This is a genomic window from Hymenobacter cavernae (assembly GCF_014641455.1).
Lineage (GTDB): Bacteria > Bacteroidota > Bacteroidia > Cytophagales > Hymenobacteraceae > Hymenobacter > Hymenobacter cavernae.
In genome coordinates, this window is the sequence record NZ_BMHT01000005.1 from 1 (window position 1) to 57,671 (window position 57,671).

Here is a 57,671-nt window from a genome sequence, read left to right on the forward strand (position 1 = left end):
CTGCTGCCATTTTTGCGCAAAGCAGTACTGCCGCATTTGGCACACGGTAAGATCGTCTGAAGCATGCCCCTAACCTACTAAAAACCACCTTCTAGACCACCGCCGCTGAGTTAACTACATACTCAAAAGAATTATCAGGTTTAAAAATATAGCAGTCCAGAATACCTTCGCCTGTTTGTTTTATTCCAATTTGCCAGGTACCTATAAGAGACTGGCTGTAGCTAGGTGGGATTATATAGAGCAAAAGTGATAGTACAACTATAAATTTAATAACTCGCGGAATCAACGTTGGTATCCAGCGCCAGGTCCAACGGTGATAGTACAACTATAAATTTAATAACTCTCATAAGAATTGCTTTGTGGGTTAGAGAAGCTACCCTTTGAAATAGCTCCTGTTTCAGGAAGAATCTTAAGCACAAGTATACTACTATAACATAGCAAATTGGCGTTTTCTCTATACCTTCCTGAGCCCATTTGCTCATCCCTTTCCTATGCTTTCCCGCTCCTTATTTCGCGTGCCGCTGCTGGTGCTGCTGGCTTTGCTATGTGCCTGCTCCAAACCTAGCTCCGACGAAGAAAAAGCCGCGGCAAGCACCGAAGGCGAGGAAATTGACCCGTACCAGAACGTGGTATTCACCTTCGATGAGGAAGTGGTGGGCGACGCGCAGCAGAACCGCTGGGACACAGTGCAGTACGTGAAGTTTGAGCCGGCGGTGCGCGGCAAGTTCAAGTGGACCAGCAACCGCGAGCTGACGTTTTCGCCCGCCGAGCCGTTTCGGCCGAGCACGGCGTTTCAGGCGGCGTTGCGCAAGGAAGCCATGCCGAGCGGCAAGCAAAAGCTAGCCCTCAGTCGCACCAAATTTCACACGCCGTACCTGGAGATGAGCGCGCCGCAGGTGTTCTGGGGCCGGTCGCGGCGGGTGGCGGGCTCGGCGGAGATGCGCGCTAACCTTGTGTTCAACTACTCGGTGCGGCCAAGTGACGTGCGCGGCAAGTTGCGCGTCACGCAGGATGGGCAGCCGGTGGCCTTTGAGGTGGTATCGGCGGAGCCGGACAAGCTGGTGGGCATCAGCTTCACCCAGCAAGTGCGCCCCTACTCGCCGCTGACGCTGACCGTGGAGCCTGGCCTGCGCGCCGTGGGCAGCGACCGAGCCACCACCAAGCCCCTCACCGCCGACGGCGACGTGCCCGACCAGCAAACCCTGCAAGTGCGCGAGCTAACCGGCTCCCTGCAAGATGGCGAACCCGTCGTGACGGTGCTCACGAACCAGCCGGTGACGGTGGATGATATTCGGGAGCAGCTGAAGGTGTCGCCGGAGGTGCCATTTGCGGTGGAGGCTTTGGAAAGCGGCTTTGCGCTGAAAGGCGGTTTTGAGGTGGGCCGCAGCTACCAGGTGAGTCTGAACGGCGGCACGCGCGGGGCCTTGGGCGGACAGCTCGCTGAACCTTTCAGCCAAACCGTGAGCTTCGGCGACGAGCAACCTAGCCTCTCCTTTGCCAACGGCGACAAAGCCATGTACCTCGACGCGCTGGGTGCCCGCAACCTAGGTATCCGCATCAACGAGGTGGAGAAGGTGAAGGTGACTATTGCCAAGGTGTACGCCAACAACATCCAGCAGCTGATGCGCGGCGGCAGTCAGTACGGCTACCCCGAATACAATGAAGATGAGCCCAGTACTGACGACGAAGGCGGCTACATCGACCGTTCATTTAAGTACTACGACGTCGAAAACCTAGGTAATGTGCTTACTGAGCGCACCTACACCGTGTCGGGTTTGCCGAAGCAACAGGGTTTGCGCCTGCTCAACCTGAGCATGAAAGACCTGGAGTTTACGGGGCCGCTGAAGGGGCTGTACATCGTAAAAATTGAAGACACCGAGCACCAATGGCTACAAGTCTCGAAGCTGGTGGCGGTGTCGGATATCGGGCTGATTGTGAAGCAAGGCAAGGCCGGCAGCACGCTGGTATTTGCCAACTCCATCCGCAATGCCAAGCCGCTGTCGGGGGTGTCTGTGCAGTTTGTGAGTTCTAATAACCAAGTCATTGCGTCGAGCACAACCAACGGCGACGGCCTAGCGAAGTTCGACAGCACGGCCGCCACGAGCCGCTTCCGCCTGAGCATGGTGACGGCCCAGCGCGAGTCCGATTTCACGTTCCTGGATTTGCCGCGCAGCCGCGTCGAGACGTCGCGGTTTGAGGTTGGCGGTTTGCAGAGCAACGCGGCCCGCTACCAAGCCTTCCTCTACGGCGACCGGGACCTGTATCGCCCCGGCGACACGATTCGCACCAACACCGTTATCCGCACAGAGAACTGGAAAACGCCGCCCGCCAACCTGCCCATCAAGATTCGGCTGCTGCTGCCCACGGGCAAGGAGTACGCGAGCTTGCGCAAGAAGCTGTCGGCGGCGGGCTCCTTTGAGTCGAGCTTCATTCTGCCGCCCAGTATCATGACCGGCCTCTACACGCTGGAAATCCTCACCGGCAACGATGTGCTGCTCACCTCGCGCCAGCTCAGCGTGGAAGAATTTATTCCCGACCGCCTAAAGGTGACGGTGAAAGCTAGCCCCGCCGTCGTGCGGCCGGGGCAAACGGTGACGGCCAACATCACGGCCACGAACCTGTTCGGCCCGCCCGCTTCCGACCGCAAGTTTGAGGTGGAATTTTCGCTGAAAGAGAAGTTCTTCAACCCTAAGAAATACCCCGATTATGACTTCCAAATCAGCACCGGGGAAGAGCGCCGCACGAGCTACGACGAGGAGTCGGAAAGCACGTCGGCCATTTCGAGCCGCTTTGAGAAAACCATGCGCGAGGGCAACACCGACGCGGCGGGTCGAGGCGCGGCCACGTACGAGGTGCCGGGCTACTCCGACCTAGGTATTCTGGAAGGTGCGGCGTTCACGACGGTATTCGACGAAACGGGCCGGCCGGTGAATCGCCTTACTACTTTTGAAGTGCAAACACAGCCCGTGTTGTACGGGATCCAGCGTATCAGCGACTTAATCAGCACGCGCCAGCAATTGCCGGTGCGCATTGTGGCCCTCACGCCGGCCGGGCAGCCCACCAATGCCAGCGCCCAAGTGACCATTGTGCGGCTCTTGTGGGAAACGGTGATTGAGCGCCGCGGCGGCCGCTACCTCTACAATTCGCAGAAGCGCGAGCAGGTGGTGATGAACCGCACCATTCCGCTGTACGCGGGCGGCAACCCCGACGCGAACCTAGGTTTTGCGCCCACTTATTCCGGCGAATACGAAGTGCGGGTGAGCCGGCCCGGCGCCCGCACCTACGTGGCGCAGCGCGTGTACGCCTACGGCTACGGCGATACGCAGAGCAATTCTTTCGAGGTAAACAACGAGGGCGAGGTGAGCATTGAGGCCGACAAAGCCAAGTACCAACCCGGCGAAACTGCCAATCTGCTGCTGAAAACGCCCTTCCCCGGCCGCGTGCTCGTGACGGTGGAGCGCGACCGGGTGCTCGACCATTTCTACGTGACCACCGACGAGAAATCGGCCCGCGTGCGCATCCCGATTCGCGGCAACCACGTGCCCAACATCTACGTGACGGCCACCGCCATCCGCGAAATCACCGACAACCGCCTGCCGCTCACGGTGGCCCGCGGCTTCGTGCCGCTCACGGTGGAGAAGCCCGACGCCCAGCTGCAAGTCGCCCTGAACGTGCCCCAGAAAAGCCGCTCCCAAACCTGGCAAACCATTGAGGCCACGACCGCGCCCGGCGCCAACGTGACCCTAGCCGTGGTGGACGAAGGCATTTTGCAGCTCAAGGATTACCGCACGCCCGACCCCTACGGCTACTTCTACCAGAAGCGCGCCCTCGAAGTGCAGGCCTACGACGTGTACCCCTTCTTGCTGCCCGAGCTAGGTACCAGCAGCTCCGGGGGCGACGCCGCCGACCTCTCGCGTCGCACCACGCCTGTGCCCTCGCGCCGCGTGAAGCTGCTCGCCAAATGGAGCGGCGTGCTGAAGGCCGATGCCAGCGGCAAAGTGCGCTACAAAGTGCGCATCCCACAGTTTTCGGGTGCCGTGCGGGTCATGGCCCTCGCCTACAAAGACGACGCGTTTGGCTCCGCCGAAAAAACCATGAAAGTGGCTGACCCGGTGGTGATCAGCACCGCGCTACCTAGGTTCCTCAGCCCCGGCGACACGATTGATGTGCCGGTAACGCTGACGAATACGACGGGGAAGGAAATGAATGCTGGTGTCGTAACGATTTCACCATCTAGTTTATTAACTAAGGTGACAAGTGCAGACGAATTGAATTCGGGAATGCTGGTAAGAGGAGTGCGAATAGGGAAAGAACTTATACCTTCTGGATTGTTATTTAAGTTAAAACCGAATCAAGAAATCAGGCATACTTTCCGCTTGACAGCAAATGGGGTAGGCAATGGTTTAGTAAAAGTTAATGTAAAAATTATCGAAAGGATAACAGTTCCAGATGGCCCAGATGTAAATAACCCGATCTTCACTGAAATCATCGAGCTTCCCATTCGTCCCGCTTCATCTTTAGAAAAGCGCACCGGCTCTGGCGTAGTAGCAGGCGGCAGCGGCGCGACGTTGAACCTGAAAACTAACTTCCTGCCGTCGTCGCTACGGAGCCAGCTGGTGGTGAGCCGCTCGCCAATGACGGAGTTTGCCAAAGACCTGCGCTACCTGCTGCAATACCCCTACGGCTGCCTGGAGCAAACTGTGTCGGCCGCTTTCCCGCAGCTCTACTACGGCGACCTAGCTGCCACGCTTCAGCAGAAAACCGGGCAGGCCGCCAAGGCCCAGCGCTACAACCCGAACTACAACGTGCAGGAAGCCATCCGCAAAATCGAGTCGATGCAGCTCTACAACGGCTCGCTCAGCTACTGGCCCGGCGGCGACTACGACAACTGGTGGGCCACCGCCTACGCCGCGCACTTCCTGCTGGAAGCCCAGCGGGCAGGATTCGACGTGAATAAAACCGTGCTCGACAAAGTGCTGCGCTACCTGCAATTCCGCAACCGTAAGCGCGAAACCGAAGAGTACCGCTACTTCGACGCCAACAACATTGCCCGCCAGAAGCTAATTGCCAAAAAGGAAATCACCTACAGCCTCTACGTGCTAGCCCTGGCCGGTCGGCAAGACCCGGTGGCGATGAACTACTACAAAGCCAACCGGCCGCTGCTCGCCCAGGATGCTAGGTTCCTGCTGGCCTGCACCTTCGCCCTCAACGGCAACGAGCGCAGCTTCCGCGACGTGCTACCCACCAAGTTCGGCGGCGAAACTGCGGCGGCCCGCGCCCTCGATGGCTCGTTCTACTCGCCCATCCGCGACGAAGCCTTGGTGCTCAACGCGCTACTCGCAGCCGACCCCGGCAATGCGCAAGTCGTGAGCCTCACGCGCCAGCTCAGCCGCCAGGTGAAGCAAGCCGGCTGGCTCAGCACCCAGGAGCGGGCGTTTGCGCTGCTAGCCCTCGGCAAAGTAGCGCGCCAAAACGCCGGCAGCACTGTCACGGCCTCCCTCCTCACCGACAGCAAGAAGATTGGCGAGTTTTCGGGCAAAGACCTCACGGTGAACAACGTAGCGAATCGGCAGCTAGCCTTGCGCACGGCGGGCAGCGGCAGCCTCTACTACTTCTGGGAAACCGAAGGCATTTCGCCCACCAACACCATCCGCGAGGAAGACGCCTACCTGAAAGTGCGTCGCCAGTTCCTCGACCGCAACGGACAACCCCTCGGCTCGCCCACCTTCCGCCAGAATGATTTGGTAGTCGTAAAAATCACCCTGCAAGCCGCCGACGCGGCCGGCACGGTAGAAAACGTCGCCATCACCGACCTGCTGCCTGCTGGCCTCGAAATCGAAAACCCACGCATCGGCGCCGTCCGCGACCTCGCCTGGGCCACCGACGCCGCCCAACCCGACTACCTGGATGTGCGCGACGACCGGATTAACCTGTTCACCACCGCCACAGGCCAGCCGAAGTCGTTCTACTACCTGGCGCGGGCAGTGAGCAAAGGCACCTTCCGCCTGGGCCCGGTAAGCGCCGATGCTATGTATAATGCGGATTATCACTCGTACAGCGGCGCGGGTGTGGTGCGGGTGCGGTAGAATCAATAACAATAGTCGCATATGCAAGAGGCTTCTTTGCAGACGTACATATTGTTTGTTCTACTGCTAATAGCAGAAGTATCTATTTTGTTTTTATCGGTGATTTACTCGATAAGGTACCTTCAACGTAATTCATTCGGATGGTATCTATTGATAATTCCACTTATGAATTTGATACCTCTTGCAATGTTAGGCTTAACTATATCGACTGTTTTCTGGCTTGACTATCCGAAGCAGAAGTTCAATCAGCAGTATTGGGCTTCTCGCCCAGAGGAACGCTACACAATGGAAGAAGATCTAATTGAAACAAAACCTCTAATTGGTCTAACCAACGAACAGGTTCTTCAAATGCTAGGAGAGCCTTCCTATGTTGATTCAGAAGCAACAGATGAGCTAGTATATACCTATACAATAGGGTATCCTCCATCATTGAAAACTATGGATAGGCCACAAATACTGTCTGTCAAGATCAAGGCAGGACTAGTAATTGAGGTCCACTGATTTTAGGCTTCTACACCCCCTCAAACACCTCGTTCCACTCCAACGCAAGCCCTGGCAAAGTATGCACCGCGATAGGTCCTGGCTCGAAGAACTCGCCGTGAATCCGGTACTTTTCTCCTTCCAACACGCACACGACGACGTTCTTCAGACCGGGGTCTACCATCCAGTATTCGCGCACGCCGTTTTCCTCGTAGAGGTCGAACTTGGTCTTACTGTCGTGGGCCGTGTTGCCGGGCGAGAGAATTTCAATAATCCAGTCGGGCGCACCTAGGCACCCGAACTCATCGAGCTTGGCCGGGTCGCAAATAACGCAGAGGTCGGGCTGCACAACGGTAATAATCTGCGCATCGCCGTTGGGTGTGGCGCGCGTTAGGCGAACGTCGAAGGGTGCTGCAAACCCCTGGCAACTACCACCCCGAATCGCCATTCCGATTAGTGTGTTGAGACGAAATGAAATCTTCTGATGCCGCACGCGCGGCGCGGGGCTCATACGGCGCACTTTGCCTTTTATCAACTCCACAAACTCATCCATGCGCCACGTCAGATAATCGGCGTAGGTGTAGGTTTTGGTGAGGTCGAGTTGCGAAATATCGGTGATGGGCGCCATGGCAAATACTATTAAGTTCGTTGACGAATATACACCTTAAATCCAGCGCCAGAAGGCGGACAGCGGCTATCTTGCACCTATGAAGCGGAGCGTCAGCATACGGGTTTTTGCGGGGCTAGGGCTGTTGCTGCCCCTGCTGCTCGGCCTCAACCTAGCTTTCCCGCTGCCGCGCACGCCGCTCTACTCTCCCATCGTCACGGCGGCTGATGGCTCGGTACTGCACGCCTTTCTGAACCCCACGCAGAAGTGGCGCATGAAAACGGAGCTGCGCGAAATCACACCGGCGCTGCGCAAGGCCATTGTTGCCAAGGAAGACCGTTGGTTTTACTATCACTTCGGCGTGAATCCGCTGGCGATTGTGAAAGCAGCTGGGCGCAACGTGTTTGGCCAAGGTCGCACGACGGGTGCCAGCACCATTACGATGCAGGTGGCGCGTTTGCTGGAGCCGAAGGAGCGCACCCTAGGAAACAAGCTGCTGGAAATGCTGCGTGCCGTGCAACTCGAAGCGCACTACAGCAAAGACGATATCCTACAGCTTTACCTCAACCTTGTACCCTACGGCGGCAACGTAGAAGGCGTGAAATCGGCCGCGCTGCTCTACTTTCAGCAACCACCCGATTACTTGTCGCTCGCGCAAACCGTGACGCTGGCCATCATCCCAAACCGACCTAGGGGGCTAGTGCTAGGCAAAAACAACGCGGCCGTGTTGCAAGAGCGCAACCGCTGGCTGCGGCGCTTTGGCGAGCAAGGCCTTTTTGCAAAACAGGACATTGAAGACGCGCTGCTGGAGCCGCTCGACGTGCAGCGCCACGCCGCCCCTACCCTAGCGCCGCACCTTGCTCGACGCCTGGTCCGGCAGCTTCCGCACGAGGCGATTGTCGCTTCTACCCTCAACCGCAGCAAGCAAGCCAAGGCCGAAGACCTCACGCGCAATTACGTGCGCCGTCTGCACGAGCTAGGTATTTCCAACGCGGCGGTGCTGGTCATCAACAACCGCACGCGGGCGGTGGAAGCGTACGTCGGCTCGGCTGATTTTCAGGATGCTTTCAATCAAGGGCAGGTCGATGGTATTCAGGCGGTTCGCTCGCCGGGCAGCACGCTCAAGCCGTTTCTTTACGCCCTAGCCATGGACCGTGGCCTGCTCACGCCCAAGCTCGTACTACCCGACGTGCCCATCAACTTCGGCGGTTACCAGCCCGAAAACTTCGACAAGCATTGCAACGGCGAGGTGACGTTGGAGCGCGCCCTAGCGCATTCCCTCAACATTCCGGCCGTGCGGGTGCTCTCCGAAATGGGCGTGCCCACGTTCACCGATAAGCTACGCGAGGCAGGTTTCCAAAGCGTCACGCAGAACCGGACACAGCTCGGCCTGTCGAGCATCCTGGGTGGTTGCGGGGCTAGCTTAGAAGAGTTGACAAACCTGTACGTGACCTTAGCCAATAGCGGCAAGTACGCCCCGCTGCGGTGGACTCGATCCTCGCCCAGCATTCGTCCATCTACGAAGAACCTAGCTCCCAAAGGCACTGCGCTGGTTTCCGATGCCTCGGCCTTCTTGGTCACCGATATTCTCAGCCAGCTTACGCGCCCTGACCTGCCCATCAACTACCAGAGCAGCATGCGCCTGCCAAAAGTGGCCTGGAAAACCGGCACCAGCTACGGCCGCCGCGACGCCTGGAGCATCGGCTACAACCGCGAATACACGATTGGCGTGTGGGTGGGCAACTTCAGTGGGCAGGGCGCCCCGGCCCTCACGGGTGCCGACGTAGCCACGCCGTTGCTATTCGACTTGTTCAACACCATCGCCTACAACTCGCCCAACGACTGGTTCCAGCCACCGGCCTCCCTCGACTTTCGGCTGGTGTGCGCCGAAACGGGTCTGCTGCCCGGCGAGCATTGCCCCAACCAAATCATCGACTATTTCCTGCCCGGCACTTCCTCCACCCAGCGCTGCCAGCACCAGAAGGAAGTGCTCGTGTCGGCCGATGGAGCGTATGCGTATTGCCGAGCCTGTGCGCCGGCGGCGGGTTTTCGGCGCGAGTTGTACCCTAATATGCTGCCGGAGGTGTTAGCCTACAAGGAAACGCAGGGCATTCCGTACCATCGCTTGCCGCCCCACAATCCCGGCTGTCAGCTAGTGCGTGGCGGCACGGAGCGGGCACCTAGCATCACATCGCCCTTGGCGAATACCGAATACGTGCTCAATCGCCACGAGAAGCAACAGTTGCTGCTTAGCTGCGCCGCCGACAATGAGGTGCGCCAAGTGTATTGGTACGTCAACGACAGGTTTCTGCGGGCCGCTTCGGCCTCAGAACGCGTGTTTTTTCAACCGCCACCCGGCCCGCTAAAAATCTCCTGCGCCGACGACCACGGCCGAAACACCGATATTCAGGTGACGGTTACGGAGATGTAGAGACGCAATATTTTGCGTCTCCACGTTGAACTATGGGCCTAGAACGACGGAACACAAACAACGTCAGCAACGATAAGACGCAAAATGTTGCGTCTCTACACCGTTCGGGATAAACTTCCTCCCCCACAAAGCTGAGCTTGCCTGAATTACGTACAGCTCACCCTATGAAGCAGCTTAAAGAAAAGCACCCCCTAGCTATCCGCTGGTTTCACTGGATCAACTTTCCGGTGCTGACGCTCATGATTTGGAGCGGCCTGCTTATTTACTGGGCCAACGACATTTACCGCATCCGGTTCGCCGGTAAGACCCTTTATCACTTTTTCCCCGATTCTTTCTACAAAGCACTGCACGTACCATTTCGGTTGGCGGAGGGCATGTCGCTGCACTTTGTGTTTATGTGGCTGTTCGTTATTAATGGCGTGTTGTACGTGGCGTACACATTTGTTTCCGGCGAGTGGCGCTACTTGTTGCCCAATCGCCATTCCTTCCGTGAGGCGTGGCAGGTGACGCTATACGACCTAGGTTTGCGCAAAACCGAGCCGCCCGTGCGCAAATACAATGGGGCACAGCGTATTGCCTACACGGCTGTTCTGCTCATGGGTATCGGCTCCTTGCTCACGGGCCTAGCTATTTACAAGCCGACGCAACTTGCCTGGCTTACGCAACCGTTAGGTGGTTATGAATCGGCGCGCTTGCAGCATTTTATCCTGACTATCGGCTACGTGCTGTTCTTCGTAATACACATAGCACAGGTGATTCGGGCGGGCTGGAACAACTTCCGCTCAATGATTGCGGGCTTTGAGGCGGTAGAATCGCCCGCACCTACTGCTTCCGTGGCGCCGGCCGCCGACCGCCCTGCTCCTACTTCGATCTAGCTTTTTATGGCCGATACTTCCCAAAACTCTACGCCGTCGTCTGACGAGCAAGTGCAACGCGAGGCTACGCGCCGGTCGCGCCGGGCCTTTTTGGTGTCGGGGGTAGCAGCGCTAGCAAGCCTAGGTGGTTGGCGCTGGCTTGTGTCGCAGCCGAAAGAGGCTGGTATTCCGTGGCCCCTGCGTCGGGTACTCGATGCGAATGGGAAGCTGGCCGGCGAATATTTCAGCGACGCGCACCTGGCTCCCGTGTTCCCCAAGCACTTAGTTCGGGAGCCGCGCACCAACGGCAACGTGGGCCTAGGTAGCAATTTTGACCCTGCTACCTGGCGCTTGCAAGTCAGCTCCTTGGCGGAACCAAAGCGCATTCAGGCTTTCACGCTCGACGACATCAAAGCCTTGCCGCGTGTGGAAATCACGACCGAGCTGAAGTGCATCGAAGGTTGGAGCGTGGTGGTGAACTGGGCCGGTGCACGCTTCGCCGACTTTGCCACGAAGTACGGCCTAGCTACCCCCGACGGCGGCACCACGGCCGCCAGCGCCGATGCCCTAGCTCCTTACGTCCGCGTCGCAACTCCCGACAACGCCTACTACGTCGGTCTCGACATTGCCAGCGCCCTGCACCCCCAAACGCTGCTTTGCTACGAAATGAACGGCCAACCGCTCACGCCCGAGCACGGCGCGCCTTTGCGCCTGGCTATGCCGGTCAAGTATGGTATCAAGTACCTGAAACGTATTGGCAACATTCAGTTTATGAGCCAGCGCCCCGCCGATTACTGGGCCGACCGCGGCTACGACTGGAACGCCGGACATTGAGCAGGAATGACGTTCTGCCAATGACGTGCTTGTGTTTCAGACCTCAGCAAACAAAAACAGCCCCGAATACCTAGGTAATCGGGGCTGTTTTTAAAAGCTAGATTCGCAGGCTACACAGCGTCGCTGTTGTGGCTGCCGCTGCCGCTCAGCGTACCTTTTACTTTATCGCTGATGGTGCCTAGCATAGCGTCAGGCGTGGTCATCTGTTCTTTCTGTGCGTGGCCGCGTGGATCTGGGGGAGCTAGCACGGGCACACCACCTAGGGGCGCAGCTTTTTCCAAGTGGAATTCGCCTTTGCCATCCAACGATGGGCCAGATACCCAACGACCAGCCGGCGTTGGTTGGTTGCCAATGTACGTGCTTACGAAGGCGTAGTTAAAGCCTTGTACTTCTTCGCTTTGTGGGAAGCTGTTCGGGATAGGCATAGCGTTCAAGCCGCCGAGTTCCTCAATTACAGCCATCCACTGGTTTTGGTGCATGGTGTCGCGGGCGATGAGGAAAGCCAGGAAGTCCTTCATGCCCGGGTCATCGGTCATTTCCCACAGGCGAGTAGCCAGGACACGGCCGGTGCTTTCGGCAGCTACGTTGGTGTACATATCGGCCACAATGTTGCCGCTGCCTACCACCCAGGAGCCGTTGAAGGGCACCCCATTTGCATCGTGCGCCAGCGCCGACATACCGGCCGAAAGAATTTGCCGTGGGTCCATGCCGCCCATAATGGCACCTACCATTTTGTCTTTCGCAAACTCATCCTGCATGCTCATCGGAGCACCTTCCAGGTTGAGGGCCACGGCCGTAGCCAGCATCTCGATGTGAGCCATTTCCTCGGTGCCAGTCTCCAGCAGCATGTCGCGGTACTTCACCGGACCGCGTGAGCCCCAAGCCTGAAACAGGTACTGCAAACAAACGCGAATTTCGCCTTCGATGCCGCCAATGGCTTGCTGCAACATGCGTGCGAATACGGGGTTGGGCTTCTCTACCCGCACTTTGTACTGGAGTTCTCGATCGTGATAAAACATGGTGAGAGTTTTTTAGGTGTGAAAACAGTTGCCGTTAGTATGCATGCCAACGACTTTGGCTGTTTATACGCCCACTCACCTAGGTTCACTTGCGGTATAAATACGGGTTTTGGTTACACTTTTTTGGCAATAGCTTCCGTAAAAACCCCGCCACTTACGGGGTTACACGGAATTAGCTTACAGAATTTGGGTATTCCTCTCCATCGAACACCGGTTCCAAGTTCGCTTCTTCCTCCTGCGTGAACATGCGGGAGCGAATCAGAAAGCGTACGCCGTGTGGAATTTCCAGCGAAAAGCTAGCTCCCCGACCTTTGGTCACATCAACGGTGAGCTGCGTGTGCTTCCAATACTCAAATTGGCTGGCGCTCATGAAAAAGTCGCAGCCGTGGATGCAACCGAGCCACACGTCGTTGCTGCCGACCTTGAACTCGCCGGCCGCAAAGCACATCGGAGACGAACCATCGCAACAGCCGCCGCTCTGGTGAAACATCAGCGGGCCGTGTTCGTCGCGGAGCAGATCAATGAGGGCTTCGGCGGCGGGCGTGACGAGGACGCGGGGCGTGAGGGAGGTTGTGGACATAGTAGAAGAAATGGTGAAATCAATGAAATCAGAACGTCATGCTGAGCCTGTCGAAGCATCTCTCCCGCAGTAGTAATGTCATTTACTTTGGCGGTAAAGATGCTTCGACAGGCTCAACATGACGTGCTTACTTATTCAAGAACCTAGCTCACGACTAAAAGAAACCTAGCTTTTGCTGGCTGTAAGAAATCAGCATGTTCTTGTTTTGGCGATAATGCTCCAGCATCATCTTGTGGTTTTCGCGGCCAAAACCCGATTTCTTGTAGCCACCGAACGGCGCGCCGGCTGGGTAATCGTGGTAGCAGTTCACCCACACGCGGCCGGCCTGAATGGCGCGCGGCACCTGGTACAGCTCGTGCGCATCACGCGTCCAGACGCCGGCACCTAGGCCGTAGAGCGTATCATTAGCAATTTCGATGGCTTCGTCCACCGTTTTGAAGGTCGTGACGGACACCACCGGGCCGAAAATTTCTTCCTGGAAGATGCGCATCTTATTATGGCCGCGGAACACGGTGGGCTGGATGTAGTAGCCTTCGGCCAGCGCCCCGTCTTCCTGGTGGTAGGCGTCGCCACCAACTAGCACTTCCGCGCCTTCGTCCTTGCCGATTTCCAGGTAGCTCAGGATTTTCTCGAACTGATCGTTGCTGGCCTGGGCGCCCATCATAGTTTCCTTGTCGAGCGGGTTACCTAGCTTGATGGCCTTCACCCGCTCAATCACGCGGGCAATAAACTCGTCGTAAATGTCTTCCTGAATCAGCATGCGCGAAGGGCAGGTACAGATTTCGCCTTGGTTCAGGGCAAACATCACGGCGCCTTCAATGGCCTTGTCGAGGAAGTCGTCGTCGGCATCCATCACGCTTTTAAAGAAGATGTTGGGCGACTTGCCACCTAGCTCCATCGTCACGGGAATGATGTTTTCGGAGGCGTACTGCATAATGAGGCGGCCCGTGGTGGTTTCACCCGTAAACGACACTTTCTGCACGCGCGGCGACGAAGCCAGCGGCTTGCCGGCTTCCAGCCCAAAGCCGTTCACTACGTTCACCACGCCGGCTGGAATCAGGTCGCCGATCAACTCCATCAGCACCATGATGCTGGCGGGCGTTTGTTCGGCGGGCTTCATGACTACGCAACAGCCGGCAGCCAGCGCGGGAGCTAGCTTCCAGGTGGCCATCAGCAGCGGGAAGTTCCAGGGAATAATCTGCCCCACCACGCCCAGTGGCTCATTGATATTCATCGACAACGTCGTCTCATTTAACTCCGTAGCGTTGCCTTCCTCAGCCCGAATGACGGCGCCAAAGTAGCGGAAGTGGTCGACGACCAGCGGCAGGTCGGCGTTGAGGGTTTCGCGGATGGCTTTGCCGTTTTCCACGCACTCCACGGCGGCCAGGTGCTCGAGGTTCTGCTCGATGCGGTCGGCAATTTTCATCAGCATGTTGCTGCGCGTAGTAGCCGACGTATTTTTCCAGGTCTTGAACGCTTCGTGTGCCGCGTCGAGGGCTAGCTCAATGTCTTCTTTGGTGGAGCGGGCGACTTTGGTAAAGGCCTTGCCATCAATCGGAGAAGGGTTATCGAAGTATTGGCCCTTCACCGGCGCGACCCACTTGCCACCAATAAAGTTATCGTAATGCTCTTTGAACTGCGGACGGGCAACCAGGGTGGTGCTTTCTACTAAGGTTTCCATGAGATAGAAGTTAGGACGTGAAGACTAGGTCCAAGGTAGCTCACGTTATTGCTACACTAGGTCTAGTATCCTCTCAACATCATCTCGAATAGTCGCAAACGTTTTAATTGCCTTCTGGCTAGGTTTTCAGCCCTTTATCCCTGCTTGTAACCTAGGTCCAAGACAGCTAATGCAAACGTTTGTTGTTGAGCCTGATTATATTGCATAGTCAGTCGTCGTGCTGTTGCGTTTTCTCAAAGCCACCTGTTCATGCCGCGTACTTCGTTATCCAATGCCGTTGCGCTCCACCGTCCCGACCAGCTCCAAACGTTGGTTGAAAACCGCACCATCTACTCGCTTGATGCCTTTGAGCTGAACATCTTCGAGACGCACCAACCCGCCAGCCGCGTACCGCTGAGCATGGGCAGCCTGGTGCTCACCACCATGCTGCGGGGCAAGAAAGTGATGCACCTGGCCGGCCGTGCCGCTTTCGACTACCTGCCGGGCGAATCGGTAGTAGTAGGCGAGCAGCAGACGATGGAAATTGACTTTCCCGAAGCCAACGAGGAAAACCCGACCCAGTGCCTGGCCGTGGCCATTCCCGCCGACACCATCCGCCACACGGTGGACCTGCTGAACGAGCGTTTTCCGCTGGCCGAAGACCACAAGCCCTGGCACCTCAACGATTCCGAAACCGCCCACCTCACCAACACGCCCGAGCTGACAGGAACCCTCGAACGCCTCGTGCATCTCTCCCAGGAAACGCACGCCGCCAAAGATGTGCTGGCTAGCTTCACGCTTCAGGAGCTACTCGTGCGCCTGATGCAAACTCAAGCGCGCCAGCTCATCTTCCGCAACTACGCCCAACACCTTACCTCCCACCGCTTTGCGGCCGTGGTGCAATACATCAAGCAGCACCTCACCGACCAGATTACGGTGGAGAAGCTGAGCGAGCTAGCCTGCATGAGCAAGGCTACGTTTTTCCGCGTGTTCAAGCGCGAATTTGGCCTCACACCCGTCGAATATATTATTCAGGAGCGCCTCAGCGAAGCCAAACGCCTGCTACGCAACCCTTTGACAACGGTAGCAGATGTATGCTTTCGGGTGGGTTTTAACAACACGAACTACTTCCAGGTGCTTTTCAAGAAGTACGAAGGCATGACGCCGGGCTTGTATAAAAAGCAGTGTGCGCTGTAGGAACGCGCCGTGGCGCGTTCCTACAGCGCACACCGCGTCGTGCAACGACAAGCAACCCTCCGACCTAGGTCTTGTCTTCTGCTAACTTAGCCGGAACTCAAAACATCTTTCTATGAAAAAACTCTCCGTACTCACAGGAGCGTTGTGGTTGGCGACCTTGGCTGCCCAAGCCCAGGATGCCACCTATCAAACGCCTCCCAAACTCATTGCCGACCTCGTCGATGCGCCTGCTACGCCCCGCATGAGCCTTTCATCGGACGGCAAATGGATGGTGCTCATGCCGGTGCAGGATTTGCCGTCCATCGCCGAGCTGTCGCAGCCGGAACTGCGCATTGCGGGCTTGCGCCTGAACCCGCGCACGAATGGGCAAAGCCGCGTCAGCTATTCCACCGCCCTAACGCTGAAGCACCTAGGTGATAACAAGGAAACCCCGGTGCAAGGCTTGCCAACGCCCGCCAAGATCAGCGAAGTAAGCTGGTCGCCGGATAACACCAAGCTAGCTTTTGCCCTTACCACCGACGCTTCGCCCACCGACAGCCGCATGGAGCTGTGGCTGGTGGATGTGGCGACGGCCAGGGCGCACAAGCTGATGAATCTGCCGCTGAACGGGGTGTTCGGCAACTCCTTCGACTGGGTAGCCGATAGCCGCACCCTCATTGCGCACACGGTGCTGCCCAACCGCGGCGAAGTGCCCGCCAGCAATGCTACTCCGACTGGCCCTATCATTCAGGAAAACGTAGGCAAGAAAGCCGCCGCCCGCACCTATCAGGACTTGCTGAAAAACCCGAGCGACGAGAAGATTTTCGACTACTACGCCACGACCCAGCTCGTGAAGGTAGATCTGGAAGGCAAGACGACGCCCCTAGGTCAGCCCGGCGTGATTCAGGTGGCCACGCCCTCGCCCGATGGCAAGTACGTGTTGGTGAAAACCCGCCATCGGCCCTACTCCTATCAGCTCACCGTGGGCAGCTTCCCGGTGAAGGTTGATGTGCTCGACATGAGTGGGCAGCCGGTGAAAACCGTCGCGGACCTTCCGCTCGCCGACAACGTGCCCACGAACTTCGACGCCGTGCCCACCGGCCAGCGCCGCCACGACTGGCGGGAAGATGCGCCCGCTACCCTTTATTGGGTAGAAGCCCAGGACGGAGGCGACCCCAAAGTGCAGGCGCCCGTCCGCGACAAAGTGTTTACGCTGGATGCGCCCTTCACCGGCTCGGCGCAGGAGCTAGCTGCCCTGCCGCTGCGCTACAACGACATCCTGTGGGGCACGTCGTCGCTGGCTTTGGTGCAAGGCTACCGCTGGGCCGACCGCAAGGAGATGACCTGGACGATAAACCCCGCTGCTAAAGGTGCGCCGACGGTGCTTTTTGACCGCTCCTCCCAGGACACCTACAACGACCCCGGCACGCCCTATCAGCACCGCAACGCTGCTGGCCGCTACGTGCTAGCTACTGACGCCAAGGGCGAAACGATTTACATGGTCGGCAATGGCGCCTCGCCCGAAGGCGACCGGCCGTTCGTCGATCAACTGGATCTGAAGACCAAGAAAGCCAGCCGCTGGTGGCGCTCGGAATCGCCGTACTACGAGGTGCCCGTGGCCATTATCGACGCGGAGAAACGCCTGCTCGTGACCCGCCGCGAATCGCAGAAGGAAAACCCTAACTACTTCCTGCGCGACCTGAAGAAGAAAAAGCTCACGGCGCTTACCAAATTCGCGAATCCATATGCAGCGGTGGGCAGCCTGCAAAAGCAGGTGCTCAAGTACAAGCGCGCCGATGGCGTCGACCTAACGGCCAACCTCTACCTGCCCCCGAACTACAAAAAATCGGATGGTCCGCTGCCCACGCTGATGGAAGCGTACCCGGTAGAGTTCAAGGATAAAAGTGACGCTGGCCAGGTGAAAGGCTCGCCCTACACGTTTACGCGCCTGAGCTGGGCCACTCCCATTTTCTGGGTGACGCAAGGCTACGCGGTGCTGCAAGGCGCGTCTATCCCGATTGTGGGCGAGGGCAACAAGGAACCCAACGACACCTACACTGAGCAGCTGGTAGCCAGCGCCAAAGCCGCCATCGATGAAGGTGTAAGGCTAGGTGTTGTCGACCGCAACCGCGTGGGCGTGATGGGCCACTCCTACGGCGCCTTCATGACGGCCAACTTACTTGCCCATAGCAATTTATTCAAGGCCGGCATTGCGCGCAGCGGCGCCTACAACCGCACGCTTACGCCTTTCGGCTTCCAGGCCGAGGAGCGCACGTATTGGCAGGCGCCGGAGGTGTACAACGCCATGTCGCCCTTCAACTACGCCGACAAAATCAAGACGCCGATCCTGCTCATCCACGGCGAGGCGGATAACAACTCCGGCACGTTTCCGCTGCAAAGCGAGCGTTTCTACAACGCCCTGAAAGGCCACGGCGCCACTGTGCGCTACGTGGTGCTGCCCTTCGAAGCCCACAGCTACGCCTCTCGTGAAAACATCATGCACATGCTCTGGGAGATGAATACGTGGCTGGATAAGTACGTAAAAAATGCGTCCGCTCCTTCCGCGCAACCAGCGCAGTAACCTAACTTAGCTTATTCAGCAAAAAGGCCGCTGCTCATACGAGTAGCGGCCTTTTTGCTTTACCTGCACAAGATTTACAAACGGCTCAGGCAGACCTTCAAACTCTCGCGCCAGTGCGGAATAGCGACACCTAGGTTGGTTTTGGCTTTGGTTTTATCCATCACCGAAAACGCCGGGCGTGTGGCTTTCGTGGGGTACTCGGCGGTGCGAATGGGCACGGTGCGCACCGTTGTGCTGCTCAGCTCAAAAATCGCCGTGGCGAAGTCGTACCACGACGCCACGCCTTCGTTGCTGTAGTGGTAAATACCGTATTGTTCGTTCTGGCTTTCGATGATGGTGAGGATGCAGCCGGCCAGATCGATGGCGTACGTCGGCGTGCCAATCTGGTCCCAGATAATGCGCAGCTCGTCCCGCTCTCGACCTAGCTTCAGCATGGTCTTCACGAAGTTGTTGGCGTATTCGGAGTACAGCCAGCTGGTGCGCAAAATAAAATAACACTCTGTCTGCTTGGCAATTACCTGCTCACCTTCCAGCTTTGTGAGGCCATAAACGCTGATGGGCGCAGCTTCGTCCGTCTCCGAGAGCGGCTCGTTGCCGGTGCCCGCAAACACGAAATCGGTGGAAATATGGATGAGCGTGGTGCCGAACTGCGCGCACAGTTTGGCCAGGTTCTCCGCGCCGTCTCTGTTGATTTTGCGGGCTAGGTCTACATCGTCTTCGGCCTTATCGACGGCCGTGTAGGCGGCACAGTTGATGCAATACGCGGGCTGGTGCTGCTCGAATACGGCTTGTAGCTTTTCGGTATCCAGAATGTTGGCCTGGTCTTCCGCCGGGAAAATGATATCGTTGTTATTTCCCTCGTTAGCAACAAATTGCAGGCACTGACCTAGCTGGCCCGATGCGCCGAAAACAATTATTTTACCCATAAAACGTGCTGACTGATAAAAACAGGTTGATCTGACCCCAAAAGTAGTTCATTCGTAGGAACGCGCCACGGCGCGTTCTGTCGTTGGACGAAGCGGCACTGATCAACCTAGGTATTGGGCAAAATCATTCGCCCAAGTGGCACGGACGAGAACGCGCCGTGGCGCGTTCCTACGAAGCAGATCACAAGGCTGAGCGCTTGTTTTTGATCGGCTCGAAGCGCTGCTCCCGTGGCTGCTTTTCGCTCAGGTACTTCCAGTAGCGCAGCGGAATGTGCCGCCGGTGCAGCTTCAGGTTTTTGCGCTCCGGGATGTTGGCGTGGTCGAAATACGTCTGCCAGAGGGCTTTAAACAGCGGTTCTCGCTCATCCAGCACCGTGGCCGACACATCGGAGCGGTGCTGGGGCGCTTCGGTTTCAAACTCTACAATGTCGGTGCGCACCAGGTCGTAGTAGAGTCCATAGCGGCGGCGTTGGTCAAAAATAAGCCAGCGCTGATCGGCGTAGCGCTTGGTGAAGTGCGGCGCGATGAGCGGCAACACGTCAAAATCCGGGTCGATAGTGGCGTGAAACAACCCTTCGGACGTTTTCTCAAACCGCACAAACGCTTCCATGCGGTGCTTCTCCCGACCTAGCTGTTGACTGATGTGGTGCACCAGCCGCACCGTATCATCGGCGTAGTTTTCGGAAACATCAACTCGCCCGCGCGCGGCCACAGCCTGCTGCACAAAGCGACAAATCAGTATTTCACGGTCGGGGCGCTCGGAGAGAAAAACATGGTAGAGCTTCGTGCGCGTGCCCTCGTCCATGTACTTCAACATGCCCTTCCACACGCGTGCGGCCTTTTCCTCGTTGGTCTGAATGGGCACGGTAGCCGTGAACAAGCCGCCTTGCACCGCCTCAGCAGGCTGAATGCTGTTGGGCTGCACCTTCCGCTCGTACATCTCCAATAGTACCGTCAGCAAACCGTCGAAGGAGCCGTCGTAGGTGTAGTCGTGCATAGTGTAGGAACGCGCCACGGCGCGTTCGTCGTTGAACGATGCCGTTGAGGGTGGAAATTGGTTGGGTTACTGTTGGATATACGAAGCCGTGTCGTTCAACGCCGAACGCGCCGTGGCGCGTTCCTACAGCGTTAAAAAGCTGGTTAACAGCTCATTCACTTCCGTGGGCTTTTCCAGTTGCACCCAGTGCGTAGCATCCGGGAAGTAGTGCAGCTTGCCATTTTCGCAGAACCGGATGCTCAGCTCAGCCAGCTTTGCATTGAGCGTTACATCCTGCTTGCCCCAGATAATCTGGACGGGCACCGTAATGCGCGGCTCTTTCTCCTGATTACCAAGCGTGTAGCGAAAGGCGCGGTACCAGTCGATCATGCCGGTCAGGGCCCTGGGTCGCATCCAGGCGGCGCGGTAGCGTTGCAGGTCAGCCTGGCGGAAAGCGCCGCGGTGACTCATGCCCAGCAGCAGCTCCGGACCTTTTCGCTGGATAAACTGCTCAGGCAGCCACGGCAGCTGAAAAAAGTAGATGTACCAGCTGCGCAGCAGCTGGTCGGGGATGCGCAGGAAAGCGCCCGGCAGCACGGCCGGATGCGGCACATTCAGAATAGAAGTGTTGCGAATACGCGTATCGTGGTACGTCGCCAGGTACCAGGCCACAATGCCGCCCCAGTCGTGCCCGATGAGGCTGGCTTGCTCGCGACCTGCCGCGTCAATCAGGCCCACAATATCATTAGCCAACGTAGGCAGCGTGTATTCACGGATGCGCAACGGCTTATCACTCAAGTTGTAACCGCGCTGATCGGGCACCCACACGCGGTAGCCCGCCGCAGCCAGCGGCTCGATCTGGTGCCGCCAGCCGTACCAAAAATCCGGAAAGCCATGCAGCAGAATAACCAGCGGACCATCCGAGGGGCCGCATTGCACGACGTGCAGCGTGACGCCGTTGGTCCAGACGTAGTGGTGTTCAAGTTCGTAGCGCATTCCTGCCTATACCTAGGTCTGCACCAGCGGGTTGCGGCTAAATGGCCGTGTTATGCCGCGTTTTTGGCTGAATTATCGGGCGGCGTGGGCGCCGGCTGGGTGAGCTGCTTGACGTGCGGAATCAAATCATCGAGCTTGCAATAGCACGACAGCGGCACGAGTTTCACGGCCTTGGGGGCAACCGACGATTCAACGGAGGCACTGTGTGAGATGTTCATTTTATTAATATGCTAATTAGTTGATGTGCTGATTTGGTAATGTGCTACTATGTTGATTGGTAATGCGCTAATCGTGAATGATTTAGTACTATATTCTCGCAACTGAATATCAATAAGCTAGCCAGAACATTTATTGGCCAAAAACTTATTCATCAGTCTATCATCGCGTTAGCACATCAACTAATCAGCTAGCTTGCGCAAACAAGTCGAGTTGTTGAGTCACCAGGGCGGAGCGGACGGAGCCGGCACCAAACAGAATCTGGCGGCGGATGCTTTGCTCGTCGTATTCGCGGGTGTCGAGGGCTTGGCCGCGGCAGGTGAGGAAGAACTTAGCGCGCTTCATGACGACTCCGAACTTCTGCAAGTGGTCGAGTGAGAGGCTGGTGAAGCGCCGCGCCGCCACAATGCGCTTTGCCGACCTAGCCCCGATGCCTGGCACGCGCAGAATCATCTCGTAGTCAGCGGTATTCACGTCCACGGGGAATACGTGCCGATTGCGGAGCGCCCAAGCCAGCTTCGGGTCAATTTCGAGGTCGAGGTGCGGGTGCTGCGGGTCCAGGATTTCGTCGGCCTGGAAGCCGTAGAAGCGCATGAGCCAGTCGGACTGGTAGAGGCGGTGCTCCCGGATAACGGGCGGCTGCGTGAGCTGCGGCAGGCGCGCATCGTCAGTGATGGGCACGTAGCCGGAGTAGTACACGCGCTTGAGGCCGTAGCCTTTGTATAGCGAATCGGAGAGCTGCAAAATCTGGTGGTCGGTTTCGGGCGAAGCACCCACGATAAGCTGGGTGCTTTGTCCGGCGGCGGCGAATTGCGGCACCTTCTTGAACAACGCTTTCTCCTCCTTATTCTGCACGATGTTGTCGCGGATCTGCTCCATCGGCGTCAGAATCTCCTCATAGTTTTTCTCGGGAGCTAGGTTGGTCAGGCTCATTTCCGAGGGCAGTTCGATGTTCACGCTGAGGCGGTCGGCGTATAGTCCTGCCTCCTGAATCAGCTCAGGCGACGCACCCGGAATCGTCTTGACGTGGATGTAGCCGTTGAACTTGTGCTCGGTGCGCAGCTTCTTGATGATGCGCACGAGGCGTTCCATCGTGTAATCGGGCGAAGAGAAAATGCCCGAGCTCAGGAACAAGCCCTCGATGTAGTTGCGCCGGTAGAAGTTCATGGTCAGGTCCACCACCTCATCCACGGTGAAAGCGGCGCGCTTCACGTCGTTACTCTTGCGCGACACGCAGTAGGCGCAATCGAAAATGCAGTGGTTGGTGAGCAGAATCTTCAGCAGCGACACGCAACGCCCGTCTTCGGTGAAGCTGTGGCAAATGCCCATGCCCTCGGCGTTGCCGAGGCCGCGGTTCTCGTTTTTGCGCTTGCCGCCGCTGCTGGAGCACGACACGTCGTACTTCGCGGCATCTGCCAAAATACTTAGCTTTTCCTGAATCCGCTCGTTCATTATACCTTGTTTTCTGCCTTAAAAATAGAAGCTTGTTCTTAAATCAGCACTATCTCATCAAGCTAATTTTTTTAGGAAAAGTTTCGTTAACCTAGGTTCTTTTCCCGTGCGAGCCCCTCAGTTTGTATCCGCATAAAATGAACCCGGTGCGCGTTAAACCTAGGTGCGGCCAGCACGTCTAGCTGTTGAGGTAAGCGGGCAGCAGCCTCTTTCCACTGCCCCCGGCAATTCGTATCTTGCCAGTTGCCCGGCAGCCCGCAACGCTCATTTGGAAAAGCCGTTCAGGTTTGTCATTTCCCGCTCATGTTCCGCTTTGTGTCTGCCTTTTGCAAGCCCAGCCAGCTCCTACTCGTGGTAGGCTTGCTGCTGTTGCTGGCGCCGGGCAATCACCTGCACGCGCAGCAGAAGCCCGCAACCAAGCCGGTCATTACTGATTCGACGCGCACGCAGCCGGATGTGCAGCCCGATTCCTTGCGCCGTCGCTTCGACCAAGAGCGGCTCTTGAACGGCCTGAAAGCCTACACCAGACGCAAGACCATCGCGGGCAAAGTGGCTTCGGCCTTATTCAACTTCACCACACGCGGGGAAGACCGAGCTGGCCTCGACGCGGAGTTGCTCGACCGGCAGTTTGACCAGCACAACTATAAGGTGGTACGCAGCATCAACGTCACGACGCTCGATGCGTTTGGCTACAGCATCTCGGACCCTAATAGGCAGCCGCGCAACATTCTGGAGAAGAGCGGCAACCTGCTGCACATCGTCACCTCGCAGGCGCGGGTGCGACAGGTACTGCTATTTCGGGCCGGCGAGGAGCTGGAGCCGCAGGACTTGCAGGAATCGGAGCGTTTGCTGCGCCAGACGTCGGAGATTCTGGATGCGCGCGTGTTCGTGAATGAAGCGACCAGCACTGCGGATAGCATTGACGTTCAAATTATTACCAAAGACGTATTCAGCATCAGCGGCTCTTTTCAGCTGCGCGATGTGACAGCCGGCATCATCGGGTTGAGCGACGCCAACTTCCTGGGGCAGGGTCACCAGTTCAGCAATCGCTACGAGTATGGCCGCCGCGACCCACAGGGCTGGAGCTACCGAGGCAGCTATCAGGTGCCGTTTCGCAACTTTATCTATGCGCAGGCCCGTTACCGTAACCAATACCAAGACAAGCAATCCGGCTTTTCCGTGTACCGCGACTTCTACTCGCTGAACACCAAATATGCGGGTGCTTTTTCCGTTGATTCGTACGAGCGCGGCCTTACCTTTTACCGGCCGGCCGAGGGTCAGCTGGCGCAGTTTCATACGCTACGCTACAACACCCAGGATCTGTGGGTGGGCCGGGCGTTTCACCTGCGCAGCTACGACCTAGGTTACGAAAACCCAGGTCGCTACATCCTAGCCGGGCGCCTGCTGCACACCAACTACACACTGGTTCCGGACTCCGCCAAAATCCAGCTCAATACCAACGGCTACAACGATGTGCTGGGCTACAACGACGCCTTGCTCGGCCTGGCCACGGTGGGCTACAGCGTGCGGCGCTACTACAAAGACAAGTACTTATTCGGGTTCGGGCGCACTGAGGACATTCCGACCGGCATGCTTGCCACCTTCACGACGGGCTACGAGCTTAACTCGCGGCAGGACCGGCGCTACTACGGCGTTCGTATGGCGTATGCCAGCTACAGCCTGCGTCGGGGCTATCTGTACGTAAATGGGGAGTTTGGGAGCTACCTGCGCCGCCCCGAAAACGACTGGCAGCAGGGCCAGCTTACGGGCGAGCTGCTTTATTTCACGCGGCTTTTTCACACGGGCAACTATCAGTGGCGGCACTTTCTGTGGCTGCGTTCCTCGCTGGGGTTTCACCGCCGGCCAGGCGAGCAGCTGCTCACGTTCGACAGTCGCCGGGGCGTGCGCGGCTTCCGCTCCGACACTGAATTGCGCGGACAAAGCCGCTTTATTCTCAACTACGAAACTACCATGTTCACGCCCGTTTCCATTCTGGGCTTCCGTTTGGCGGGTGTGGCCTTTATTGATGCGGCTTGGCTGGCCACTAAGCCGGGCCGCGAAATGCCTTTCTACGATCGGCCGTATACAGGCTTTGGCCTGGGTTTGCGCTTTCGCAACGAGTACACAGCCATCCGCAACATCCAGATTTTGCTGGGTTTCTACCCCCGCGGTCAGACAAACGGCAGCGGCTTCCGCATCTTTGAAAACACCAGCAACTACTACAACTTCAGCGACTTCAACTTCGCTCAGCCCGGCATCATCCGCTACGAGTGATTTTTTCAGTTACCAGTTTTCAGTTACCAGTTATCATCTATCAGCACCTAGGTTTGTTGTTCTGACGGGCGCCTCACCCCCGGTCCCTCTCCGAAAAGGAGAGGGGGGCCAAGCGTCAATTAGCAATGAACAGTGAACAATTGTCAATTGCTCATTGATAATTGTCCATTGCCTCCGTGGCTCCCCCTCTCCTTTTCGGAGAGGGGGTCGGGGGTGAGGCGACTCGTCAGAACGACAAACCTAAGTGCAAGTAGCTAAATGCTGATACCGTAGTATAAAGCCGCAGGATATTTATCGACGTACTTTGCGGCTCCAAACAAGGATTACGCATCAATCCTTGTAAAATGAGAATCGTTAACTGGTAACTGTTAACTGGCAACTGAAAACATGAACCTAGGTGACTATAATGAGCTGGAAGTAGCTCGCTTCGTTGATTTTGGCCTTTATCTGAGTTCCGACGACGGCGACCTGCTGCTGCCGAATAAGTACGTTCCGGCGGGCACTCAAATCGGCGATGTGCTGCGCGTGTTCGTGTACCGCGACTCCGAAGACCGCCTGATTGCCACGACTTTGGAGCCGCTGGCGCGCGTGAACGAGCTGGCCGCGCTTACCGTGCGCGACGTGTCGGATAACGGCGCTTTCCTAGAGTGGGGCCTGGAAAAAGACCTGTTCCTCCCCTACCGCAACCAGCGCAACAACGTGCGCCCCGGCCAGCGCCTGACGGTGTACGTGTACCTCGACGAAACCTCCGACCGCATTGTGGCTTCGGCCCGTTGGGAGAACTTTCTGCACGCCGACGAGCCCTTTGCTGGTCAGCCCGGCGACGCGGTGCAGTTGTTTGTGGCTCAGGAAACCGACCTAGGGTATACGGTAGTAGTGAACGGCCAATACCTAGGTCTGCTGTATCACAATGAGGTGTTCCGTCCGCTGCGCCTCGGCGACAAGCCCACCGGCTACGTGCGCCAGGTACGGCCCGATGGCAAGATCGACGTACGCCTCCAAAAGCCCGGCTACGACGAAGCCGTTGATGCGGCCGAAACACTACTAGCAGCCTTGCGTGCCGCGCCTAATCGCACCCTTCCACTCTCCGATAAAAGTGAGCCGGATGATATTTATCGTCGCCTGGGCATGAGCAAAAAGGTGTTCAAGAAGGCCCTCGGCAGCTTGTATAAGCAGGGTTTGGTGGAGCTGCTACCCGAGGCTACGCGCCTGCTTCAGGAGTAAAGCGCAACCTAGATTCAGCGGCGGCGTCCTTCTTATTCTGGAAAAAGCTTCGCTTTCAGGCGCCATTTCCGCGTATGAAACACGGCGGATTCGCCTCCCATCTTTCCGCTCTTTCCGCTTCCGACCGCTATGAAACTCAAAAAGACCGCGCTGCTTGCTGGTGCTACCGGCTTGGTAGGCAGCCAATTGCTGCCGCTTCTGCTCGCCTCCGACCGCTACGCCAAAGTCATTGTGGTGGGCCGCCGGCCGTTGCCGCAGGTGCACCCGAAGCTGGAGCAGCGCGTGCTCGACCTCGACCACCTGGAGGAAGCGCGCCTCTCGCTCATCGCCGACGACGTGTATTGCTGCCTGGGCACCACCATGAAGCAGGCAGGTTCCAAGGAAGCTTTCTACAAAGTTGATTACCTGTACGTAGTGAAGCTGGCGGCCCTCACGGCGGCCAACTTTGCCTCGCAGTTGCTGGTGGTGTCGGCGATGGGGGCCGATGCGGAGTCGCGCTTCTACTACAACCGGGTGAAAGGCGAGATGGAAGAAGCCGTGCGGCAAACGCTGTTTCGCGCCATTCACCTGTTCCGGCCGTCGCTACTGCTGGGCGAGCGGACCGAGAAGCGCGCCGGCGAGCAAATCGGGGCGGTGCTGATGAAGCTGTTGCAGCCCCTGATGCTAGGTCCGCTGCGGAAGTATCGGGCCGTGTCGGCGCTGGCCGTTGCCCGTGCTATGCTCTATGCCGCCGAGGAAGAAGGCGGCGGCATTCGCGTGCACTTGTCAGATGAAATTGCGGCGGTTGGTAGCCGTTAGGGTTTAGCTTATCATCGGGCTTTTGGCATATTAAGTGTGTGCTGGCGGGAAATTGTTCACTTCCATTTTCCCGTTTACATGAAGCTATCGATATTCCGTTTCGCGCTTTTTACCCTCTGCATCTCGTCGGTGGCGAGTTTTGCGCAACGCAAAAAGAGCACGCCGGCGGCCGGTGCCGGTTACGAAACCGGCCTTGGGCTGCGGGCTGGTGGCTACTCTTCCGGCCTCACCGTCAAGCACTTTCTAAGCGGCAAAAACAATGTCGCGGTTGAGGGTCTGCTCACCACCGAGTACCACGCCCGTGGCGCGCGGCTTACGGTGCTGCTGGAAAAGCACGTGCCGGTGAGTGACATTAAAGGGCTACAATTTTACTACGGTGCGGGCGCCCACCTAGGTGCCTACCGCGGCCGCTACTACTTCGCAGATGTGCGGTACCGCCGGGGCAAGAAGCCTGATTTCTACCGCGTAATCTACATCGACGACGACCGGAGCCGCGTGGCTGGTGGTGCAGATCTGGTGCTAGGTCTGGAGTATAAAATGGACGACCTACCTTTCGTACTTGGCGTCGACTACAAACCGTTTTTCGAAGTTTTTCACGGCTATACCGGCTTCTACCATGATGCGGCGGCGAGCCTGCGCTTTACCTTCTAAGACCTTAAACCTTAGTAAAACAAAAAGCCCCGGTGCCAAATGCAACGGGGCTTTTTCGTGAGGGTAGCCGTGATTAGCGGACCCGCATTGAGCGGTGCGGCCGCACGTTATTGTGGTAGTAGCCAGGACGCGGACCCGGTGCCGGGCGGTAATAGCGCGGCCGGTCCACAATCACCGTGCGCGGACGGTAGTAAGGGCGCGCCGGATAGTAGCGGGGGCCGTAGTAAGGACCATAGTACGGGCCAGGCGTACCAACGCCCACGCCTACGTAAGCAGGACCAGAAGCAACGCAGCTAAAAAGCAGTTGGCTAGCCAACGCCAGCACGACTAATATTGAAAGGCGAGTCTTCATAATACAGATGACTATCTGGGGATTACAGCCAGAAATCATATTCTTTAGACGCTAAAAAACTCGCAAGGTTTAACAAACTACCTAGCTTTTTTGCAGCGTCCCCGCCAGTCACTAGAACAACTTTATTCGGTAGGTTGCGTCCGCGGCGGCTCCGAATACTCCATAGCCGGACTTGATGTTGGAAGCGAGTGGCGCCGGCTCAGCAAAGGGATTGTCCTGCGAATTATAATAGCTATTCATAGATTGATAAAACTTGTACGCATCAGCCGTGATGTTGCTCACGCGTACTTCTATGTAACCTAGCTCCTGACACATCCGTGGTATGGTTGGGTTGCCGTAGCAGCCTTGCACGTAGAACTGCACATTGGCATTTAGCGAGAACTGCTTGCCATTCACATTACTATCGTCGTACGGCTTCAGGCTGTTACCGTAAGAGTTATCCTCGGAAGACAGCTCAAAGCGGCCAACCTCAAAATCACTGCTCTGGTCGTCATAATCTGTGTACACACTGGAGTACGGAAAAGCGTTACCTTGTTTGTCCAGCAAGCGGGCGAAGGCTACATAATGGTCGGCAGTGGCGGCGTTATCGGCCAGCGTGATGGTGAGGCGCCCTTTCACCTCATTGCTGCCTCCTTGGCTAGGTTGCAGGTTGCCGGAACGCACCACGAACGTCGCATTGTCAATCACCGGCTTCGCCGGCATCGTGAGCGTACTTTCCACCGTCTCGAAGCCGGGGAGGGAAGCCCGCAGGGTGTAGGTTTCGCCCGTTTTGCCAGCCAGCCCCATTGTTGGCGTATAGAGCCCTGGCGAGTTGCTATAGTAGGAATACCGCTTACGGGGAGGACCGGGTTTGAAGCGTTCCACTACGGTACCGGCCGCATCCAGTATTTCGACCGTAGCATCAGCGCGGCCTGTTAACTCTTTGGTATTGAATACCCGCTGGCTGTAGCTCACGAAGGGTTGCCGCCCCACCATGACGGTGCTGTTTGTATCGAGCGGCTGGTCGCTCAGGGTGTAAAGCAGCGCAATACGGGGCGTGTGCGCCGGCTCGGGCAGCGTCACGGTGGTTTCGCAGCTGGTCAGACCTAGCGTAAGGAGGAAGGCAGAGGCTAGCTTTTTCATATAGTCAATAACTGGTATCGTTTCTCGTAGAGGTTACTGGCTGAACAGCGGTTGAACTCGTGGTCAGAAGCGGAAGCTCTTGCTGAAGGATGGAATGATCGGGAAAAGCGAAATCTGCTTGTAAGCCGGCTTCTCAATCACGTTGCCGTTCGCGTCTTCGTAGCCTTGCTGAAGATAGAGGTAATAAGGATTCTTGCGACTATAGAGATTGTAGAAGCTCAGGCTGTTCACCACTTCGCCCCAGCGCTTTTTCTTGGTCTTACTCAGGTCGAGGTCCATGCGGTGATAGGCGCGCATGCGGTAGCTGTTCCGGTCGCCGTAGTCGTCGTAGGTGGCGTAAGGGCCTAGCTGGAAGCGCCCCTGCGAAAGTGTCACGGCGTTGCCGGTGCCGTACACCCACGTCCCCGATAGGGTAAGCGTCGGGCTGAATTTGTGAATCACGACCAATGATGCATCGTGGCGCCGGTCGTATTTATAAGGGAAGATGCGGCCCTGGTTCAGGTCGGAAAAGCGGCGTTTGCTCCAGGCCAGCGTGTAGCCAATCCAGCCCGTTGTGCGGCCGGTTTTCTTCTGAATAAAGAACTCGCCGCCGTAGGCCCAGCCTTTGCCGCTGGTCACTTTATCCTGCCAGTTGTTGTCGGTAGTACCCAGGAAGCTAGCTCCTTCCCGATACTCGATCAGGTTGCGCATGGGCTTGTAGTAGGTCTCGAAGCTGAACTCATAGTCTTCGTCGTGGAAGCGCAGGTCGCGGGCAAAACCTAGGCTCACTTGCTGAGCGCGCTGGGGCTGAATCTTGGCCGTAGCCGGCACCCACAAGTCGGTGGGCAAACCGATGCCGCTGTTGGTGAGTAGGTGAATAAACTGCGTGGTGCGGGCGTAAGAGGCTTTCAGCGCCCATTCAGGCGTCAGCAAAAAGCGCGCGGCTACCCTAGGTTCCACGGAGTTATAAAACTTGCCTTCCACCAGAAAACCATTCAGGCGCAGGCCGCCGTTCACTTTCAGGCGCTGCGTCACGCGGTAATCGTCTTCGGCGTAGATGCCGGCTTCGCTGGCTGTAGTGCGCGCTACCGAGTTGAGCTGACTACCTAGGTCGCTGCTGTTGTCCTTCACTTGCAGGGCGCCGGGCCGGAACGAATGCAGGATGTATTGCCCGCCGAAGCGAATGTAGTGGTCGGGGTTGGGCGCATAGTCGAGGTCGGTTTTGAGGCTGAAATCCCGAATATTGGACAGGTAGCGCAGGTTAAACTTATCGGTGCGCACCTCGTTCTGCTGACGGTAGCGGTTTTCCTGCTCAATGCCGACGTTGAACTGGTACTTGCTGTAAGTCAGGTGCGTATTCATGAACAGCCGATCATTCAGCTGATGGTTCCAGCGCAGACCGGTTGTCAGGTTGCCCCAACCTAGGTTCGATTTATTGCGGTCGTAGTCCCCTTCTTCGTACTCATCAGTATAGCGGGCGTAGAACTTATCATAGCCCGTGTAGGTGCTCAAATAGAGCCGGTCGCGGCTGCTCACCTTCCAGTTGAGCTTGGCATTGATATCGTGAAAAAAGTAGCCGGCCGTCACGCCGTCAGCCGCCGCTAGAATAATCGGTCGGGCCAGCAGATCGATGTAGGTGCGCCGGGCCGAGATGATGAACGAGGCAGTGTCTTTCTTGATGGGTCCTTCCAACGTGATTTTGGAAGCCACAATGCCGATAGCGCCTTCGCCCTGAAACTTCTGCATGTTGCCCTCCTTCATAGAGATATCCAGCACCGACGACAGCCGCCCGCCGTAGCGCGCCGGAAAGCCGCCTTTGATAAGCTCCACGTTGTTCAGGGCATCGGCATTGAACACGGAAAAAAAGCCAAACAGGTGCGAGGCATTGTACACCGGCGTGCCGTCCAGCAAGATCAGGTTTTGGTCAGGCGAGCCGCCGCGCACGTAGAGGCCGCTGGTGCCTTCGCTGCCGCTCTGCACGCCGGGCAGCAGTTGCAGCACCTTCAGCACGTCGGTTTCGCCGAGCAATGCGGGCAGGTTCTTGATCTGCGCCACCGGCACGTTGATGGTGCCCATGCGCGTGGTCTGTGCAATCTTTTCCTCCTGACTACGACTGCCGACTACCTCCACGCCGGCCAGCTCCGAGCTCAATGGCCGCAGCTGAAAACTGTGCGCCACGTTGCGCCCGGCGGCCGCGGCAAACCGCAGCTTTTCGTAACCTAGGTACGACACCAGCAGCCGCGCCGAGTCGCCTTCCGCCACCGGCAGCGTCAGCGAGTAGAAGCCGTAGTTGTTGGTAGCTGTGCCCTGCCCCGTGCCCGGACTCACGACCGCTACCCCGATAAGGTTTTCACCCGTGCTTCGGTCGCGCACGTAGCCGCTGATCGTCACCTTGCCCGTTTGTTGGGCCCACCCCGTCGTTCCAACAAACAGCATCACTCCCGCGCCACTAATGGCTCTGCGGAAAAATCGAATCATACTTGAATAGTTAAATAATCTCTAGCTACTAATTATCAAATATATACGCTAACGGTGCACCTGCCCATTTCGTATTTGCTTAATGGAGGCAGGCCGCAGGAAAAAGGTTGTATGTAGCTGGAAAAATAAGCTCGGCAATGCACTACCGACAGCATATTTTCTCCTTCGCTACTGCCCCGGAGGCTTATTGCCAGTGGGCAGATCGGGGAAACGGCTCTGAATTAGCTCTTCGAAGGTAGTGGAGCGGTCGTGGGCGAAGATGTTGTGGTGGAAGTGGTCGAGCTTGAGCAGCAGGTACAGGAGTTGGCGCCGCTCAGCCGCTTCAAGGTTGCCCGCTACCATGTACGCCACTTGGCTCATCCGCCCGAAAAGCTGAAAAAGCACCTGACGGCCACTATCGGTGAGGGTCAGCAGCTTGCGGCGGCCGTCGGTTTCGTGCGCATGCTCAGCAATCAGGCCTTGTTTGAGCAGGCGCTTGATGATTTCGGTGCCCGTGGGCTTCTCGTGAATGTTGCGCTCAATGACTTCCGTTTTGCTTAAAGGCTGATGCCCAAAGACGGTAGCCAGGTACGCGAAATCGTCGGACGTAATCAGCGGGGAGCCCTCCAGCGCCAGCCGCAGATAGGAGCGCGCATAGCGGTACATGAAGGTGATGAGCTTACTGATAACCGATTCGTCGAACTCGCCGGGCTTAGCTGCCGAGCGGGTTACCGGAGTGGCGTCGGGCGGCGCGGCAGTCCGGGCGTGCAGCCAGGCGGCAAAAGCGGCCATATCATCGGGTTGCCCAGTGGGATGTTGAGCTTCAAAGGTTTCCGCCAAATCAAGTAGCTGGCGAAAGAAGGCATAGTTCATTACACGAAGATAAAGCAGTAAATGAAGCCAGGATTAATAGCATTAAAACATACTACATTATAACGCGTTTACATGTTTAAATAGCAAAGATCATTCTACAAGACTGCCTTTATGAGACTTCTGTACCTATCGTTTTTTCTCCTGATCAGCGTCACGGGCCTAGGTCAGTCGACGGGCGTGCTGACCGGCATTGTGCGTGACCGGAAGACCCAGGAAACGGTGCCGGGCGCAACTATCACGCTGGAAGGCACCAACCTAGGTGCGGCTTCGGATGCGGAAGGCCGCTACCGGCTCAGTGAAATTCCGACGGGTAGCTACAACCTGCGGGCTACGCTGGTGGGCTACGAGCCGCTGCTGCGCGCTAACGTGGTTATCACTTCCGGCAACGCGGCCATCATCAACCTGGAGCTTTCCAGCGGCAGCCAGCAGCTCGGCGAAGTGCAGGTGGTAGCCAACCGCGCCATTCGGGTTGCCACGGCCGAAACGCCGCTTTCCGTGCAGCGCATCAACACCGAGGAAATCAAGAGCAACCCCGGCGGTAATTTCGACATTTCCAAGGTTATCCAGACGCTGCCGGGCGTGGGCGGCGGGGGCACAGGCGGTACTTCCGGTTTCCGCAACGACATTATTATTCGCGGCGGGGCGCCCAACGAAAACGTGTATTATCTCGATGGCATTGAGGTTCCTGTCATCAACCACTTCCAGACCCAGGGCTCCAGCGGCGGCCCCACCGGTATTCTGAACGTGTCGTTTATTGAGGACGTCACGCTGAGTTCTTCCGCGTTTGAGGCGCGCTACGATAACGCGCTGTCGTCGGTGCTGCAATTTCGGCAGCGCGACGGCAACCCCGACCGTGTACAGGGCAACGTGCGCCTGAGCGGCACCGAGGTAGCGGGCACGCTGGAAGGGCCATTGGCTAAGAACACCACCTTTCTGGCCTCGGCTCGGCGCTCTTATCTGCAACTGCTCTTCAAAGCTATTGACTTGCCTATCCGGCCAAACTACTGGGATTTTCAGTATAAAGTCACCACCAAACTCTCGCCCAAGACCACGCTCACGTCTTTGGGCCTAGGTGCCATCGACCACTTCGAGCTGGCCGTGCCTCGCAAATCCAGCCCCGACAAAGAGTACACGCTGCGCTCCACGCCTACCATCGACCAGTGGAATTATACGGTGGGCCTAGCTTTGCGCCAGCTGCTGCCTAATGGCTACCTGAACCTAGCCCTGAGCCGCACGCAGCTCGACAACAAGCTCGACCAGTTTAAGGACCGCACCACCACCGACGAAGCCGACCGGGTGCTGCTCACGCGCTCCGGCGAAACGGAAAACAAGCTGCGCCTCGACATCAACAAATCCGTCGGGCGGTGGCAATACGCGTATGGCGCGGTGGGGCAGTACGTGCAGTACGACAGCCGATTTTTCGTGCGGGTGCGCAGCGAAGTGCGCGATGCGCAGGGCGATTTGGTGTCGCCGGGAGTCAACGTAAGGTTTACGACGGCTATTGACTTTGCGCGCTTTGGCGCCTTCGGCCAGCTCACGCGCACGCTGCTCCCCAACGATCGGCTGACCTTATCAGCGGGCCTGCGGACCGATGGCAATTCCTTCACCGAGGGCGGCGCAAACCTGCTGCGCACGTTGTCGCCGCGGGTATCGGCTTCTTACGCGCTGGCGCAACGCTGGAACCTGAATGCCTCCGTGGGGCGGTACTACAAGATTCCGCCGTCCACGATCCTAGGTTTTCGGGATGAAGCCGGCCAGACGGTCAACCAGGGTGCCCGCTACATCCGCTCCGACCACTACGTGGCGGGCCTGGAGTTTCTGCCCACTGCCACCACGCGCTTCACGCTGGAGGGCTTCTACAAGAAGTACCGCTACTACCCGGTTTCCGTGCGCGATGGTATTTCGCTGGCAAACCTAGGTGGCGACTTTGCGGCGCTCGGCAACGAAGCCGTGCAAAGCACCGGCCTGGGCCGAGCCTACGGCGCGGAGCTGTTTTTTCAGCAGAAGCTGGCGCGCAAGACGTTCGCAGTGGCCTCCTTTACGGCTTTTCGCTCGGAGTTTTCGGGGGTTGATGGTCGGTTCAAGCCTTCGGCCTGGGATTCGCGTTTTCTGGCTTCGGCGCTGCTCGGGCGCAAGTTCAACAAGGGCTGGGAGATAGGCATGAAGTACCGATTTGCGGGCGGCTCGCCCTACACGCCCTTCGATCTGGAAGCCTCACAGGCCAGCTATTTTGCCGTGGGCCGGGGCGTGCTCGACTACTCCCGCCTGAACACCGTGCGCCTGGGCAGCTTTCAGCAATTCGACTTTCGCCTGGATAAGAAGTTCAACTGGCGCCGCACCAGCATCGACCTGTTTGTGGATGTGCAGAATGCCTTGCTGCTGAAAAACCCCGGCACGCCCAGCTATACCTTCCAACGCACCCCCGACAACGGCGGCTTCCTGACCACCGACAGCCAGCCCATCCGCCCCGATGGCAGCAACGCCTTGCCCCTGCTGCTGCAAGACGACGACCCGACCGTAACACCCACCCTAGGTTTTATTCTGGAGTTTTAAGCTGATTGAACAATGGTAGAGACGCAATATCCTGCGTCTCGTCGTTGCTGATGTTGTTTACCTAGGTCGTTCTAGGCTGGTCGTTCAACGACGAGACGCAAGATAGTACGTCTCTACCTCCTGCCGACAGCCAACTCTTACCAATCTCAACTCGCACAAAAAAGCCCGTTGCCTTTGGAAAGGCAACGGGCTTTTTACGATTTCTAAAACCTAGGTTTTACTTCTTCTTCGCTGAGTAAGACGCGTTCAAGTGCTTGAGCACCGGCGCGGTGATATCCAGATCTTTACGGCCGTAGGCGATGGTGCCGCTGGGCGCTGCTATCAGGATCATCTCGTAGCCATTGTCTTTGCCGTATTGCTCCACGAGCTTGTTCACGCGCTCCAGCACCTGCTGAGTTATTTTGGCTTCTTCTTCGGAGGCTTGCTGCTGAAGCTTCTGCTGCTGCTGACCGGCTTCGGCCTGCTGCTGCTGCAAGCGCTGCTCGGTGGCGGCGCGCTGCTCGGGCGTGAGGCTGGCGGCCTGCTGCTGGTATTTCTGCACAGCAGCTTGGAAACCCTGTACCAGGTTCTGGTTCTGCCGCTCCCAGCCTCGTGCCTTGGTTTCGAAGTTCCGACGAGCGTCCTGCATGCCTTTGTAGCCATCCAGCAGCTTGCTCGACTCGACGTAGGCAATTTTGCCGTGCAGAATGGGTGTAGCGGCGGCCGGCGCACTGGCGGCCGCTGTGGCCGTGTCGGCCGCCGGAGCGGTAGTCGTAGCCGTATCAGCGGCGGAGCTAGCTTTCACAACGGCCGGCTGAGCAGGCGCTTTCGCCGACTTATCTGCGAAGTGCAGGTAAAACAATACGGCCACGGCTACCACTAGCACGGCGTCGATAATCAGGCGCAATGGATTATTCATCAGGGGGAATTGGTGAAAAGAAAGAAGCCTACCAAAGGCTCCTCAAAGAAACGCAGAAACTAGCAGGCGCGAAAATCGGCGCGGTAGCGCAGACCGTTCAACGATACGCGAAGCTCCCGCTTCGCGTATCGTTGAACGAAATCGTTGGTTAACCTAGGCTATGCAGGTGCTAGTCGTTCAACGATGCGCGAAGCGGGAGCTTGGCTAACGCCTTCCTTCGGTTCGCGCTACAGGCTAGAACGCTGCTACGTCGGATTGCGTATCCGGGTGCGGTTCGTGCGCTTTGCGCTTCGTGGGTTTTCCCTTCTTGCCTTTGCCCTTGCCTTTGCGCCGGGCCAGTTCCTCGGTGAATTCAATGATTTTACCGGCGATATCGAGCCCCGTTGCCTTCTCGATTCCTTCCAGCCCCGGCGACGAGTTCACTTCCAGCACCAGCGGACCACGCTTGCTTTGCAGCATATCCACGCCGGCAATGTCTAGCCCTAGGGCTTTGGTAGCCAACAGCGCGGCCGCTTTCTCAGCCCGGCTCAGCTTCACGAGCTGACCGGTGCCGCCGCGGTGCAGATTGGAGCGAAATTCCCCTTCTTTCCCCTGGCGCTTCATCGCGCCCACTACTTCGCCATCAACCACAAACGCCCGCAGATCAGCGCCTTTGCTTTCGGCAATAAACTCCTGCACGATGATGCGCGCTTTCAGATTATGAAAGGCTTCGATAACGGATTGCGCCGCTTTGGCCGTTTCGGCCAGCACCACACCTAGGCCTTGCGTGCCTTCCAGCAGCTTGATGATCACAGGAGCGCCGCCGACTTGCTCAATCATTTGCGGCACTTCGTCGGAGAAGTTGGTGAAAGCCGTTTTGGGCATGCCCACGCCGGCGCGGGCCAGAATCTGCATGGAGCGCAGCTTGTCGCGCGAGCGTACAATCGCTTGGCTGTCAACAGCAGTACGCACTTTCATCATCTCGAACTGCCGCACCACGGCCGTACCGTAGAACGTGACCGATGCGCCGATGCGCGGAATCACCGCGTCGAAGTCGGCTAGGTTCTGGCCTTGGTAGAGAATGCCGGGCTTGCCTTGCTCCAACACCAGATTGCATTGCAAATGATCCACTACCACCGCTTCGTGGCCGCGTAGTTCGGCTGCCTCCACCAAACGCTTGGTGGAATAGAGCTTGGGCTCACGCGACAAAATCGCCAGTTTCATGCAAGAAAGGTTCGAAAGAAGTGGGAAGCGGAAACTGGGTCAAAAGTACGCGACCTAGCCGTCAGGACTGCAACGAGCCGGGCGCGAATCTTTTCTTGCGCCCGACATAACGCTTCGAGACATCAACCAAAAAGCGGCCGCGCCGCAGCAACGACCGCCCGATCAGCACCGGATACTTCATGTCGGAGCGGTCAGAAAGGGAGAACTGCGTCGTGAAATCTTCGCCGAACAGCCGAATTACCGTCCGGATGACGTAGCGCCGCTGCGCTTCGCCCGTGGAGCTTTTAATAGTACGCAGCGAGAAGTCGGTAAATTCCATCAGGCACCCATCAAAATTCGGGTGTGCATCGTCGAGTAGGTTCACGCGCAGGCTAGCTTGGCCGTCGGCTAGCTTTACTAATTGGATGTTGTTGCAGTGGATGGCGCCCGTGTAAGCGCCCGTGTCAATCTTAGCCTCTACGCCTTCTATCTCAAACTGAGGAAAATCTACCAACTCCAGCCGTCCAATCGTGCGCTTTTTCATGGTGAGGTGATGAAATATCCTTAATAATTCGCAGTGATGCCGCCTGAAAACTCACCATTTCACAAGCTCACCACCTCATCGTCGGTAGCTGATACGGTACACCGCGTCATTTTGATCGTCGGAAACGAGCAAGGAGCCATCCGGCATTTGCAGCAGGCATACTGGGCGTCCCCACGGCGTCTGGCCTTGCAGCCAGCCTTGCGCAAAAGTGGTATAACTCGTCGCTTTTGTGCCGCTGGCGTCGAGCGTTACTAGGCTGATCCGGTAGCCAATTTTCTGACTACGGTTCCAAGAGCCGTGTTCGGGGATGAAGATCTGATTGCGGTACTTAGCCGGAAACTGCTTGCCGGTGTAGAACTTCATGCCCAGCGCCGCTACGTGCGGACCTAGCTTTTGCGCGGGCTTCACATAGCTGCCCACCGATTTGCCTTTGCTCAGTTCCGGATCGGGCACGTCGCCGGCGAAGAAGTATGGAAAGCCGAAGTGCAAGCCCGCTTTCGGCGCCCGATTTAGCTCGTCGGAAGGCAGGTCGTCGCCGAGCTGGTCGCGGCCGTTGTCGGTAAACCACAGGGATTTATCCAACGGGCTCCAGTCGAAACCGACGGTGTTGCGCACACCTTTGGCAACAGTTTGAAAACCGGAGCCATCGGGGTTCATGCGGTTGATGGTGGCAAAAACGGGCGCTTCGGGCAAGCATGAATTGCAAGGCGCACCCACGGGCACGTACAGCTTGCCATCGGGGCCAAAGGCAATGTAGCGGTAGCCGTGCCACTCTTTGTCGGGCAGCTTGCCATACACCACCACGGGTTTAGGCCTAGCTTTCAGCTGCTTGGCAATATTGTCGTAGCGCAGCACACGGTTGATTTCGGCCACGTAGAGGGCGCCGTTGCGCACAGCCACGCCATTGGGCGAGTTCAAGCCGGTAGCTACCGTAATGACTTCATCGGCGCGGCCGTCTTTGTTGCGGTCGGGTAAGGCGTATACTTTGTCGCCGGTGCTACCCGCGTACACCGTGCCATCCGGCCCGACGGCTATTTCGCGGGCACCACCCACGTTCTGCGCAAAATAGCTGATGGTGAAACCCGCCGGCAGCTTGATTTTGCTCAGGTTCGCATCAGCGGGAGCCGTGAGGCGTTCGGGCGCAAAAGCTAGGCTCAACGGCGCCAGCAGTATGACAGGTAGAAATCGGCGGAGACACATAAAAGAATAACTGAATGACTGAATATCAAAGCTCCTCCTATCGTACGGATTTGCTTCTTACTCAGCCACGCCATTACTCAGCTAACCCAAAAAGCTAGGTTGGATAGCCGAATTACTTAGTTACTCACTAACGAAGCGTATTCTGTTTCTGACGAAGTAGCTTCTCGTATTCGCGCTCCATAAGGGTATTTCGGCCGAGGCCGCCGTAGGTATTAATGCCTTGCATCACGACGCCAAAGCCCCAGAAGAAAGTCGACCAAACCGGCCAAGGAAACGGATAGAGCTGATGGGGAGAGGTAAGGGCCCAAATGACCCACAGCAGCGCATTGACGGACAAGTAGGTGAACAGATGAGACTTGAATTTGGCGCGGGATTTTGCCTGGCGCCAGAGTTCGGGGTCGCGGGATGTCGTTTCCATGGTTCAGCTGTTATAAGGTAGCGAGAAGTTACTCAGGATTAATGATCAAAGCTACCGACCTAGGTTATTTGCTTCAAAAACAAAGCTACCCAGGCAGTAACTTTTCCAGCTGAACTGTCTAAAAAGAGGGATGAACGGTTACGGTTCGTGCTTCCTGTTCTTCTCTGCCGGTCCAACACCTAGGGCATCAGACCGGCCGGCACAACCTAGCTTTTCCTTACAGCCGCGTTTCCGGATGACGACGCAAGTACGCGGCTACATCGTAGATCAGGCCGGCGTGACCTGCATCCAACAGCACCGTATTAGCTTTCTTCAAGGAACCAATAAACTGCTTCAGGCCCGCGGGCGGAATCACCCGGTCGTATTTGCCAAGGAAAAACGTAACCGGCGTCGACTTGCGGTTGAGCAACGAGGCTAGCTTTCTCAGGTCAAAAGCTAGGTTCTTAAACCCAGCCCAGCTACGATACACGCGCAGTCGTTTCTCACGGCTATCCAGCTGCCACTCGGCAAAGCGTACCAAACCCGGATCAACCAGGCGTTTCTCGCTCAGCTTGTTGATAAAGCCGAGCAGCCGCTGTGGCCGCAGCACCGCCCGACCCAGCAACCCGCGAATTAAAAGTGGCGAAGTAGCCAGCGTGTACCACAGCTGCGCGCGAATACCATCCGGCGCAATCAGCCAGACTTGCTCTAGCTGATCGGGGAAGTTTTCCACGGCCGTCAGCGCAAACTTGGCGCCCATGCTGAAGGCCAACAGGCTGAACTTCGTAATCTTATGCTCATGCAAAAACTGACTTAGCAGTTCGGCCAAGCGCTTCTTGGTGATTGGCGCGTCGGCTTTCATCAACCGGCTTTTGCCGTGGTAAAATAAATCGAAGGAATACACGCTCACGTCCGGACCTAGCACGGAAGCTACTGAGCGCCAGTGCCCTTCACTTTGTCCGTAGCCATGAAAAGCCAGCACCACCCGCGGCCCGTCGCCGTAGCGTTGGTAGTGCAGTTTCGTCTTGCCGGCTACGCGTTTATTTTCTGTTGTTAATTGCTCCGTAATCATCAGGAATAGAACATAATTACGACTCTATTCGTCCCCGATTAAGCAATATGTCGCGAAGCCTGCGCTTCGCGTATCGCTAGAACGACAGCACAGAACGTCGTAGCGCGAAGCTCCCGCTTCGCGTATCGTTAGAACGACTCGCACCTAGGTTTTTGCAACGACATCGTTCAACGATGCGCGAAGCGGGAGCTTCGCGCTACATCGCTCGGCGACACACTCCGTGGAACCTAGCCTAATCGTGAAACACCGCCTGACACGATGAACTTCATCACTTCGCTGCTGGGCAGCTCCAGATACGTCACGTTGTCTTTGGGCACCAGCACCAGCTCGCCGGAGAAATTATAAGAGTGGGGAAAGTACACGGCCAAGAGCTGTTCCCGGTTGATGGAAGTCATGTGGTCCTGCGTTACAAAACCTAGCTTAAACACTTGATCCGTGGCATTGAGCCGCACCAGCACCGGGCAGTTAAATTTTTGATTATCTCCTACAAACGCGTCGAATAAATCTTTAAGACTGGAGTAGATAATGCTCACCAGCGGCGTGCGGTGCAGAATGCGCTCAGCAATAACCAGGAATGGCCGCACCATAAACGACTTGGCGATAAAGCCTACTGCCGTCAGCACCACAATAGCCGAAAGCAGACCTAGGCCCGGCGGCATCCCATTGAAGCGAAATAGCGCATCGAGCCAGCTGATGCTCGCATACAAGATGTACATCGTGAGGCTAATAGGCGCCACGATAAGAAAGCCGTTGAGGAAATAATTGAAAAACTTGCGCATAGCGGAGAGAGCTAAAAAAATACCCGGCCAAGTTGACCGGGTAAATAAAAGGAAGTAAAAGCTAGGTCAGGCTCACACGCTAACTGCCACCTGCTCAATGCGGTCGGCGACGCGCTGCATGAGCCACATGGGCGTGCTGGTGGCTCCACAAATGCCAACTGACTCGGCGCCGTGGAACCACTCGTCATCTATTTCCTGCTCGTTTTCCACGAAATAGCTGCGCGGGTTCGTCTTATTAACAACGCTGAACAAGGCTTTGCCATTGGAGCTTTTGCGGCCACTCACAAACACGATGACATCGTGCTGCACGGCGAACTTGGCCAGGGCCGGTTCCCGGTTGCTCACCTGGCGGCAGATGCTGTCGTTGGCATCAAAGGAAGCTAGCTCACCACCGGCTGCCGCAATCCGCTCTTCGATGAGCTGCTTCATGTGGTAGAAACCGGCTGTGCTTTTCGTGGTCTGGCTGAAGAGCGTAACGGGCCGGGTGAAGTCAATCTGGTCGAGGTCGGCATCGTTCATCACGATCAGGGCGCGATTGCCGGTCTGGCCCGTGAGGCCAGTGACTTCCGCGTGGCCGGGTTGGCCATAGATGACAATCTGGCCATCCTGGCGCTTGGTGGCGTCGTAGGCGTGCTTTACGCGGTTCTGGAGCTTGAGCACCACCGGGCACGAAGCATCAATAAGTTCCAGGTTGTTGCGCAAAGCTAGCTCGTAGGTTTCCGGCGGCTCGCCGTGCGCCCGGATGAGCACTTTGCAATCGTGGAGTGCGGCCAGCTGCTCACGGTCGATGATGCGCAGGCCCTGCTGGTAGAGGCGCTCCACCTCCATGCGGTTATGCACAATGTCGCCGAGGCAGTACAAGGTTTCTTCGTGCGCCAGCTCGTCTTCGGCCATCTGAATGGCAAACTCAACGCCGAAGCAGTAGCCGGAATTCTTATCTATCGTGACGTTCATGCGCTTTCTTCAACAAACAGACTTACTCTTACAACTTTCGCGCCCCAATCGAACCTGACAGGGTGGCTAGGTTTCCCCTAGCCGTTGTGCGACTGCGCCAGCATGGCCCGCGAAAACAACGCCGCCGATACTCGTTCGAGCACAAAATCCACTTGCTCGTCGATGGTGATGTGCGTGGTATCGAGCAGCACAGCGTCGGCAGCCCGGCGCAGGGGGCTTTCGGCGCGTGTCGAATCAATATAGTCACGCTTTGTGAGGTTTTCGATAATGGCACCTAGCTCCACCTGCTCACCCTTCTCAGCTAGCTCCTCCTGCCGGCGCAGGGCGCGGGTATGGGTATCGGCCGTCATAAACACCTTCACTTCGGCGTCGGGGAAAACAGTAGTGCCGATGTCGCGGCCATCCATCACCACGCCCCGCTTACGGCCCATGCGCTGCTGCTGGCGTACCATGGCGTGGCGCACGGCCGGAATAACCGACACCTCGCTCACATTATTGGAGATGTACATCTGCCGGATTTCATCTTCCCGAATCTGGCCGTCGAGGCACAGCTCGTTGCGGCCGGTGCGGCGGTTGCGCTTGAAGCTGATGTGCATGTCGTGCAGCGCCTGCTCGATGCGCGGCAGATCGTCGAAGGCAATCTGATGATCAAGCAAGTACAGCGTGACGGCGCGGTACATGGCGCCGGTATCAATGTAGGCGTAGCCCAGGGCGGCGGCTACGGCTTTGGCCGTGGTGCTCTTACCGCACGAAGAATAGCCGTCGATGGCAATGACAAGTTTCTGCATGGCAAAATCGGGCGGCTTGGGGCTAGGGTGAGTCACGAATTTTGTTCTTTACGGCCGGAGGCGGCAGCCAGACGTTCAGGTAGTTCCGTAAAGAATACGGCTACCGACGAAGGTCGGCCGTGGGCGAGCTGTTCGGCAACGCGGTAAAAGGGATTGAAAAAAGAGTGCCCGCCGAAGCCGACACCCGTGGTACCATCGGGCCCGGCGGCCCACTGCCCGCCGTAGGTCTGCACCATGCACTGACCTAGGTAGCAGCCCAGCGCCGTCACGGTGTTTTCCCGGCTGCTATCCGTCAGGCCAGGTCGTTGCGCCTCAATCACTTCTGCCAAGCGCTGCACCCCTTCGGCGTCGAAGGCAGTGAGCCGCAGCTGCTGGCGGACGGCTTCAGCGGCGTTTTGCAGCGTGGAAAGAGGTGATTCAGTGGGCATTGAACAAGGCTACTCGCTTACTTGCTAAGATTTAGAAATAAGCTTCTGTTAATGATTTTGCTGCTTCCAATTGACATATACGGCAACAATCTGCTTGGTTTGTTTAGCTCGAAGCGCACCAGCTTTTAACTGTTTTGCCAAATCCGGATGATCTCCGAAAAGGCTTAACATTACCTGCTCGAATTCTTTGCGCTTAACCGGAACTGTTATTACCTGCTTCCCGTGGCTCAGCAACAAACCGTCGCCGTCCCACTCTGGAGTGTTCATGGTAGTCCAGCTATAACTTGCCAGCAGATAGCCACCGCGGTTATATACCTGTTTAACAAAGCAAGCAGGAACCTTCACATCAGGTTTTTTAGGGTCGGCAAAGTTCCGCATAACCCGAAACGTGTCGATGACAGTCGCTACGGCTTGCACCTCGTCCAAGGAAAATAACCTTTTTTGCCTGCTTCCCTCCTCTTGTGCCTGGAGCCCGCCCTCAAGACCCTGAAGCCACATCTTAGCCGGGTGCCAGCTCTGGTCAACCAATTGATAGTTGCCCTTACCTAAACTGACTAAGTCGCCGCTAGTAGCAATTGCGCCCATGGTAGCAGAACGCACCCCTGCTATAATAAGTCCTCCCACTTGCGCGCTTACCTGGATTGCCTGCGTAATCAACAGTAGCAGCGACAATGCAAGCACTTTCCTCCAACGGACAAAGCCAGACATCAAGGAGTAGATCATATCAATTGCGCCTAATGGCTGTCGCACGGACAGGGAATGTGGCCGGATTTGGCTTTGCGCTTATACGAAGCGGTTTTCTTTTGCTGCGCCGTGCGACCCGCGCAACCGGTGGCCGCAACACCCGACCCTAGGAAAAGGGTAAGCCAGAGCATCGTTATAATCTTTCTCACAGGGGCGGATTTTCCCGCAAATATAAGGTTCTTTACCCGTTCACCTTCCTGTAGCCTCAACTTTAGCCTGCTCCTGCATCTAGCTTATGCCAGCCGAATTCTCACTCCGTGCCAACGTTATCAACTTATTTATCAACACGATAACACTCGGCACCATTCACGTCGGGGAAGGCAAAATTCGGCGGATTGAACTCACCGATGAACCTAGCCCTGACCCGGCGCTGCCTTACATTTTGCCGGGCTTTGTGGATGCGCATGTGCATGTAGAAAGCTCGCTTTTGGTGCCTGCTGAGTTTGCCAGGCTAGCTGTCGTGCATGGCACTGTGGCAACCGTATCGGACCCGCACGAAATTGGGAACGTGCTGGGCGTGGCGGGCGTGGAGTACATGCTGGCCAACGGCAACACCGTACCGTTTAAGTTTTGCTTCGGTGCGCCTTCGTGCGTGCCCGCTACGCCTTTTGAAACGGCCGGTGCCACCATCACCGCCGCCGACATCGAGCAGCTTTTCCAGAACCCTGCCGTGGGCTATTTGGCCGAAATGATGAACTGGCCCGGCGTGCTGCACCGCGACCTGCTGGTGATGGAGAAGATAGCCCTGGCTCAGCGCTACAACCGCCCTGTGGATGGGCATGCGCCTGGCCTGCGCGGCGACGATGCCCGCCAATATGCCAGCGCCGGCATCAGCACCGACCACGAATGCTTTACGGCCGAAGAAGCCCTCGACAAGCTAGCCGTGGGCATGAAGATCTTGATTCGGGAAGGCTCAGCGGCCCGCAATTTTGAGGCACTGATTGATCTTTTGCCCGAACACTACGAGAGCCTGATGTTCTGCTCCGACGACAAGCACCCCGACACGCTCGTGCTAGGGCATATCAACCAGCTCGTGCAGCGCGCCGTGGCCCGCGGGCAGGATGTGCTGAAGGTGCTGCGCGTGGCGTGCCTGAACCCGGTGCTGCACTACAACTTGCCCGTGGGCCTGCTCCGCGAAGGCGACGCAGCTGACTTTATCGTGGTTGATAACTTACAGGACTTCAAGGTTCAGCAAACGTATATCAACGGTGAGCTAGTGGCCGAGAACGGCCAGACGCGTATTCCGGCTGCGCCGGTAGCCGTTGTTAATAACTTCCATGCGGAACCCGTGGGAGCCAAAGATTTTCAACTACCTGCTCCTGCTGACACGGCAACAGTCCGCGTCATCGAATGCTTTGACGGGCAGCTTATCACCGCACGCCGCGACCTAGGTGCTACAGTAGAAAACGGCCTCGTAGTGCCTGACCTAGGCAACGACGTCTTGAAACTGACGGTCGCAAATCGTTATGCGGCCGCCGCGCCCGCGGTAGCTTTCATCAAAGGTTTCGGGCTGAAGCGTGGCGCGTTGGCTTCCAGCGTCGGCCACGATTCGCACAACATCACCGCCGTAGGCTGCGACGATGAGAGCCTGGCCCGCGCCGTGAACCTGGTTATTCAGGCGAAAGGCGGACTGGCGGCCGTTGGTGAGAATGGTGAGGAATTGCTGTTGCCCCTGCCCGTTGCCGGCCTCATGTCGGATCAGGATGGCTACGCCGTGGCGGAGGCGTACACGGCCATTGATGCGCTGGCGAAAAAGCTAGGTAGCCCGCTGGCCGCGCCGTTTATGACGCTTTCCTTTATGGCGCTGCTTGTTATACCTAGCCTGAAGCTCAGCGACAAAGGTCTGTTCGACGGCGAAGCGTTTCAGTTTGTGGAGGCTGTAGTGTAATCGTAGGAACGCGCCACGGCGCGTTCATCGTTGGCGTTGACTGAACTAATCGTTCTGCCTCGTTCAACGATGAACGCGCCGTGGCGCGTTCCTACAAACAACTGGTACCTAGCTTGCGGAAAACCGCTTGGCTAGCAGCTTCTGCATTTTCTCTTCGGTGAGGGGTTTGGTGAGGTATTCTACGTCTTTGAACTGCGATACGCGGGCGGTATCGGCGGCGTGCATGGAGGTGGTCAGCACGGCCATTACGGTTCTGCTTTTCACCTCGGGGGGCAGGCTGTCGTAGTGTTTCAGAAACTCGAAGCCATCCATGCCGGGCATTTTAAGGTCGACAAAAACCAGCTCCGGCAGATGGTCGGAGGCCTCCGAAGGCTGCCGGCCATTGCCCCACAGAAACTCAAAGGCTTCTTCTGCTCTGGTGAACGTACGCACCTGATCCGCAATAGCCAACCGGTTGAGCAGACGATTATTCAGGAAGCTGGTCGTTTCGTTATCGTCCACCAGCACGATATTCTGGAGCTTTTTGGTCATGTTCAAAATCACGGAAGGCAGTTGCTACTTGCTTCTAAAGTATTGAAAACTATTGTAACCAGCCTTGCGCGCGCATCCAGTCATCGTTGTAAATTTTTGCCAGGTAGCGGGTACCGTGGTCGGGCAGAATCACAACCATTGTATCGTCTTCTTTCAGGTGCTCCCGCGCGTATTCCAGGGCGCCAAACACCGCCGAACCGCACGACCAGCCCACGAATAAGCCTTCTTCCCTGGCCAGGCGGCGCGTCATCAGCGCACTATCCTTGTCCGATACTTTGATAAACAAGTCAATCTGGTCGAAGTCAACGTTCTTCGGCAAAATATCTTCGCCGATGCCTTCCGTTTTGTAGGGGTAGATTTCGTTCTGGTCGAAGATGCCGGTTTCCTTGTACTTCTTGAACACCGAGCCATAGGTGTCGATGCCAAGCGTAACCAGCCCCGACTTCTGCTCTTTCAGGTACTTGCTGGTGCCGCAGATAGTGCCGCCCGTGCCCACGCCACAAGCTAGGTGCGTGATGCGGCCTTCAGTTTGCGCCCACAGCTCGGGGCCCGTCTCTTCGTAGTGCGCCGCGGTGTTGGAAAGATTATCGTACTGATTGGGGTAGAACGAGTTCGGAATTTCGGCGTTGAGCTTGCGCGCCACTGAGTAGTAAGAGCGCGGGTCGTCGGGCGTTACATCGGTAGGGCAGATGATGATTTCGGCGCCTACCGCTTTCAGAATATCCCGCTTTTCTTGTCCCTGCTTGTCGCTCATTGTGAAGATGCAGCGGTAGCCCTTGCTGATGGCCGCCAACGCCAGGCCCATGCCCGTGTTGCCGCTGGTGCCTTCGATAATAGTGCCGCCTGGCTTGAGCAAACCCGCTTTTTCGGCGTCTTCAATCATTCTCAATGCCATGCGGTCTTTCACCGAGTTGCCGGGGTTGAAATATTCAACCTTGGCCAGCACCGTGCCGCGGATGCCGTCCGTTACTTTATTGAGTTTCACCAGAGGCGTGTTGCCAATGGCTTCCACTATGTGATTCAGGTACATGAGTTTGGGGTGGAGTAGAACCACAAAGGTACGAAATGGTGAGTTGGTGAAGCGGTGAGATGTGCGATGGTGAAGTGGTGAGTTTATCGTTTGCACAGGTTCAGGTGGGCTGTAAACACCAGAACATCAACCCCACCACTTCGCCAACTCACCATTTCACCACTTCACCACCTCACCATCTCCTTGCAGCCGGCCCAAAAAAGCCTACTTTTGTGGGCCGGTATTTTTCCGATGCCGACGGTCTTACCCCCAACGGAATAGCTACTCTAAAACCCGTTTCGAATGAGTGTTCTGGTTAACAAGGATTCTAAAGTGATTGTGCAGGGCTTCACCGGCTCGGAAGGCTCCTTCCACGCCCAGCAAATGATTGACTACGGCACCAACGTGGTAGGTGGCGTGACGCCCGGCAAAGGCGGCACCAAGCACCTCGACCGTCCCGTGTTCAACACGGTTGCGGAGGCCGTTGAGCAAGCCGGCGCCGATACGAGCATCATCTTCGTGCCCCCGGCTTTCGCCGCCGATGCCATCATGGAAGCCGCTGACGCTGGTATTAAAGTTATTGTAACCATCACCGAAGGCATCCCGACCAAGGACATGATTGCGGTGAAAGAGTACCTCAAAGACCGCGAAGGTCTGCGCATGATCGGCCCGAACTGCCCCGGCGTAATGACCGCCGGTGAGTGCAAAGTGGGTATCATGCCCGGCTTTATCTTCACGAAAGGCAAAATTGGTATCGTGTCGAAGTCGGGCACGCTGACGTACGAAGCCGTTGACCAGCTCACGAAAGCAGGCCTAGGTCAGACCACGGCTATCGGTATCGGCGGTGACCCGATCATTGGCACCACCACCAAGCAAGCGGTAGAACTGCTCATGAACGACCCCGAAACCGAAGGCATCGTAATGATCGGTGAAATCGGGGGCGGCATGGAAGCTGAAGCTGCTCGCTGGATCAAAGAAACCGGTAACAAGAAGCCCGTTGTAGGCTTCATTGCTGGCCAAACTGCACCTCCCGGCCGCCGCATGGGCCACGCCGGTGCTATCGTAGGCGGCGCCGATGATACGGCTGCTGCCAAGATGGCTATCATGCGTGAGTGCGGCATCCACGTCGTGGATTCGCCCGCCGAAATCGGCGATACGATGCTGCGCGTATTGAATAGCTAGGTTTTGCTAACTTCTGAATAAAAGAAAAGCCCCGGTTTGCGCCGGGGCTTTTTTGCGTAATATCAATAGACATCTGGCGCTTACCGAAACCAGAAACCTAGGTAGCGCTAACCAAGAGCTACGTTTTATACTCACTGATTTTATCTATGGCGTTACACGAGAAGCAAGCGCCCCCTCCCACCCGCACCACCACCGTCCTCTTCGACCTCGACGATACGCTATTCGATCATGCGGGCACCGCGCGGGCAGCACTAGCAGCTAGCACCAGCAATCTGCCTTTTGCCAGCGAAATAGAGTTGGATGAGCTGTATAACCGCTATAGTGAGCTATTGGAAGAGATGCACCCGCTGGTATTGGCGGGCCGCTACAGCTACCAAGAGGCACGGCAGCTGCGTTTTCAGCGCTTGCTCGCTCCTTATGGCGCTTTGGCTACTGAAGCGGAAGCAGACGAATTTGCGCAGTTTCACTACACGCATTACCGCAACCTGCGCCAGCCGATAACAGGTGCGCTGGCCTTGCTAGAGGCATTAAAACCGCAGTACCGCATCGGCATTGTAACTAATAACCGCACGGCTGAACAGGAAGACAAGCTGCGCTACCTAGGTATGACCCACCTAATAGACGCGCTGATTACCTCCGAAGACGTCGGCGTTACCAAACCCGACCCGCGCATTTTCCAGGTAGCCATGCAGCACCTAGGTGCCGCGCCCGCCGAAACCGTAATGGTCGGCGACAACTGGACGGCCGACGTGCTCGGCGCCTTGGCGGTGAGTATCCGGCCCGTGTGGCTGAACCGCTTCGGGGCGACGCGGCTGTCACCTGATGTTGAGGAAATCACTGGTTTTGAACCGTTAACGGAGGTGCTGCGGAAGATTGTGGGGCGTACGACGAAAGTTGCGGGCTACTAATTACCGTTTCCCCTCCTGCCCGCCAATATTCACGATTATCCCAAAATTAAACACTGCATTAGCTGCCTTCAGGTACTTGCGTTGGCGCAAACCGAAGTTGCTGCCGCTGATGAGCTGGAACTGCACCGGCCCGACTAATTGCAGGCGCGTGTAGGTGATGGGCTCGATAAAAACGTTTTCCTCACCTAGGGTGGCTACGTTGTCGAGCTTGAAGTTATCGAGCTGTAAGTAGCTGACGCGCATGGCCGTGCCGTAGGTGATGGGGAAGTCGCGGCCGAAGACGTGCACGTTGCTGTTGTCTTTGGAGCTATAGTTTACCTGCACGAAGTACTTGGTCAGGCCGCCTTCCAGGGTGCGGGTCACTACTTTTTCGGCGTCGCGCTCGATACGTTTGGAGTGGCCGCCCCCCAGGCCGGCGTATACTTCCAGCACGCGCCGATCTTTCAGGCGCGTGTAGTAACCCAGGCCTACTTCTGCGAAGTCGTGGTCGAGGGATTTCTTCTTTTTATCGTTGTGCAGAAAGGAGGCATTGCCGATAACACCTAGGTGCTCGCCGGCCGCATACGCGCCTTGCAGCGACACATTATTATCCAGATTAGTATAGATGCCGCCGCTGAACTCGCCTTTTTGGGTGAGCAGCGGCACCTGCGGCGGTGGCGGAAAATACAACGACGAACAGCTCGCCAGCACTGGCAGCAAAAGCGCCAGCAGCGCCCATAGAAAAAGCTTCATACCCGAAAGCTAAGGAGATTGTGGAGCCAAAACGAATAGGCCAGCATTTCGTTGCCCGACCCTAGGTCGCTGCCTTGCGTATAGCAAGCACAACCATAGCGCGGCTGATTCGCTCACCACTCTTCTTCCTACTATTTCTATGCCCACCTCCTTCGACGTTCTGATTATTGGCTCCGGCCAGGCTGGCAATCCTTTGGCGACTTCTTTCGCGAAAGCGGGCCGCAAGGTGGTGCTGGTGGAAGAAAACTTCTTCGGCGGCTCCTGCATCAACTACGGCTGCACGCCCACCAAAGCGCTGCTGGCCTCGGCCGAACGAGCCCACCAAATACGCACGGCCGCTGAATATGGCATCGGCGCGACGGAGCTAACAGTTGACTTTGCCGCCGTGATGGCCCGTAAGAATCAGATTGTAGGGGAAATGCGCGAGGGCACGCACAAGAACCTGACAGAAGAGCAGCCGAACATCACGGTGCTGCACGGCCACGCGGAATTTACGGGTCCGCACAGCGTACGGGTGACGCTGGACGACGGCAGCTCACAGGAAGTTGAGGCCGAGCTAATCTTCATCAATACCGGCACGCACGCCGCCACTCCCGACCTTGAAGGTCTGAGCGACATCCCGTATTTCACCTCCACCACCCTGCTCGACAGCCCGGAACTACCTGAGCACCTTCTGATTTTGGGCGGCAGCTATATTGGTCTAGAGTTCGGGCAGATGTTCCGTCGGCTGGGCAGTAAAATCACTATCATCGAATCGCACGCGCATGTGCTATCCCGCGAGGACGACGACGTGTGCGACGCTATGCAACAGTTCCTCGCGGAAGAAGGAATCGAGTTTGTGCTAGGTGCCAGGGCTCACCGGGTAGCGAAGGATGCCGACGGCAAGCTTACCTTAACTCTTGATACTGAACAAGGTGAGCAGCAAGTACACGGTACGCACCTGCTTGTGGCGACAGGCCGCCAGCCCAACACCGGCAAGCTAGGTCTGGAGAAAGCCGGCGTGGCCCTGGATGAGAAAGGCTACATTAAGGCCGACGACGACCTGCTCACCAACGTGCCCGGCGTATACGCCCTCGGTGATGTGAAGGGCGGGCCGCAGTTCACCCATATCAGCTACGACGACTACCGTGTGGTGCGTGACGCTATTTTGCACAACAAGCGCCGCCCGGCCAAGCAACGATTTCTGCCTTATGTCGTCTTCACCGAGCCGCAGCTAGGTCGCGTGGGCCTTTCGGAGAAACAGGCACAGGAGCAGAATATCACGTATAAGATGGCCTCGCTGCCGGTGAAAACCATTGGGCGGGCACGGGAAACCGGCCACACCACGGGCTTCATCAAGGTGCTGGTCAACGACGAAAACCACATCATTGGCGCCGCGGTATTAAGCGAGCAAGGGGGCGAAATCATGACCATGCTTCAGCTCGCCATGGCCGGCAATCTTACCTGCGACGTGTTGCAAAACATGGTGCTAGCGCACCCTACCTGGGCTGAGAGTCTGAACAACCTGTTCGCAAAGCTAGCCCCACCCGACGAAGCATAGAAGCTAGGTCACTGTTACTCAGTGCCTAGCTTAACTGGATGCAACAGCAAAGCGAATGTCACTTCGACCAGCGGGCGAAACCTCGCATGGCAAGGTACTATCCTCCCTCTGGCTTCCCGCGAGACTTCTCTTATCACGAGCCCGTACTTGCCCAGTAGGCAGCAGTACAGTCACAGCCATCAGAAAACAATACTTTATATATATAATATTTAATAATTAATGGATATAAGTTTGTTTTGAAACTTTTCTTTTATAAGATTTGACCCTGTGTAAGAAAAGCACAAAAAATAATATACATAATTCAATGCGTTGCCTGCATGCAAAAAGCTATACTCTTCGCAACTCTGCTTTTTTCAGCCGGTGCTTTTGGGCAAAAGCCTTCTGGAACTACCACCAAACCAGTGCTTGACGTCAACGGATTTCCGCTCGGTAGCACACTCCCACAAACCACATCTACGCTCCAAGAAGCTGCTACTACCGCCTACTCCTACAGCGGCGTAAGAGCCCTCAGTGAAATTAACGACGCTAATGACGCCGATGCTTACCCCTGGCTTTCGCCCGATGCATTGCACCTGTACTACATCACGGGCACTGCCAGGAAACTGATGTTTGCGCAACGTGCTAGCACCAACAGTCCTTTCAGCGCTCCTATGGCAGTGCTGCTCGACCTAGCTTCACCACCTGAATCGTGCTGGCTATCAGCCGATGAGCTGGATATTTACTTCACGGCAAACAACTCCCTGTATTTTGCTCAGCGCCCGTCGCTTACAGCCAAATTTGGCAAACCAACCATGGTGGCACTCACAGGGCTACTCACCTCATTTGTGTCTTGTCCTTCGCTGAGCACTACCCAAGACCGGCTATTCCTATTTGCCTCGGCCATCGGCATAGTAGAATTTGCGCGCACTTCGGCTACTTCCTTCACCTACGTTCGGAAGCTGCCCGTACCGGTTGGCTTCCAGCCTTATCCAGGCCAGCTGTCGAAAGATAACCTGACGTACTTCCTGGGCGCCTCTAACAACATAGACAAACGGATGCTGTATCAGCTCAGCCGCCCTAGCACTAGCGCAGCTTTTGAAGCTAGCTCTTTTCAGCTGGTCCAAGGCATCAATGTCACTACGGCCTACAATGGGCAGCCCTCGATGTCGGCTAATATGGAATGTGTGGTTTTTACCGCCACTTCTGATTCCGATAACTCTTGGGTTTCTAATGAGTTATACCTAGCTAGCCGCAACGAAGCAACCATTCTGGCAAGTAGCAAGGCAGCTTCTTTAAGCGTAGCGGTGTATCCGAACCCCGCCGCCGAGTACATTTGGCTGAAGTATCCGTATTCAGCCGCGCACCCCGGCAACCTAGCTATCATGTCGACCACCGGCGCCACGGTGCTCACCCAGCCGCTAGATGATGCTTCCGGCCAGCTCACCCTCAACACGCAAGCGCTGCGCAACGGCGTGTACCTCTACCGCATTTCGCAATTCGACAACGACAAGCTAGCTATCAGCACCGGTAAATTTATCGTATCGCACTAATCTTGAGTAAGTTCAATCTCGCTTCTTGAAGCGGTGCGGATAAATCACCAAGCCGAGTGAAGTAAGCAGCTGTGGCTCTTTTAAGTCTTTGATTGGCCGTTCGTAAAAGACTTGCTTTGAATAATCGGCCGACCAAGATACGCTGACGGCTAATTGTAATTGCGCCCACGGGAACAGACCTGCCCGGTCCCAATACCGCACGAAGAACATTGGCTCGCTCCGGGTCATACGCCGCAGGTTTATGGGCAAGCCGTTGTTGGTCAGCCTAGGGAACTGCACCTGCGACAGCCGGTAGGCCAAGCCCATTGTGGTTCGTTCGCCCTCATAGGCGGCAAAAACCTCCCCGAAAAGCTTATGAAAACGTGCTTCATACTGGTAGGTTGTTACGCTGTCATCCAAGGACTCAAAGCCACCGTCATCATAGCGCCGGCTGCTGCTGCCACGCCCGTAGCCACCTAGCCCGCCTACCAGCCACTGCTCCGACAAAGGCCAGTACGTACCGGCGCTTACCTCAAGTTGCCGCAGACGAAAATAGAGCTGCGTCGTGTCTACTTTACCCGGCCGCAACCCACCCGCGGCGCGCACGAGCACATGCCGGGCAGGCGAATACGTAACCGAGCCTTCCAGCCGCTTCGCCAGGAAAACACTGCCTGCTACTTCCGTCTGGCCTTTGTCGCGCAGCATGGGCGCGCTCGGTTGCAAAGGCGTGTAGATGGAGCAGCTTGCCAGCAGGCCAGCAGAAGCTAGGTGCAGGAGTATTCGAGTAAGTAGAAAACGATACATCAAGCAGGATAGCTAGCTGATTTATAAAGCAGTACAATAACATGAGCTATCTAGCCAGCATGAAGTTGCATAAGCACAAAAAAGCCGCCGTAACTTTCGTCACGACGGCTTTTCGATAAGCTAGGTTCTATTACTTGGCGTACGCCACGGCGCGCATTTCCCGAATCACGGTAATCTTGATCTGGCCGGGATACTGCATTTCTTTCTCAATCTTCTGCGAGATTTCGTAGCTCAGCTCCTGAGCCCGCTCGTCGCTCACATTGTCGGCATTCACCATCACGCGCAGCTCGCGGCCGGCCTGAATGGCGTAGCACTGGTTCACGCCTTCGAAGCCTACTGCCGTTTCTTCCAGCTGCTTCAGGCGCTTAATATAGCTTTCCATCATCTCGCGACGAGCACCCGGGCGCGAACCGCTGATGGCGTCGCAAGCCTGCACGAGTGGTGAAATCATGGCCGTCATCTCGATTTCGTCGTGGTGGGCGCCGATGGCGTTTACCACGTCGGGATGCTCCTTGTATTTTTTGGCCATCTCCATGCCGAGAATGGCGTGGGGCAGCTCCGGTTCTTCCGTACTTACTTTGCCAATGTCGTGCAGGAGGCCCGCACGCTTGGCGTGCTTCACGTTCAGACCTAGCTCGGCGGCCATCGTGGCGCAAAGGTTGGCTACTTCGCGGGAGTGCTGGAGCAGGTTCTGGCCGTAGCTGGAGCGGAAACGCATCCGCCCTACCATCTTAATCAGCTCGGGGTGCAGGCCATGGATACCTAGGTCGATGATGGTCCGCTCGCCGATTTCAACGATTTCCTCGTCGATATTCTTGCGGGTCTTGGCCACAATCTCCTCGATGCGAGCCGGGTGAATACGGCCATCTTTCACCAGCAGGTGCAGCGACAAACGCGCTACCTCGCGGCGCACCGGGTCGAAGCCGGAAATGATAATCGCCTCAGGCGTATCATCCACAATGATTTCAACACCGGTAGCCGCTTCCAGCGCCCGAATGTTGCGGCCTTCGCGGCCAATAATCTTTCCTTTTACGTCGTCCGATTCGATATTAAAAATCGAGACGCAGTTTTCAATAGCGTGTTCAGCGGCGGTGCGCTGAATGGTTTCCAAGACAATCTTCTTGGCGTCTTTCGTAGCCGTCAATTTAGCTTGCGCTACCACATCTTTGATGTAGGAGCTAGCTTGAATCTGGGCTTCATTGCGCAACGAATCAACAAGTTGCTCGCGTGCTTCGGAGGCCGAGAGATTGGCAATGGTTTCGAGCTGATGCTGAATCTGGAGGCGCTGCTCTTCTACTTCCTGCTGCTGGCGCGTAAGCTTTTCGAGCTGCGCTTCGTGCGTGCTGCGGCGCTTTTCGTCTTGGGTCTCTAGCTTTTCGCGCAACTGCTGCGATTCAGTCTGAATCTTGTCGCGCAGCATGTCGAGGTCTTTTTCCTTCTTCTGGAGCTGTTCGAGTTGGCGCTGCGTGGTTTGGGTCAGCTGCTTGATGCTCTGCTCCTGCTCCTGAATACCTAGGCGGCGCTGGTTCAGATCAGCCTCTAACTCAGCTTTTTGGCGACGACTGTCGAGGTCAAACTCGTTCTTGAGCTGACGAAACTTATCCTTCGACTGCTGAATCCGCTCGTCGCGGATGCGGTTGGCCTTTTCTTCGGCTTCCTGGAGGAGTTGTTGGGCGCGGGCTTGCGCCTGGGCTTCCTGGTCCTGCCGGGCCTTTCCGGCCAGCAGGCGTCCTAGCACAATGCCGGCCCCGAGGGCAACGACAGCGGCAAGGACAATATACACAATGGTGGGCATGAGCTATGGTTTTTGGGAGGAATTGAAAACCATAACAAAAAACAGCTGCCCAACGTCCCCCGAAAAGCAGCAAAGCCGATTGCTTCGCTCCTGATCAGATAGAAAGCCGCACTGGCACTCTCCTTAACTGAGTACCAGCGTCGCAAGCAGCTTATCCAGGCGCGACAGGCGCTCGGTCAAGGCTGCATCGGTCCCATCCTTTTCCTTACTGACTTTCAGACCGTCGGCCATGGTCGACAACGCGGCCATCGCTAGCAGATCCTGCTTGTCCTGAATGCCGTACTGTTCACGAAACTCCTTGATACGGTCGTTGAGCAGCTTTCCTGCTTGGCGCAGGCGCTCCTCTTCCTGGGGGCTTACCCGCATCGGATAATCCCGGTCGGCGACACGGATTTTAATGGATAATTCGCTCATATTCAGCGGCAGATGGAATCTTGATGGTCGTTACTCCCTCAAATAGGCAAGGCACTTATCAATTTCTCGAATATAGTCGTTGAGGCGGTGTTTCAGCTCGGTGGCGTGGGCAGGGTCTCCTGCTATGGTATTGACAAGTTTAACGATATTCTCCTGATTTTGGAAATCCTTCAGTTGTCGGTCCCTATCGCGCACATCCGCGCGGAGCTGCTGGATGGTGGTTTGGGCGTCGGCCAGCTCCTCGCGCAACTGCTGATAAGCAGCCACTAACGACGTTACCTGCCGCTCCAGGCGGTCGAGATGGGCAAGCTGTTGGGAGGAAGCCATTTTTTGGTTTTTGGTGGTTTGTTTCTGGTTTTTGGCGCTGGTAGGCAGCCTAGGTTTCTCGACTTCTGAACGTCATGCTGAGCTTGTCGAAGCATCTCGCGTGCAGTCGTTGAACGTCATTTCGACCAGCGGGAGAACTCTCGCGTGCAATGGTAAACCAGACAATTGAAGTTAGCACTGCACGCGAGATGCTTCGACAAGCTCAGCATGACGGTCTAAACTCAAAAACTAGAAACAAATAACCAAAAACCATTCTATTTCCGAATCAGGGCGCCGGCTTGCTTCTCGAACTGCCCAATCAGGCGCTGCATCACTGCGTCGATGGCTTGATCGGTGAGCGTCTGCGTGGGGTCTTGCAGGGTGAAGTTCACCGAGTACGACTTCTTGTCGACACCTAGGTTTTCGCCCTCGTACACGTCGAACACGTTCACGCTTTGCAGGAGCTTCTTCTCGGTGCGCTGGGCAATCTGGCGGAGCTGATCGAACGTCACGGTGCGGTCGACAACCAACGACAGGTCGCGGCGGACTTCGGGGAACTTCGGCAGCTCGCGGGCTACCAGCCCGGCTTTGTACTTGCGCACCAGCCAATCCCAATCGAGCTCGGCGTACCACACGGGCTGACCTACGTCGAGACGCTTGAGCACGCCTGGCGACACGGCGCCTAGCTGCGCTACCGGCTGATTCTGAGCCAAGAGCGTGAGGCCACCGGCCAGGTACGGGTGCTGCACCGGCTGCGGCACGGGCGCGGCATGACCTAGGGCATTCAACACTTGCTGCACCACGCCGGCTAGGTCGTGGAAGGTCGTTTTCTCGGCTTTGTGCTGCCAGGTTTCGGCCGTAGCGTTGCCGGTCAGGTAGATGGCTAGCTTGTTCTTCTCCTGATGCTGGCC

49 protein-coding genes and 1 pseudogene (1 of these 50 running past the window's edge) are annotated in these 57,671 nt (G+C 56.8%); 17 read left to right on the forward strand and 33 right to left on the reverse strand.

The features are described 5' to 3' along the window. The first annotated feature begins 491 nt into the window (after positions 1-491). Positions 492-6,086: an alpha-2-macroglobulin gene (locus IEX74_RS13625; protein ID WP_188814568.1), complete on the forward strand. Its 5,595-nt coding sequence runs from the start codon at positions 492-494 to the stop codon at positions 6,084-6,086. A 165-nt stretch (positions 6,087-6,251) separates the two neighbouring features. Beyond that, on the forward strand, positions 6,252-6,587 hold the full coding sequence (locus IEX74_RS13630) for a hypothetical protein (RefSeq protein ID WP_188814569.1): 336 nt from the start codon (positions 6,252-6,254) through the stop codon (positions 6,585-6,587). A gap of 10 nt (positions 6,588-6,597) precedes the next feature. Here IEX74_RS13630 and IEX74_RS13635 read toward each other — a convergent pair whose 3' ends face one another. Beyond that, a complete protein-coding gene (locus IEX74_RS13635; protein WP_188814570.1) occupies positions 6,598-7,194 on the reverse strand; it encodes a Uma2 family endonuclease in 597 nt (198 codons plus the stop codon). Positions 7,195-7,273: 79 nt separating this feature from the next. Here IEX74_RS13635 and pbpC point away from each other — a divergent pair, with 79 nt between their 5' ends. The 3 genes from pbpC to IEX74_RS13650 all read left to right on the forward strand — a co-directional run bounded on the left by pbpC (position 7,274) and on the right by IEX74_RS13650 (position 11,292). Further along, positions 7,274-9,604, forward strand: coding sequence for a penicillin-binding protein 1C (gene pbpC, locus IEX74_RS13640; protein ID WP_188814571.1), 2,331 nt, complete (start codon positions 7,274-7,276; stop codon positions 9,602-9,604). 164 nt (positions 9,605-9,768) lie between these two features. Next, positions 9,769-10,479 (forward strand): cytochrome b/b6 domain-containing protein, encoded by a 711-nt coding sequence (locus IEX74_RS13645; protein WP_188814572.1) that lies wholly within the window; start codon positions 9,769-9,771, stop codon positions 10,477-10,479. Positions 10,480-10,485: 6 nt separating this feature from the next. Continuing rightward, a complete protein-coding gene (locus tag IEX74_RS13650; protein ID WP_188814573.1) occupies positions 10,486-11,292 on the forward strand; it encodes a molybdopterin-dependent oxidoreductase in 807 nt (268 codons plus the stop codon). A 110-nt stretch (positions 11,293-11,402) separates the two neighbouring features. Here IEX74_RS13650 and IEX74_RS13655 read toward each other — a convergent pair whose 3' ends face one another. The 3 genes from IEX74_RS13655 to IEX74_RS13665 form a co-directional block, all read right to left on the reverse strand. Beyond that, on the reverse strand, positions 11,403-12,311 hold the full coding sequence (locus IEX74_RS13655; protein WP_188814574.1) for a manganese catalase family protein: 909 nt from the start codon (positions 12,309-12,311) through the stop codon (positions 11,403-11,405). A 172-nt stretch (positions 12,312-12,483) separates the two neighbouring features. Next, positions 12,484-12,891: a DUF779 domain-containing protein gene (locus IEX74_RS13660; RefSeq protein WP_188814575.1), complete on the reverse strand. Its 408-nt coding sequence runs from the start codon at positions 12,889-12,891 to the stop codon at positions 12,484-12,486. Between the two features lie 154 nt (positions 12,892-13,045). Next, positions 13,046-14,572, reverse strand: a complete 1,527-nt coding sequence (locus IEX74_RS13665) for an aldehyde dehydrogenase family protein (RefSeq protein WP_188814576.1) — start codon at positions 14,570-14,572, stop codon at positions 13,046-13,048. A 249-nt stretch (positions 14,573-14,821) separates the two neighbouring features. Here IEX74_RS13665 and IEX74_RS13670 point away from each other — a divergent pair, with 249 nt between their 5' ends. Both IEX74_RS13670 and IEX74_RS13675 read left to right on the forward strand, forming a co-directional pair. Then, a complete protein-coding gene (locus IEX74_RS13670) occupies positions 14,822-15,748 on the forward strand; it encodes an AraC family transcriptional regulator (RefSeq protein ID WP_188814577.1) in 927 nt (308 codons plus the stop codon). Between the two features lie 112 nt (positions 15,749-15,860). Continuing rightward, positions 15,861-18,308: an alpha/beta hydrolase family protein gene (locus IEX74_RS13675; protein WP_188814578.1), complete on the forward strand. Its 2,448-nt coding sequence runs from the start codon at positions 15,861-15,863 to the stop codon at positions 18,306-18,308. Positions 18,309-18,382: 74 nt separating this feature from the next. Here IEX74_RS13675 and rfbD read toward each other — a convergent pair whose 3' ends face one another. From rfbD to IEX74_RS13700, 5 genes are all read right to left on the reverse strand, one after another. Beyond that, positions 18,383-19,234: a dTDP-4-dehydrorhamnose reductase gene (gene rfbD, locus IEX74_RS13680; RefSeq protein ID WP_188814579.1), complete on the reverse strand. Its 852-nt coding sequence runs from the start codon at positions 19,232-19,234 to the stop codon at positions 18,383-18,385. 181 nt (positions 19,235-19,415) lie between these two features. Next, positions 19,416-20,249 (reverse strand): TIGR03915 family putative DNA repair protein, encoded by an 834-nt coding sequence (locus IEX74_RS13685; protein ID WP_229755293.1) that lies wholly within the window; start codon positions 20,247-20,249, stop codon positions 19,416-19,418. A gap of 105 nt (positions 20,250-20,354) precedes the next feature. After that, positions 20,355-21,206, reverse strand: a complete 852-nt coding sequence (locus IEX74_RS13690) for an alpha/beta fold hydrolase (protein ID WP_188814580.1) — start codon at positions 21,204-21,206, stop codon at positions 20,355-20,357. A 50-nt stretch (positions 21,207-21,256) separates the two neighbouring features. Further along, on the reverse strand, positions 21,257-21,424 hold the full coding sequence (locus IEX74_RS13695) for a hypothetical protein (RefSeq protein ID WP_188814581.1): 168 nt from the start codon (positions 21,422-21,424) through the stop codon (positions 21,257-21,259). A 184-nt stretch (positions 21,425-21,608) separates the two neighbouring features. Next, positions 21,609-22,874 carry a putative DNA modification/repair radical SAM protein gene (locus IEX74_RS13700; RefSeq protein WP_188814582.1) on the reverse strand — a complete coding sequence of 422 codons (1,266 nt, stop codon included), beginning with the start codon at positions 22,872-22,874 and terminating at the stop codon, positions 21,609-21,611. 303 nt (positions 22,875-23,177) lie between these two features. Between IEX74_RS13700 and IEX74_RS13705 the strand changes: the two genes are divergently transcribed. The 4 genes from IEX74_RS13705 (at position 23,178) to IEX74_RS13720 (ending at position 27,821) form a co-directional block, all read left to right on the forward strand. Then, a complete protein-coding gene (locus IEX74_RS13705) occupies positions 23,178-25,148 on the forward strand; it encodes a BamA/TamA family outer membrane protein (protein ID WP_229755294.1) in 1,971 nt (656 codons plus the stop codon). Between the two features lie 387 nt (positions 25,149-25,535). Further along, positions 25,536-26,372, forward strand: a complete 837-nt coding sequence (locus IEX74_RS13710; protein WP_188814584.1) for a CvfB family protein — start codon at positions 25,536-25,538, stop codon at positions 26,370-26,372. A 129-nt stretch (positions 26,373-26,501) separates the two neighbouring features. Then, a complete protein-coding gene (locus IEX74_RS13715) occupies positions 26,502-27,170 on the forward strand; it encodes an NAD-dependent epimerase/dehydratase family protein (protein WP_188814585.1) in 669 nt (222 codons plus the stop codon). 78 nt (positions 27,171-27,248) lie between these two features. Next, complete coding sequence (locus tag IEX74_RS13720) at positions 27,249-27,821, forward strand: hypothetical protein (RefSeq protein WP_188814586.1); 573 nt, start codon at positions 27,249-27,251, stop codon at positions 27,819-27,821. 73 nt (positions 27,822-27,894) lie between these two features. Here IEX74_RS13720 and IEX74_RS13725 read toward each other — a convergent pair whose 3' ends face one another. The 4 genes from IEX74_RS13725 to IEX74_RS13740 form a co-directional block, all read right to left on the reverse strand. After that, positions 27,895-28,173 carry a hypothetical protein gene (locus IEX74_RS13725; RefSeq protein WP_188814587.1) on the reverse strand — a complete coding sequence of 93 codons (279 nt, stop codon included), beginning with the start codon at positions 28,171-28,173 and terminating at the stop codon, positions 27,895-27,897. A 111-nt stretch (positions 28,174-28,284) separates the two neighbouring features. After that, entirely contained in the window at positions 28,285-29,295 is a 1,011-nt protein-coding gene (locus tag IEX74_RS13730; protein ID WP_188814588.1) for a DUF4249 domain-containing protein, read from the reverse strand. Positions 29,296-29,358: 63 nt separating this feature from the next. Then, the gene (locus IEX74_RS13735) at positions 29,359-31,752 is read right to left on the reverse strand and encodes a TonB-dependent receptor (RefSeq protein ID WP_229755295.1); all 2,394 of its coding nucleotides are present in this window, start codon (positions 31,750-31,752) and stop codon (positions 29,359-29,361) included. A gap of 168 nt (positions 31,753-31,920) precedes the next feature. Continuing rightward, positions 31,921-32,604, reverse strand: a complete 684-nt coding sequence (locus IEX74_RS13740) for a MarR family winged helix-turn-helix transcriptional regulator (protein ID WP_188814589.1) — start codon at positions 32,602-32,604, stop codon at positions 31,921-31,923. A 111-nt stretch (positions 32,605-32,715) separates the two neighbouring features. On the opposite strand from IEX74_RS13740, the gene IEX74_RS13745 reads away from it, so the two are divergent. Next, positions 32,716-35,157 (forward strand): TonB-dependent receptor, encoded by a 2,442-nt coding sequence (locus IEX74_RS13745; RefSeq protein ID WP_188814590.1) that lies wholly within the window; start codon positions 32,716-32,718, stop codon positions 35,155-35,157. 217 nt (positions 35,158-35,374) lie between these two features. On the opposite strand, the gene IEX74_RS13750 is transcribed toward IEX74_RS13745, so the two are convergent. The 12 genes from IEX74_RS13750 to IEX74_RS13805 form a co-directional block, all read right to left on the reverse strand. Beyond that, positions 35,375-36,055, reverse strand: a complete 681-nt coding sequence (locus tag IEX74_RS13750; protein ID WP_188814591.1) for an OmpH/Skp family outer membrane protein — start codon at positions 36,053-36,055, stop codon at positions 35,375-35,377. A gap of 234 nt (positions 36,056-36,289) precedes the next feature. Continuing rightward, entirely contained in the window at positions 36,290-37,258 is a 969-nt protein-coding gene (rimK, locus tag IEX74_RS13755; protein ID WP_188814592.1) for a 30S ribosomal protein S6--L-glutamate ligase, read from the reverse strand. 61 nt (positions 37,259-37,319) lie between these two features. Next, positions 37,320-37,781, reverse strand: a complete 462-nt coding sequence (locus IEX74_RS13760; protein ID WP_188814593.1) for an ATP-dependent zinc protease family protein — start codon at positions 37,779-37,781, stop codon at positions 37,320-37,322. Positions 37,782-37,856: 75 nt separating this feature from the next. Then, positions 37,857-38,981, reverse strand: coding sequence for a PQQ-dependent sugar dehydrogenase (locus IEX74_RS13765; RefSeq protein WP_188814594.1), 1,125 nt, complete (start codon positions 38,979-38,981; stop codon positions 37,857-37,859). Between the two features lie 127 nt (positions 38,982-39,108). Continuing rightward, entirely contained in the window at positions 39,109-39,399 is a 291-nt protein-coding gene (locus IEX74_RS13770) for a 2TM domain-containing protein (protein WP_188814595.1), read from the reverse strand. Between the two features lie 217 nt (positions 39,400-39,616). Then, positions 39,617-40,450 carry an alpha/beta fold hydrolase gene (locus tag IEX74_RS13775; RefSeq protein WP_188814596.1) on the reverse strand — a complete coding sequence of 278 codons (834 nt, stop codon included), beginning with the start codon at positions 40,448-40,450 and terminating at the stop codon, positions 39,617-39,619. Between the two features lie 227 nt (positions 40,451-40,677). After that, positions 40,678-41,229 (reverse strand): DUF502 domain-containing protein, encoded by a 552-nt coding sequence (locus tag IEX74_RS13780; protein WP_188814597.1) that lies wholly within the window; start codon positions 41,227-41,229, stop codon positions 40,678-40,680. Between the two features lie 72 nt (positions 41,230-41,301). Continuing rightward, on the reverse strand, positions 41,302-42,183 hold the full coding sequence (locus IEX74_RS13785; protein WP_188814598.1) for a 4-hydroxy-3-methylbut-2-enyl diphosphate reductase: 882 nt from the start codon (positions 42,181-42,183) through the stop codon (positions 41,302-41,304). Positions 42,184-42,260: 77 nt separating this feature from the next. After that, positions 42,261-42,971, reverse strand: a complete 711-nt coding sequence (gene cmk / locus IEX74_RS13790; RefSeq protein WP_188814599.1) for a (d)CMP kinase — start codon at positions 42,969-42,971, stop codon at positions 42,261-42,263. A 32-nt stretch (positions 42,972-43,003) separates the two neighbouring features. Beyond that, a complete protein-coding gene (locus tag IEX74_RS13795) occupies positions 43,004-43,399 on the reverse strand; it encodes a hypothetical protein (RefSeq protein ID WP_188814600.1) in 396 nt (131 codons plus the stop codon). Between the two features lie 48 nt (positions 43,400-43,447). Further along, positions 43,448-44,122 carry a hypothetical protein gene (locus tag IEX74_RS13800; protein ID WP_188814601.1) on the reverse strand — a complete coding sequence of 225 codons (675 nt, stop codon included), beginning with the start codon at positions 44,120-44,122 and terminating at the stop codon, positions 43,448-43,450. A gap of 11 nt (positions 44,123-44,133) precedes the next feature. Then, positions 44,134-44,292, reverse strand: a complete 159-nt coding sequence (locus tag IEX74_RS13805; protein ID WP_188814602.1) for a hypothetical protein — start codon at positions 44,290-44,292, stop codon at positions 44,134-44,136. 86 nt (positions 44,293-44,378) lie between these two features. Between IEX74_RS13805 and ade the strand changes: the two genes are divergently transcribed. Then, the gene (gene ade, locus IEX74_RS13810) at positions 44,379-46,031 is read left to right on the forward strand and encodes an adenine deaminase (RefSeq protein WP_188814603.1); all 1,653 of its coding nucleotides are present in this window, start codon (positions 44,379-44,381) and stop codon (positions 46,029-46,031) included. Positions 46,032-46,139: 108 nt separating this feature from the next. On the opposite strand, the gene IEX74_RS13815 is transcribed toward ade, so the two are convergent. Together IEX74_RS13815 and IEX74_RS13820 are read right to left on the reverse strand one after the other, a co-directional pair. Continuing rightward, positions 46,140-46,562 (reverse strand): response regulator, encoded by a 423-nt coding sequence (locus IEX74_RS13815; protein WP_188814604.1) that lies wholly within the window; start codon positions 46,560-46,562, stop codon positions 46,140-46,142. 52 nt (positions 46,563-46,614) lie between these two features. Beyond that, positions 46,615-47,592, reverse strand: a pseudogene (locus IEX74_RS13820) (PLP-dependent cysteine synthase family protein); the annotation flags it as partial. Positions 47,593-47,874: 282 nt separating this feature from the next. Here IEX74_RS13820 and sucD point away from each other — a divergent pair. Both sucD and IEX74_RS13830 read left to right on the forward strand, forming a co-directional pair. Beyond that, entirely contained in the window at positions 47,875-48,753 is an 879-nt protein-coding gene (gene sucD, locus IEX74_RS13825) for a succinate--CoA ligase subunit alpha (protein ID WP_188814606.1), read from the forward strand. A gap of 146 nt (positions 48,754-48,899) precedes the next feature. Continuing rightward, on the forward strand, positions 48,900-49,661 hold the full coding sequence (locus tag IEX74_RS13830; RefSeq protein ID WP_188814607.1) for an HAD family hydrolase: 762 nt from the start codon (positions 48,900-48,902) through the stop codon (positions 49,659-49,661). Here IEX74_RS13830 and IEX74_RS13835 read toward each other — a convergent pair whose 3' ends face one another. Then, a complete protein-coding gene (locus tag IEX74_RS13835) occupies positions 49,662-50,393 on the reverse strand; it encodes a hypothetical protein (protein WP_188814608.1) in 732 nt (243 codons plus the stop codon). 139 nt (positions 50,394-50,532) lie between these two features. On the opposite strand from IEX74_RS13835, the gene IEX74_RS13840 reads away from it, so the two are divergent. Together IEX74_RS13840 and IEX74_RS13845 are read left to right on the forward strand one after the other, a co-directional pair. Next, complete coding sequence (locus IEX74_RS13840; protein WP_188814609.1) at positions 50,533-51,933, forward strand: mercuric reductase; 1,401 nt, start codon at positions 50,533-50,535, stop codon at positions 51,931-51,933. Between the two features lie 401 nt (positions 51,934-52,334). Continuing rightward, complete coding sequence (locus IEX74_RS13845; protein WP_188814610.1) at positions 52,335-53,462, forward strand: T9SS type A sorting domain-containing protein; 1,128 nt, start codon at positions 52,335-52,337, stop codon at positions 53,460-53,462. A 12-nt stretch (positions 53,463-53,474) separates the two neighbouring features. Here IEX74_RS13845 and IEX74_RS13850 read toward each other — a convergent pair whose 3' ends face one another. From IEX74_RS13850 to pheT, 5 genes are all read right to left on the reverse strand, one after another. Then, the gene (locus IEX74_RS13850) at positions 53,475-54,245 is read right to left on the reverse strand and encodes a hypothetical protein (RefSeq protein ID WP_188814611.1); all 771 of its coding nucleotides are present in this window, start codon (positions 54,243-54,245) and stop codon (positions 53,475-53,477) included. A 130-nt stretch (positions 54,246-54,375) separates the two neighbouring features. Next, positions 54,376-56,040 (reverse strand): ribonuclease Y, encoded by a 1,665-nt coding sequence (gene rny / locus IEX74_RS13855; RefSeq protein WP_188814612.1) that lies wholly within the window; start codon positions 56,038-56,040, stop codon positions 54,376-54,378. Between the two features lie 123 nt (positions 56,041-56,163). Next, positions 56,164-56,454, reverse strand: coding sequence for a cell division protein ZapA (locus IEX74_RS13860; protein ID WP_188814613.1), 291 nt, complete (start codon positions 56,452-56,454; stop codon positions 56,164-56,166). 30 nt (positions 56,455-56,484) lie between these two features. Continuing rightward, positions 56,485-56,781, reverse strand: coding sequence for a hypothetical protein (locus IEX74_RS13865; RefSeq protein WP_188814614.1), 297 nt, complete (start codon positions 56,779-56,781; stop codon positions 56,485-56,487). Between the two features lie 254 nt (positions 56,782-57,035). After that, positions 57,036-57,671: the end of a phenylalanine--tRNA ligase subunit beta gene (pheT, locus tag IEX74_RS13870; RefSeq protein WP_188814615.1), read on the reverse strand. 1,785 nt of this gene lie beyond the right edge of the window; only the last 636 of its 2,421 coding nucleotides appear in the window; its start codon lies off the right edge, out of view; its stop codon occupies positions 57,036-57,038.

Coding starts and splice junctions, on each gene's coding strand:
- IEX74_RS13795 (WP_188814600.1), bottom strand. CDS start 43,399: ATGCCCACTGAATCACCTCTTTCCACGCTGCAAAACGCCGCTGAAGCC.
- IEX74_RS13765 (WP_188814594.1), bottom strand. CDS start 38,981: ATGTGTCTCCGCCGATTTCTACCTGTCATACTGCTGGCGCCGTTGAGC.
- IEX74_RS13660 (WP_188814575.1), bottom strand. CDS start 12,891: ATGTCCACAACCTCCCTCACGCCCCGCGTCCTCGTCACGCCCGCCGCC.
- IEX74_RS13635 (WP_188814570.1), bottom strand. CDS start 7,194: ATGGCGCCCATCACCGATATTTCGCAACTCGACCTCACCAAAACCTAC.
- IEX74_RS13695 (WP_188814581.1), bottom strand. CDS start 21,424: ATGAACATCTCACACAGTGCCTCCGTTGAATCGTCGGTTGCCCCCAAG.
- IEX74_RS13725 (WP_188814587.1), bottom strand. CDS start 28,173: ATGAAGACTCGCCTTTCAATATTAGTCGTGCTGGCGTTGGCTAGCCAA.
- IEX74_RS13760 (WP_188814593.1), bottom strand. CDS start 37,781: ATGAAAAAGCGCACGATTGGACGGCTGGAGTTGGTAGATTTTCCTCAG.
- sucD (WP_188814606.1), top strand. CDS start 47,875: ATGAGTGTTCTGGTTAACAAGGATTCTAAAGTGATTGTGCAGGGCTTC.
- ade (WP_188814603.1), top strand. CDS start 44,379: ATGCCAGCCGAATTCTCACTCCGTGCCAACGTTATCAACTTATTTATC.
- IEX74_RS13735 (WP_229755295.1), bottom strand. CDS start 31,752: ATGATTCGATTTTTCCGCAGAGCCATTAGTGGCGCGGGAGTGATGCTG.
- IEX74_RS13645 (WP_188814572.1), top strand. CDS start 9,769: ATGAAGCAGCTTAAAGAAAAGCACCCCCTAGCTATCCGCTGGTTTCAC.
- IEX74_RS13815 (WP_188814604.1), bottom strand. CDS start 46,562: ATGACCAAAAAGCTCCAGAATATCGTGCTGGTGGACGATAACGAAACG.
- IEX74_RS13705 (WP_229755294.1), top strand. CDS start 23,178: ATGTTCCGCTTTGTGTCTGCCTTTTGCAAGCCCAGCCAGCTCCTACTC.
- IEX74_RS13650 (WP_188814573.1), top strand. CDS start 10,486: ATGGCCGATACTTCCCAAAACTCTACGCCGTCGTCTGACGAGCAAGTG.
- IEX74_RS13780 (WP_188814597.1), bottom strand. CDS start 41,229: ATGCGCAAGTTTTTCAATTATTTCCTCAACGGCTTTCTTATCGTGGCG.
- IEX74_RS13625 (WP_188814568.1), top strand. CDS start 492: ATGCTTTCCCGCTCCTTATTTCGCGTGCCGCTGCTGGTGCTGCTGGCT.
- IEX74_RS13860 (WP_188814613.1), bottom strand. CDS start 56,454: ATGAGCGAATTATCCATTAAAATCCGTGTCGCCGACCGGGATTATCCG.
- pbpC (WP_188814571.1), top strand. CDS start 7,274: ATGAAGCGGAGCGTCAGCATACGGGTTTTTGCGGGGCTAGGGCTGTTG.
- rimK (WP_188814592.1), bottom strand. CDS start 37,258: ATGAAACTGGCGATTTTGTCGCGTGAGCCCAAGCTCTATTCCACCAAG.
- cmk (WP_188814599.1), bottom strand. CDS start 42,971: ATGCAGAAACTTGTCATTGCCATCGACGGCTATTCTTCGTGCGGTAAG.
- IEX74_RS13665 (WP_188814576.1), bottom strand. CDS start 14,572: ATGGAAACCTTAGTAGAAAGCACCACCCTGGTTGCCCGTCCGCAGTTC.
- IEX74_RS13700 (WP_188814582.1), bottom strand. CDS start 22,874: ATGAACGAGCGGATTCAGGAAAAGCTAAGTATTTTGGCAGATGCCGCG.
- IEX74_RS13750 (WP_188814591.1), bottom strand. CDS start 36,055: ATGAATAATCCATTGCGCCTGATTATCGACGCCGTGCTAGTGGTAGCC.
- IEX74_RS13775 (WP_188814596.1), bottom strand. CDS start 40,450: ATGATTACGGAGCAATTAACAACAGAAAATAAACGCGTAGCCGGCAAG.
- IEX74_RS13630 (WP_188814569.1), top strand. CDS start 6,252: ATGAATTTGATACCTCTTGCAATGTTAGGCTTAACTATATCGACTGTT.
- IEX74_RS13740 (WP_188814589.1), bottom strand. CDS start 32,604: ATGAACTATGCCTTCTTTCGCCAGCTACTTGATTTGGCGGAAACCTTT.
- IEX74_RS13675 (WP_188814578.1), top strand. CDS start 15,861: ATGAAAAAACTCTCCGTACTCACAGGAGCGTTGTGGTTGGCGACCTTG.
- rny (WP_188814612.1), bottom strand. CDS start 56,040: ATGCCCACCATTGTGTATATTGTCCTTGCCGCTGTCGTTGCCCTCGGG.
- IEX74_RS13800 (WP_188814601.1), bottom strand. CDS start 44,122: ATGATCTACTCCTTGATGTCTGGCTTTGTCCGTTGGAGGAAAGTGCTT.
- IEX74_RS13690 (WP_188814580.1), bottom strand. CDS start 21,206: ATGCGCTACGAACTTGAACACCACTACGTCTGGACCAACGGCGTCACG.
- IEX74_RS13850 (WP_188814611.1), bottom strand. CDS start 54,245: ATGTATCGTTTTCTACTTACTCGAATACTCCTGCACCTAGCTTCTGCT.
- IEX74_RS13785 (WP_188814598.1), bottom strand. CDS start 42,183: ATGAACGTCACGATAGATAAGAATTCCGGCTACTGCTTCGGCGTTGAG.
- IEX74_RS13720 (WP_188814586.1), top strand. CDS start 27,249: ATGAAGCTATCGATATTCCGTTTCGCGCTTTTTACCCTCTGCATCTCG.
- IEX74_RS13865 (WP_188814614.1), bottom strand. CDS start 56,781: ATGGCTTCCTCCCAACAGCTTGCCCATCTCGACCGCCTGGAGCGGCAG.
- IEX74_RS13715 (WP_188814585.1), top strand. CDS start 26,502: ATGAAACTCAAAAAGACCGCGCTGCTTGCTGGTGCTACCGGCTTGGTA.
- IEX74_RS13770 (WP_188814595.1), bottom strand. CDS start 39,399: ATGGAAACGACATCCCGCGACCCCGAACTCTGGCGCCAGGCAAAATCC.
- IEX74_RS13730 (WP_188814588.1), bottom strand. CDS start 29,295: ATGAAAAAGCTAGCCTCTGCCTTCCTCCTTACGCTAGGTCTGACCAGC.
- rfbD (WP_188814579.1), bottom strand. CDS start 19,234: ATGGGTAAAATAATTGTTTTCGGCGCATCGGGCCAGCTAGGTCAGTGC.
- IEX74_RS13710 (WP_188814584.1), top strand. CDS start 25,536: ATGAACCTAGGTGACTATAATGAGCTGGAAGTAGCTCGCTTCGTTGAT.
- IEX74_RS13655 (WP_188814574.1), bottom strand. CDS start 12,311: ATGTTTTATCACGATCGAGAACTCCAGTACAAAGTGCGGGTAGAGAAG.
- IEX74_RS13840 (WP_188814609.1), top strand. CDS start 50,533: ATGCCCACCTCCTTCGACGTTCTGATTATTGGCTCCGGCCAGGCTGGC.
- IEX74_RS13670 (WP_188814577.1), top strand. CDS start 14,822: ATGCCGCGTACTTCGTTATCCAATGCCGTTGCGCTCCACCGTCCCGAC.
- IEX74_RS13830 (WP_188814607.1), top strand. CDS start 48,900: ATGGCGTTACACGAGAAGCAAGCGCCCCCTCCCACCCGCACCACCACC.
- IEX74_RS13835 (WP_188814608.1), bottom strand. CDS start 50,393: ATGAAGCTTTTTCTATGGGCGCTGCTGGCGCTTTTGCTGCCAGTGCTG.
- IEX74_RS13745 (WP_188814590.1), top strand. CDS start 32,716: ATGAGACTTCTGTACCTATCGTTTTTTCTCCTGATCAGCGTCACGGGC.